Consider the following 53006-nt stretch of genomic DNA (forward strand, 5'->3'; position numbering starts at 1 on the left):
TGAAGTACACCTGGCTGCCCTTGAGTGCCTATCTCTCGTTTGAACGTCTACATGAAGAGGTACACCGCTTACTCGGTGGTTACGGAACTGATCACGCGATTAATTTTGAATAGGCACTTACCGGAAAAATCCCCTTAGCATAGGCGCCGGCCAAATGGTCTAAATCGGCGTCGCCATCTGAACCACCCGTGCCTAAATGGCCTTCAAGGGCGAAGTAGTCGTTAAATTGGGCGCCACCGCGTAGGCGTAAGCCAACGGCGTCACGGGAGGAACCTTGTTCTGGATCCAGATTCCAAAACATCGCATCACCACCAACATATCCTTGTGGGTAGGTGAAGGATTGCTGGGCTTGTGCAGAAGCTGCAAAGGCGCCTGCGCCAACCAGGAGTGCCGCCGATGTAAGTGATAATAGGGACATCTTCATAGGTTGTACCTCAGTTAAAAAACAGTGTTTCCTTACTCCGTTTGATTGTGGTTCATTACCCTGAAAAACGCAAACATTACCTTCCTTTGGATAAGCTAAGCACAATAATACCGCCCACTACTACCGCGCCACCCACTAGCTGGCCGGGGCTAAGCATTTGATCCAGCACAAAATAACCCAGTATCAAGGAAGCAACCGGCTCGATATTCATGACCGGTGCATTGCGGGCCATATCGAGTCGCGGCACAAAAATAAACAGCGTGGAAAACGCCGAACCATACAACAGCCCTAACAACGAAAGCCCCAGCCACCCGGCACTGTTATCCGGCAGGCTCATGCCCCCTGGTACGACACCGGCGATGCCGCCAATAATCATGACAATAAACACCGTTTGCATGGTCAGCAGGCTACGCAGCGTACTGCCTACACCGGCCAAGCGGTGTTCGGTCACCCATAGCGCGCAGGCAAATACAAAGGCGGCCATAAGACCAAAGCCAATGCCCGCGATCCATCCGGGGCCCATGCCATCAGCACTGGCGAGCCAGGAAGGAATATCCAGCACCACCAGCAAGCCAATTAAAATAGTGCCCATGATGAGGCAGCTACGCAGGGTTGGCCGCGGCCCGCCCAGTGCCCAGCTCAATAACGCCAGTTGAATGGGGAAGGTATTCACCAGCAGCAGTGCAATCACCACCGGTAGCCTTGCCACCGCTGAATAGAGGCTGACGCTTTGTACCGCAATCAGCAGCCCCACGGTCAGTTGCCATGGCCATGAGCCAGCGGGTAGCCATAGGCGCTTGCGTTGCACGATCACCAACGCCACTAAAATCAAGCAGGCAACGCCCGAACGGGTTAAAACGGCTAGTAGCAACCCCGTGCCATTATCAAATGCCAGCCGTGCGGAAACGTGGTTGGCGGCGAACATGGTGGCCACGGTCATCATCAATAGAATCGCCAGATGGCGCGGCAATAGTTTGGGCAGTGTGGGCGCTGACATAAGGACGTAATGGCTCGTTAAGGGAGAAGAGATCAAGGGGCAACCAGGGCCAGTGAAGCATACCTGGCGTTAAAAAGCAGGCTAACGAAAAGCGTACACTGCTTTCTGCATTGCAGCATTTTATACTAAAGTCTAAGGCATTTCTCCCCTTATCCTGTCTTAGCTGTACAAGGGCAACAAAACGCCCCGAGCAGATGGCCGCTCGGGGCGTTGTGGTAGTACGTCGGGCAACTCGTGCCGTTAGGTTACGCCAGCATGGGCACCATCGCTTCCAGTACCATGACTAAGCTCATCGCGGTGATAGTAAGAATAGAGACCCCAAACACCTTCTTGGCCCAGCGAACATCGTCCTCTAACCGATAGCCGCGCAGTGCCAAGTAGAGCCAGTAGCCACCCATGGTCAGCGCCACGCAGAGATACCCGGCTCCTGCTTGGCTGGCCAACCCCAGCGCCAGCGAGGCAGGAATAAACGCCACGATATAGCCCAGGATATGGTGCTTGGCCATTTTGACCCCGCGCACCACGGGCAGTACCGGTATCGATGCTCGTTGATAATCGGCGTAGCGGAAGATCGCGATGGCATAGGAGTGCGGCATCTGCCACAGGCAAAAGATCACCAGCAGCATAATGGCGCCACTGTCGAACTGCCCCGTCACGGCGCAGTATCCCACCACCGGCGGCATAGCACCCGAAAGGCTGCCGACCAAGGTGCCGTATTCGGAGCGGCGCTTCATATAAAGGCTATAAAGCCCCACATACACGCCCCAGCCAATCACCGCCAACGCCACGGTCAATCCGTTGGTTCCCAGCGCCAGGCACACCACCCCCGATACACCCAGCAGCGCCGAAACGCCCAATGCCTGGGTGATGGAGATGCTGCCCCTGACCAGCGGGCGATGGCGGGTACGCGCCATCAGTGCATCAATATCGCGGTCGATGACGTTGTTACACGCACAGCCGGACGCGATGATTAATGCAATGCCCACCATGACCGAGACAAAGCTGAGCCACTCGAACTGCCCCTGTGCGGCAAGAAAGTAGCCGCCCAGAGTGGCAATCAGGTTACCCCCGATAATGCCGGGTTTGGTCAGTTCGAGCAGATCCCGCCAACGGCTAGGTGCCGTGATCAGCCGATCATCATGTTGAGATGCAGATGCTGCATGATCCACAGCGAGCCTCCTACCACTAAGACGAGAATCGTCAGTGTGAAGACGAAGGACATTACGTTCCAGCCTTCGTCGGCTTTGGTATTCATATGCATGAACATGACCAATTGCACCAATATCTGCAATACCGCAGTCACGGCCACCACGATGACAGTCGTGAGAACACTAAGTGTGCCACTCATCACCACCCCAAAGGGGATAATGGTCAGTATCAGCGACAATACCAGTCCTGTCACATACGACTTTACGCTGCCATGGTTATTAGTGGGGCTAGTCGGAGAATGACTCATCTCACAGCACTCCCATCAGATAGACGAATGAGAAGACACAGATCCAGACGATATCAAGGAAGTGCCAGAACAGACTTAGGCACAGAATCCTCGGCCGGGTCATGTCGTTCAAGCCTTTGGTAGAGAGCTGGATCAGCATGACCAAAATCCAGATCAAACCAAAGGTAACGTGCAGGCCGTGGGTGCCCACCAGCGTAAAGAACGACGACAAAAAGGCGCTTTTGTCGGGGCCATAGCCTTCATGAATCAGGTGCTGGAATTCGTAAATCTCCATGCCCACGAACGCCGCGCCCAGCACGAACGTAATGGCCAGCCACGCTTTCACCTGACCCAGGCGTTCGGCATTCATCGCCAGCACGCCCATACCAAAGGTAAAACTACTGAACAACAGCAGGAACGTCTCGACCAGTACAAACGGTAGTTCAAAGATCTCAGCCGCTGTGGGCCCACCGGCCGTGCCTTTCATCAACACGGCGTAGGTGGCGAAGAGTGACCCGAAGATCACCAAATCGCTCATTAAGTAAACCCAAAAACCAAACAGCTTGGTTTCTGTTGCATCGTGATGCTCATGATGCACGACCGATCCTTCGTGATGTAACGTATCCGTTGCCATTACGCATTCACCTCCACGTAGCGTTGCTTACCTTCGCGTCCTTCCACTTCGGCAGACGGCTTGTAAGGGTCGGAGTTTTTAACGCGTTGCTGGTGCGCGCGCTCGATGCGCTCTACTTCTTCAGCGGAGACGTAGTAGTCGATATCGTCGTTAAACACCCGTGCCATAAAGCTGACAAAGACACCGATAGCGCCTACCCCGGCCAGCCACCAGATGTGCCATACCAAGGCAAAACCGATGATCAGCGCAAAAAAGCTGATGACAGGGCCAGCAACGGTGTTACGCGGCATATGAATATCGGTGTAAGGCGCTTCTTCCAGCTCTTCGTTACTGCGCTCTTTCTGCGACCAGAAGCTGTCGATGTCACCCACTTCCGGCAAGCGCGCGAAGTTGTAGAACGGCGCGGGTGAAGAAGTTGACCACTCCAAGGTACGGCCATCCCACGGGTCACCGGTCACATCAGCGTTCAGCTTGCGGTCGCGGATGCTCACCCAGAACTGAATCACGGTGCAGGCGATACCCATCATGATAATCACCGCGCCTACCCAGGCCAGAATCATCCACGGCTGCCATTCAGGGTTAGCGTAGGACTGCATGCGGCGCACGGCACCAAAGAAGGCCAGCACGTAAAGCGGCATAAAGGCGACATAGAAGCCAATGAACCAGCACCAGAACGAACGCTTGCCCCATTTTTCGCTCAACGTGAAGCCAAACGCTTTGGGGAACCAGAAGGTCAGGCCTGCCATCATGCCGAACACGACACCGCCGATAATGACGTTGTGGAAGTGAGCAATAACAAACAGGCTGTTATGCAGCACAAAGTTAGCGGCTGGCACGGCCAGCATCACACCGGTCATACCGCCCAGCGTAAAGGTGATAATAAAGCCTAGGGTCCAGAGTACCGGCGACGTCAGTTCCAAACTGCCGCGGAACATCGTGAACAGCCAGTTGAAGACTTTCACCCCAGTGGGGATGGCAATGATCATCGTCATAATGCCGAAGAAGGCATTAACGTTAGCGCCCGCCCCCATGGTGAAGAAGTGGTGCAGCCAGACGATAAACGACAGCAGCGTAATCGCAATCGTCGCCCATACCATGGTCATGTAACCAAACAACCGCTTACGGGCAAACGTCGAAATGACTTCCGAAAACACACCGAAGGCGGGCAGAATCAGGATATAAACTTCCGGATGGCCCCACGCCCAGATGAGGTTGACGTACATCATCATGTTGCCGCCAAAATCATTGGTGAAGAAGTGCATGCCTAAGTAGCGATCCAGCGTCAGCAGCGCAATGGTGGCGGTCAAAATAGGGAACGAGGCGATGATCAACACGTTGGCGCACAGCGATGTCCAGGTGAAGATCGGCATGCGGAACATGGTCATGCCTTTGGTGCGCATCTTCAGAATCGTCACGAAGAAGTTGATACCGGTGAGCGTCGTACCTATCCCGGATATTTGTAATGCCCATATCCAGTAATCGACCCCCACCCCGGGACTGAACTCGATCCCCGATAAGGGCGCGTAAGCTAGCCAGCCGGTTTTGGCGAACTCCCCCACCACCAGCGAGATATTGACCAAGATCGCGGCGACGGCAAACAGCCAGAAACTCAGGTTATTCAGGAAGGGAAAAGCGACGTCGCGGGCACCAATTTGCAGCGGCACCACCAGGTTCATCAAACCGATGACCATGGGCATAGCGACAAAGAAGATCATGATCACGCCGTGGGCGGTGAAGATCTGATCGTAGTGTTCGGGCGGTAAATAACCCGCGGCGCCCCCGGCGGCCATCGCCTGCTGGGTTCGCATCATAATCGCATCCGAGAAGCCACGCAGCAGCATGACCAGAGCGACGATGAAGTACATAATGCCGAGCTTTTTGTGGTCAACGGAGGTAAACCACTCGTTCCACAGCCAGCTCCATTTACGGTAATACGTTAACGCGCCTAACAGCGCGATCCCCCCAATGGCCATGAAGGCCGCGACGACCATAATGATCGGTTCGTGGTAGGGAATTGACTCTAAACTGAGTTTTCCAAACACGGCTTAACCCCCTGCTTCAACGCTAGTGGGATGGCTGCGCATGGCATGATCCTGACTAGCATGGTTGTTGGTGTCGTGGCCAGAATCGGCCGCTTGATGGGTGTTAGGTGCGTTATCGCCATCAGAAGAATCAGCATGGTCGCTGCTCAACTGATGATCGCCGCCCATCTCGTGTTCACCGCCGGTGTGAAAGCTTTTCAAAATGCTTTCGTATAGCGCTGGTGAAATAGCTGAGAAGTACTCCACCGGGTGCGATTCACTGGGTTCCGCCAGTGCTTCGTAGCCTTCTGGGTAGGTCAGCGTTTCAGAGGCACCGCGCACGGTTTCAACCCAGGCATCAAACTCAGCGGGGGTGGTCACCTTGGCTTCAAACGTCATGCCCGAGAAGCCCGCGCCGCTGTAATTGGTAGAGCGACCTGGATAGCTGCCCATTTCATCGGCAATCAGATGGACATCGTTATCCATCCCCGCCATGGCGTAGATTTGGCTGCCAAGATGGGGAATGAAGAAAGCATTCATTACCGAACCTGAGCTAACACGGAAGCGCACGGGGGTATCGACGGGAAAGGCCACTTCATTGACACTGGCCACACCCTGCTCGGGATAGATAAACAGCCATTTCCAATCCAGCGCGACGGCCTGAATTTCGATCGGCTCCACGTCGCTTTCCAACGGCTTGTGTGGATCCAGGCTATGCGATGTTTTCCAGGTCAATAGCGCAAGCACCGCGATAATCGCGCAGGGCACGATCCAAATCACCGCTTCAATCGCGTTGGAGTGCGCCCAATCGGGAAGGTACTTAGCCCCGCTATTACTACGCCGATAGCGCCAGCCAAACAGCAGCGTCATCGCAATAACAGGAATAACTACAATCAACATCAGGCCAAAAGAGGTCAGAATCAGCGTCCGCTGCTCTGCGCCAACCTGCCCTTTGGGGTCTAATAGCGCTGAACTACAGCCTGCTAGAAACAGGCACAGCGCAAGGAGCACTAACGTGCCTCGCCTGCGCCATAGTGAGCGTCGTTGCATGGTGTGATCTCGTCCAAGGTGTTAAAAGTTAGGGTTTAAAACACACTAGCCAGCCGCGCGGCTATAAAACATAGCAGGCTAACTACCACCCCATACTCTTCCCAAAACATGCTCGTAGGAGCATGCTCACAAGAACATGCGTAGTGCACTGAGCGTCACTGCTCCGGGAAGAATATGCGCCGCCAAGTGGAAATAGCGGCGGGTCTTTCTCGCCTAAGCTTTAAAAGCGACGGCAAGTAAGACGAAAGTATTTTCTATTGATCTAGATCATGAAAGAAGTGGCGCATTGCCGCACCCAAGCTATTGACGGGTATAGGCAAACGAAAAACCTCTACGCCACGGTTACCGCTGGCACATCGCGACCATGCCCCTCTAGCAGTTGCGGCGCACCTTCTTCGTCGGTAACCACCACATCAAAATCGTCTAGGGCTGCGAAATAAGCCGGTCGCACCACGCCAAACTTGCTGGCATCCACTACCAGCAAGCGCTGCATAGCGGTGGCAATGGCGGCTTGTTTAGGCGCGACTTCGTGAAAGTGGAAGCAGCTTACGCCGCGCTCCAAATCCACCCCCGCCGCGGAAATCAATGCTTTGTTGATACCCAATCGTTCAATGGCGGCGGCCATATTATCGCTGCCAAATGATTGTGAAGCGGCATAAAACAGCCCGCCCAATAACACTAGGCGCATATTAGGTAAGGCGGCAACGGCATTGGCGACGTTGAGTGCATAAGTCACCACCGTTAGTTCACGGAAATGACTTAACTGACTCAGCAACGGAATCAGCGTCGAGCCACAGTCAATAAACAGCGTATCGCCCTCTTCAATAAAGGCAAGTACTCGCTGGCAGAGGCGATACTTCGCCTGATAGTGGCTAGCCTGCTGCTCGGTTAAGTCATAAATCGGTGTGACACCGGGGTAATTCGCCATTACCAAGCGCCCGCCCAGCAGGGTCATTGCAGTAGGCTGGGTGGTGAGATCGCGCCGGATGGTCATCTCCGATACATCACAAAGCTCTGCGGCATCGCGCAGATGAAGAGTGCCGCCACTGGCTAGCGCTTCCTGAAGTTTGGCAAGGCGCTGAGCGCTGCGGCCATTCATGGTGGGCATCTCCTTATCAACCCCTCTTGTTGTGATTAGCGCAACATAAGCCTTCATGTTGTCTCTTGTTTCGTTTCTATGCTGAGCGAGCAGCGACGGAATTTCCACTGCGACAACGACCATTAACGCTATTCATGCTGCTTACGATAGTTATATGACATTTAAATAGCGTTGATGTGACAACACTTGCAAATCAACGTTAGAAAAATAACACTAAATGTTATAATTTTAACATTCACGCCAGCCCGCACGACTATAACCACGGATAGCCACACTCAAATGGCTCCGCGACAACCCCGTTGAGGCTTACATGACTGCTCGAAAACACACTCGCTCTTCATCGCTTGTCACCCTTAGTGCTGGCGCCTTACTGACAAGTACCGCCCTCGTCACTCCCGCATTGGCAGATGACGCTCAGCCCCACCCGCTTGACCGGCTGTGGTCGTTTGCCAATGTCTCGGTTAATTATCTGGATTGGTCGAACGGCACCGAAGCACGCACCGCCTCTAACGCGCCGAAAAGCGACTTTATGTTTCTCGAAATTGAAGGCGGCGCTGGCTTTAGCTGGGGCGAATTCTACGGTTTCTTTGATTTCGAGAACCCCACCAACGATCAATTCGATGAATCCAGTGGTGGCAAAGACAACTTCCGCACCGCGGGTAAAATAACCTCGCACATTTACCTAGGCGATAGCCCGCTGTCTATTTACGCTCACCTTTACGACTTCCGTGATTACGGCTTTGAAAGCCGCGAGCAGGATCAAATTTTGGGCCTGGGTTACCGCACTACTTTTGATAATGGTTTATGGTTCAAGCCATTCATTGGCGCCGCGCGGGTGCAAAGTAACAGCTACAGCGGCATGAACGGCTTTATGGCCGGCTGGGTCGCGGGTTATGATTTCGCTGCGCTCGACCAGAACTTCAGCGTGACTAACTGGCATGAGCAGACCTTTGGCCGCGATGACGAGTATCTGGATGAAAATTACGTGAACGGCACAGCAGGCAGTGTGGGCACCAACGGTGCACTGAGCCTGTGGTGGCATCCGAGCGACTTGATCACCACCGGTATTCAGTATCGCTACTCTGACAATAAGTTGGGCACGCCCAATAATTATCAGAATGCGATGATCTACTCCGTCAAGCTCAACTTACTATAATCGATTTAGGAGCCTCTGATTAACGTAATGAGCGCAGGCTAGACAAGGCAAAAATCAACGAAAAGGCGGAGTTTACTAGCAGTAAATGAGCACTTTGAGGCGATTTTTAACGCCGTATAGGCAAGCGTAATAGTTAATCAGAGGTTCCAGGACTCGAAGGATCCCCCTATGACACTCCTTATGAGCTTGGTGGGTATGGTCACCCTGGTGGCCATTGCCCTGATTTTCTCTTACGACCGTAAGTCTATTCGGCTACGCACTGTGCTGGGCGCCTTTGCGATTCAAGCGGGCATTGGTGCGTTTGTACTTTATGTGCCTTTCGGTCAGGCGGTGCTGCAAGCCATCTCTTCTGGCGTTAGCCAAATTTTGGTGTACGCCAACGATGGTATCGGCTTTCTGTTTGGTGGTTTAGCGGACGTAGAAAACGTCGGCTTTGTGTTTGCCATCAAGGTTCTGCCGGTCATTATCTTCTTCTCTTCTCTCATCGCCGTGCTGTACTACATCGGCATTATGCAGTGGGTAATCCGCATACTGGGTGGCGCTCTGCAAAAAGCCCTGGGCACTTCACGTACCGAATCGCTCTCCGCGACCGCGAATATCTTCGTTGGCCAAACTGAAGCACCGCTGGTGGTGCGTCCGTTTATCGCCCGCATGACGCCTTCGCAGCTGTTTGCCGTTATGTGTGGCGGCTTGGCGTCAGTGGCGGGCTCGGTGTTGGCGGGTTATGCAGCGCTGGGTATTCCCATGGAGTACCTGGTAGCGGCTTCCTTTATGGCGGCGCCGGGCGGGCTGTTGTTTGCCAAGCTGATCATGCCGGAAACTCAAGATGTGTCCGATAGCGACAGCGTTTCCAAGGTAGAAGAAGAGATTGAAGCCCAGGAAGATAAGCCCGCCAACGTGTTGGATGCGGCGGCCTCCGGCGCTACATCGGGTTTGATGCTGGCTGCCAATGTGGGCGCGATGCTGCTCGCGTTCATTGGTTTGATCGCGTTGATCAATGGCATTCTCGGCGGCGTTGGTGGCTGGGTGGGCTTTGAATCGCTGAGCCTGGAGCTAATCTTGGGCTGGCTGTTCGCCCCGCTGGCGTTCCTTTTAGGTGTACCCTGGGAAGAAGCTACCCTGGCCGGCTCGTTCATCGGTCAAAAACTGGTGGTCAACGAATTTGTCGCCTATATCAATCTAGCGCCCTACATTGATGGGGAACAGGTGGTGGCGGCGACGGGTCAGATGATGACACCGCACACCATGGCGATTCTCTCTTTCGCACTGTGTGGCTTTGCTAACCTCTCCTCCATTGCGATTTTGCTGGGTGGCCTGGGCAGCATTGCACCGACGCGCCGTAAAGAGATTGCTCGCTTTGGTGTTAAAGCCGTCTTGGCCGGTACACTATCCAACTTAATGTCGGCCTCTATTGCTGGCTTCTTCATCGCGCTGAGTGGCGCGTCTGCATAGCGCTTGCCACTGCTTGCATGATTAGCGCAATGACGGCTACTTAACGCATCGGGCGCTGCGGTTTTATCCGCAGTGCCCGTTTTTATCTTTTACTGATTTGTGAGAACTCCATGACTGCGACAGCCTCCCCCCATATTGTCCAAGCCGCCCGCCAAGCACTTACCCTCATGGATCTGACGAGCCTGAACGATAGCGACACTGACAGCACCATTGAAGCACTTTGTCAGCAAGTAAAAACGCCCTTTGGCACCCCTGCGGCAGTGTGTGTCTTTCCCCAGTTTATTGTCACGGCCCAGCGTGCATTGACCGCTCATACCCTTAACGACCAAGTGAAGATCGCCACGGTCACCAATTTCCCCGACGGCGGCGACGACATCATGGGTGCTGCCCGTGAAACGCGCGATGCCGTTGCCTCTGGTGCTCATGAAGTCGATGTCGTATTCCCCTACCGCACCCTGATGGCGGGCGATGAAGAGACTGGCCTTGAGCTCGTTGAGATGTGCAAAGCCGCCTGCGCCGGCCAAGCGCTGCTCAAAGTGATCATTGAGTCAGGCGAACTCAAAGACCCTGCGCTGATCAAACGCGCCAGCGAACTCGCCATTGAAGGCGGCGCGGATTTCATTAAAACGTCGACCGGTAAAGTGCCCGTCAACGCAACGCTGGAAGCCGCCGAGATCATGCTCAAAGCCATCAAGGCCAGTGGCAAAGACGTTGGCTTTAAAGCCGCCGGTGGCGTTAAAACCGCCGAAGACGCAGCGGAATACTTGGCCCTTGCTAACGAGATCATGGGCCCAGCCTGGGTGACGCCTGCACACTTCCGCTTTGGTGCATCCAGCCTGCTGGGCAATCTGCTTGATACGTTGACCGGCAGCACCAGCGCGGCACCCCAAGGCCAAGGAGGTTACTAATGTCTGCCAATGCAACCCAACACGCCTTGCTGCCCCAGGAGCTGATTCGCCTTAAGCGAGATAACCAGCCGCTGCCTGCGGAAGAGATCAAAGCGTTTGTACAGGGCATTGCCGATGATCGCATTAGCGACGCACAAATTGGCGCTTTCACCATGGCGGTGTTTCTTAACGGCATGAGCCGTGAAGAAGTCGTGGCGCTGACTACCGCCACCCGCGACTCCGGTCACGTGATGCAGTGGAGCGACCTAAACCTGCCCGGCCCGATCGTGGATAAGCACTCCACTGGCGGCGTGGGTGACTTGGTCTCGCTGGTACTCGGCCCTTGGGTCGCCGCCTGCGGTGCCTTTGTACCGATGATTTCCGGACGCGGCTTAGGTCACACCGGCGGCACCCTGGATAAACTCGAATCGATCCCCGGCTACGATCCCTATCCCGCCCCTGAGCGCTTCCGTGAAGTGGTGAAATCTACCGGCGTGGCCATTATCGGCCAGACCGGCGACCTTGCCCCCGCTGACAAGCGCATCTACGGCGTGCGTGACGTGACCGCCACCGTGGAATCGATTCCGCTGATTACCGCCTCTATTCTGGGTAAGAAACTGGCCTCAGGGCTGGATGCGCTGGTAATGGATGTAAAAGTTGGCAGCGGTGCCTTTATGCCCACGCCGGAAAAATCCCGCGAACTGGCAAAAAGTATCGCCAATGTGGCCACCCAAGCGGGCACGCCCACCACTGCCCTGCTTACCGATATGAGTCAACCGCTAGCGCCCTGCGCTGGTAACGCCGTTGAAATCGTCGAGACGCTGGCGCTACTGCGCGGCGAACGCCCCAACAGCCGTGTGATGCAAGTCACCCGCGAGCTGGCGGTGGAAATGCTGATGGCAGGCAAACTCGCAGGCTCCCGTGAAGACGCGCTGACGCAGCTTGAAAAAGCACTAACCTCCGGCGCCGCTGCTGAAGTGTTTGCCCGTATGGTGCGCGAACTGGGTGGCCCCAGCGACTTTATGGAGCGCTCAGAGCACTACCTGGCCAAGGCCGAGGTCATTAAACCCGTGTATGCCGAGCAATCAGGGATCGTACAACGCATCGATACCCGCGCCGTGGGCATGAGCGTGGTGGAGCTGGGCGGTGGTCGCCTGCGTAACGACGCCAGCGTCGATCACAGCGTTGGTTTCACCGATATCATCGAAATCGGCGAGAGCGTGGATAGTCAGCGCCCCATCGCCATGGTGCACGCCCGCAGTGACGCCGCCGCTGAGCGCGCCGCCCAGCAGCTACGCGCGGCGTTTACGATTGGCGAAGGTGCGGTCAGCGCCGATACGTTGCTACAAGACACTTTCCGTGGAGAAGCCTCATGAGCCGCGCGATTTTATTGGTACTCGATTCGTTTGGGATTGGCGCCGCCCCGGACGCCGCGACCTTCGGCGATGAAGGCTCCGACACCCTGGGCCATATCGCCGCCGCCTGCGCCCGTGGCGAAGCCGATAACGCCAACCGTTCAGGGCCACTCAAGCTGCCCAACATGGCCAAGCTGGGGCTATTTCACGCCCACCATGATGCCACAGGCAGCGTTGCCGAAGGCGTCACGCTGCCGGAAAGTCTGGAAGGCGCTTACGCCCACGCCAAAGAGATCTCCAGTGGCAAAGATACCCCCTCCGGCCATTGGGAAATCGCCGGTGTCCCGGTCCGCTTTGACTGGGGCTACTTCCTGGATAAAACTGACAGCTTTCCCCTTGAGCTGCTCGACGCTATCGTTCAGGAAGCCGACCTCACTGGGGTGATTGGCAACTGCCACGCCTCGGGTACCGAGATCATTGCCCGCCTGGGTGAAGAGCACATAGCCACCGGTAAGCCCATCGTTTATACCTCGGCGGATTCGGTATTTCAGATCGCCGCTCACGAAGAGCATTTCGGCCTGGAGCGGCTTTATAAGCTGTGCGAAACCGTCCGCGAGCTGCTGGAGCCATACAACATTGGCCGTGTCATTGCGCGCCCGTTTATCGGCGAAGACAGCAATACCTTCGCCCGCACCGGCAACCGTCGCGACTACAGCGTCGAGCCGCCCTCGCCCACCGTGCTGCAAAAGCTCGATGATGCCGGTGGCGAAGTGGTCTCGATTGGCAAAATTGCCGATATCTACGCCCACTGCGGCATTACCCACAAGGTAAAGGCCAGCGGTCACGACGCGCTGATGAACGCCACGCTCAACGAGATCAAGCGCACCAGCCAACGCGAAGAAGGCGAACGCGCCATGATCATGACCAACTTTGTCGATTTTGACTCGGTCTATGGCCACCGCCGGGACGTGCCGGGCTACGCCGCCGCGCTGGAAGATTTCGACGCCAAGCTACCCAAGCTGCTGGCGGCGCTAAGCGAAGACGATCTGCTGATTCTGACGGCTGATCACGGCTGCGACCCCAGCTGGCACGGCACCGAGCACACCCGCGAGTACATTCCTATTCTGGTACACGGCCCCGGTTTCACCCCCGGCCCGCTGGGCGAGCGCGGCACCTTTGCCGATATTGGCCAAACCCTGGCCGACTTTTTCCTGCTGCCGGCCATGGCCGATGGCAAAAGCTTTCTACCTGACGCGGCTTAAAGGCAAATAACCAACCTTTAGCACAAAATCGTGCAAGGTCTGAATCAGCCCGTAGCGGGGGTCTTTCGCCAGGGATGGCGAAAGTAGCGCCCAGGGAAGGGTTCACAGCGCCCCCGCGAAGGGTTGATTCAGACCGTTAAATTATATGGGAGCATGACATGGCTACACCGCATATTAATGCCGAGATGGGCGATTTCGCCGATACCGTGCTGATGCCCGGCGACCCGCTGCGCGCCAAATACATCGCCGATACCTACCTGGAGAACGTTCGCCAGGTCAACGACGTACGCAATATGTTTGGCTACACCGGCACCTACAAGGGCCGCGAGATTTCCGTCATGGGCCATGGTATGGGCATTCCGTCGGTCTCCATCTACGCCAAAGAGCTGATCACTGACTACGGCGTTAAATCGCTGATTCGCGTGGGCTCCTGCGGCGCGGTGCGCGACGATGTCAACGTTCGCGACGTGGTCATCGGCATGGGCGCCAGCACCGACTCCAAGGTTAATCGCATGCGCTTTAACGACCACGACTTCGCTGCGATTGCGGATTTTGAACTGACCCAGCACGCGGTCGCGGCCGCCAAGGCCAAGAACGTGCCGGTCAAAGTGGGCAACATTTTCTCAGCGGACCTGTTCTACAACCCGCAAACCGAAATGGCTGAAATGCTTAAGCGTTACGGCATTGTCGGCGTCGAGATGGAAGCCGCTGGCCTTTACGGCGTCGCCGCCGAGTTCGGCGCCCGCGCAATGACCATCTGCACCGTGTCGGATCACATCCTGAAAGGCGATTCGCTCTCCAGCGCCGATCGTCAAACCACCTTCGACGACATGATGCTGATTGCACTCGACACCGTGTTGCGCGACGACGCTGCCCGCGCCTAGAACGTTAAAGCGAGAACGTTGAAAAAAGCACGTTGAAGTGGCCAAAAGGAAAAATGATGGAACAGGAATCAGAAGAGCACGTATCAGAAGAGATCGTTCAAACGCTGTTGGGCGCGCGGGCTAACGCCTACGTGCCTTACTCAGCTCACCCGGTGGCGTCAGTCATGGTCACCCCTGATGGTCAGCAGTTTGCGGGCACTAATGTGGAAGTGGCGCACTACAAAGGCCTATGCGCCGAGGCCTCGGCCATTTCCGCCATGATCACTGCCGGGCAACGCCAGTTGGCGACGGTCTACGTGATGGGCCCAGGTGACCACCTCTGCACGCCCTGCGGCGACTGCCGTCAGCGTATCCGCGAATTCGCGACGCCAGAAACCCAAATCAAGGTACTTTCCGGCAGCGGTGAACTGATGAAAACCTACACCATGGAAACGCTGCTGCCCGACGCCTTTGGGCCCGAGCAGTTACCGCCGCGTTAAGCTAGCCCCTTCAGCAATCAAAACCAGCCCCACGCGGGCTGGTTTTGTGCTTTTATTGCTCGTACTCTTAGCAGCCACTGTATATTTTTGATGAAGTGTGCCGATGAGCGCACCGCCCTTATTTGGAGAACGCCATGGCTGGTTTACTTCCTAACGTCGACCCCGACGGCTTGCTGGAATACTCAGTGGTCTACACCGACCGCTCGCTGAACCATATGTCGCAGCAATTTCAAGGTGTGATGCGCGATATATCGGCCACGCTGAAAGAGGTCTACAACGCTCACTCGGCCGTCATCGTTCCCGGCAGCGGAACCTTTGGTATGGAAGCGGTGGCGCGTCAGTTTGCCGTTGATCAGAAAACCCTGGTGATCCGTAACGGCTGGTTCAGCTACCGTTGGACACAGATTATCGAGATGGGCCGTTTAACCGATCAGCACGTGGTGCTTAAGGCTCGGCGACTCAATGCCGATGACCCACGCTCACCTTTTCAGCCGGTGCCCATCGATGAAGCCGTCGCGCAGATTCGTCGCGAAAAACCAGCGGTGGTCTTCGCCCCACAGGTAGAAACCTCGGCAGGACTGTTGCTTCCGGACGCGTATATTCAAGCACTCGCCGAGGCGACCCACGAGGTAGGCGGCCTGTTCGTGTTAGACGCCATTGCCGCTGGCACGCTATGGGTGGATATGCAGGCATTAGGCATTGATGTGGTGGTAAGTGCGCCGCAAAAAGGCTGGAGCGGTTCGCCCTGCTGCGCCATGGTGATGCTCTCCGAGCGGGCTACGCAGCGCTTGAGCGAGACCCAGAGCAACAGCTTTGCCTGCGACCTGGGCAAGTGGCACAGCATCATGCAAGCCTATGAAAACGGCGGGCATGCTTATCATGCCACTATGCCCACGGACGCCTTGCGACAGCTGCGCGATATCATGCAGGAAACCCGCGCCTACGGCTTTGCCAAGGTAAAAGAGGAGCAGCAAGCCATTGGCCGTGAAGTCCGTGCCATGCTCAAGCGCCACGGTTTTGTCAGCGTGGCTGCGGAAGGCTTTGAGGCGCCGGGTGTGGTGGTCTGCTACAGCGAGGATAGCGGCTTGGTAGGCAAACTTGCCCAGGCGGGCGTGCAGGTAGCAGGCGGCGTACCATTGATGTGCGATGAAGGTGATAACTTCCAAACTTTCCGCATTGGCCTGTTTGGTCTAGATAAGTTGCACCACACAGAGCGCAGCGTGGATAGCCTGGAAAAGGCAATCAAGGCAGTCATATAAGCTGAAAAATGCCCGCTATAAAATAGCGGGCACTGATGCAGGCTAGAAACGAATTAGGTAACGCTTAAATATATCCCACGCCGCGCGGCATCATCCCTAGATGGTTTTCGACGCGAGTTACCCCAGCCACATTTTCTGCTGCGACCGTTACCGCCTGCTTCTGCTCAAGCGATTCGACCAGCCCCCAGATTTCCACCACGCCACCATCCACAATCACGCTAATGCTTCCGGTTTGCACGCCGGTGTTGTGTTCCACCTCATCCAGTATGGCCTCGCGGATGTGTCGATCGTCCGAAGGTGACTGGGTCGGCGCTACCGCCGCATTGGCAATACCTTGCAGCAGATTGGCGCGGCTGACGATCCCCACCAACTTACCTTCACGCACGACGGGTACACGTTTGATGTGGTGCTTTTCCAGCATTCGCGCAATGGTATGCAGTGGCGTGTTCTCTTCCACGGTCAGTGGGTCTGGCGTCATCACTTCGTGGGCTTTACGACCATGCATTTTGACATAGTCGCCAGCATCCTTGCCGCCCGTAAATAGCGATAACCACCATGAGTGACCGTGGTCACTGTCATCTTTTACCCGGCGCATCAAATCGCCTTCGCTGACAATACCGATCACCCGGTGATCGCCATCGACGACAGGAACGGCGCTGATACGATGCTTAAGCAGCAATTGCGCGATGTCACGCACTTCCGTATCGGGTCCCACACTCACCACTTTGGGTGTCATGATATCAATAGCTTGCATGGCGCTTCTCCTTGCGTTCAATCTTTAAAGACTGAGCCGCAGCTGCAGGTCACCCTGCCTTCTCTTTGAGCCTAGTTCGCTCCTGGAAATTTGCCTATGCTGGCTGGCTATCTAAAAGAACGCATTGAGACTAATTTGATCTAGCGCAGCTTTATGCTTGCTTGCCTGTTGGTGTGTTCGCCTCTGTGGCGCTACTCTCTTCCACTTTCTCCACATCAACAATGCCTGAGCGACTTACCACGACTTTCCAGCGGGCAAGGTAGGGCGTATCTTCACTGCCCGTTTCACGAATCACCAGATTAAACAGGTGGCGGCGTTCGACGCTTTCACGCACTGCCTGGCCATCTTTAAGCCGATAGATGTGGTGCTTCCCTTTACTCATTAGCCGCGTGAGCATGGAAATATCCAAATTCAGTGTTTCGCGCGTATGCTCGTAGCCGCTTAAAAAGCGCGTGGGTGACATACGTGAACTTGAGCGGTAGTGCAGCACTACCTCTTCCCGCTGGGCCACCTTGCGACGGCGCAATTGTTGGATGTCATCACTCAGCGAAGCGAAGCGCTTGTAGTCAAACCACTCCAGCTGGCGACCCACCACGGCATTTCGCGTGGGGTCTAGATACTGGCGGCGCCACTTAGGGCGGCCTTTGCGCAGCAAGCGCCAAAGGGTATTGCGCAAATCATCCTTAAAAACTTCACGCATGGCGTAGAGCAGCGCCATGGCTAACACGAATAGCGCAGAAAGATCCCCTAACGCGCTACGTAACTGCAGCACACCTAACGTCACAAACCCCATTACCACCGCCGTGGCCAGGGCTTTGACCGCTTTCTGCTCGCCGCCGCCAAGCTCCAATGCCTCTTGTTTCAGCGTAATCGGATGTTCAATCAAACGCCGCAGTAAGCGCATTTTGTTCGACATGCGCGTCGGGTCCGCCATTACTCGTTCGGCGTTGTATTGCTGTTCGCGGCGATGTTCGCCCTCCCGGTGGCACACGCTGATAAAGCGTCGACGAATCTCAGTAAACTCACCACCACGGGGCATATGCGCCACTAACGCCAGTAGCTGCTGTTCGGTAAACCAGGAGAGGTAATTATCAATATTGGCGAAGTATTTTTTGAAGCTTTCGTCATCCGGCTGATTGCGCCGCAGGCGCTTGAGGATTCCGTCACTCAAGTCAATCATTTCATGCAGTTGGTCACGTAAGGCAACCGCACTTTCTTGCTCCTCGCTGGTCTCTTCCCGCTGTTGCTGGCGGGTATGACGTAACTTTTTGGCGCTTACTAACATCGCTTGCGTGGTGCGCTCCATCGCTTCCACGTATTGGTAGGCGTAGAGGCTCAAACTCAGCCGGTACGAGTCACTCCCCAGGCGATTACGACTGGCCAACCGGCTGTGTACCAGCGGCAGCAGGTATTCGTCACTGTAGTAAGTGCGCGATACATGAATGGCGGCATGATAAAAAGCCTCCTCTGAGATAAGCTGAGTACTTAACCCCAGCTCGCCAGGCACAAAAAGATAGACGTCGAGGTTATGCGACGTCTCTTCCTTGAGCCGACGAGTAAGACGCAGCTGAAAGCTGTTTTTACGCTCAACGTTGATCAACCCACCAATCTCCTACTCCTTTGCCTAACGTGATGATATACCATGGCTAAAATAATCATGGCGCTGCACAAGATCACTGCCGCCTCTTCATCTGTGGAGCTAGGAAATGTCCATTGCCCGTTTTTCACCCTTTGAGCTGCTGTTATTAAAGAGCCGCAGCCAAGTGGATACGGCAACCCTGCTGTTGTTGGCTTGGGTGCTGGTGCACCGCCAACACGTTTCTGAAGGCCAGCGCCGTCGTCGCCTGGCCCAGGTAACCGCACAGTTTCGCCACGGGCATGAGCTGGGCCCGGTCATGAGTATTGCGCATAGCCAAGACTTGCAAGCGATCCAGTTAGCCGCCGAGGTTGTGCGCAAAGAGTGCGGTAAAGAGCGCAGCCTAAGCGTTATTCACCAAGCGATTACGGTTGCCACCGATGATGGCGAGCTGTCGCTTGCCAACCACTATATTTTACGCTTTTTTGCGGACTTACTAAGCGTTGCCCCCACCACCTTAAACACCCTATTTAAGGAACTGACGGGCACACCGCTGGCCAGCCCTGAAGACCCTAGTCGTGATACTTATTGGCAAACCCACGATCCAGATTACCATGCCCGCAAAGCACGCGATGCCGCAGCGGCCGAGCAGCAGCAACAACAGGCCAATGCACGAGCAGAACAGCAGCAGAGAGAGAAAGAACAACGCCATCATCAGAAGCAGCAAAAACAGCAAGAAAAGCAACAAGAGAAGCAGCGGCGCCAAGAGGAAGCCCGCCAGGCGCGGGAACAAGCACAGCAGCGCCAGCAGGAACAGGAGCGCCAACGCCAGCGCGAGCAAGCCGAGCGGGAGCAGCAACGCTCACGACAGCAAGACTCGCAACAGCAACGCAGTTCTTACCAGGAGGAGCGACGCAATAACCACTCACGCCAGCAGCGCGCTTCACCACCGCCTCCCGATCGCACCACACGGGCGCTTTCCATTCTGGGACTTAACCCCGGCGCTACCCGCATAGAGGTTCGGCACGCTTATCGGCGTATGGCACAATTACACCACCCAGACCGCTACTATTCAGAAAGCGAACAACAGGTAGCATTGGCCTCGGCACGCTTTCAACGTATCAAAAACGCCTATGATTATTTGATGCAAACTTACTGAGACCATGCAACGCCAGCCTAAGAGAAACCATAGCCACCTATGCGCGATTTGTACCAGCGCCTCGCGATCCCCCCCGAGGCTAATGAGCAAGCGATCCAACACGCTGTGACGAGTTGCCAGCATAGCGCGCTACGCCAAGATGCCGAGGCGGTATTTAGCGTTGCTGAGCGCCGCGAAGCCTACGATACGCTGCACGACACTGTAAGCGATATTGGCAAGTTACGCGCACGCCTGGGACTCAGCCACGGCGCCCACTGGCAAGGCGATGTAGCTAATGACTTTTCGCTGCCTCCCGATCATGCGATCTCGCGTCACGACGAACTGGTTGACCGCGTTAGCCACGCGGTCTCTTTGTATAACCGTTGGCGCCGCTTACGCGGGCCGTGGTTACTCATCGCCGTGTTCGCCGCCGGTGCTGGCATAGGTGCCGGCCTGGGGCTTGCCTTGTGCTGGGGGCTTTTGCCGGTGTGAGGCGGCGCGATTAGGCGTCTCATCGTGCTTGCGCGCCTGCTCATCGCGCCGTATTTCTGCCTTGGTCGGGCGGGGTGCCGGCTTCGGTGGTGCGGGTTTCTTATGATCGTCTGTGTCTGTTTCGCTTTCTTGCTCAGTATCTGACTCACCCTGGTCACTTTCTGGTGCTTCATTGTCCAGCGAAAACGACGTGCCCGCGGTCGCCTCCATGCGGTCTTCTGAGCGCGATTCCATACTGATGCTGAGACGCGGCACGCCCAGGTCGATCTCTTGAGCTTCCATGCGCTGTTTGAGCAGCAGATTAAAGGCCCGCGAAACATCCCACTGCATTTCTGGCGCGGTGCGAAAACGCATACGCAGGATCGGGCAGCCATCTTCAAACCCCTGAACCCCCTGCATTTCCAGCGGTGACCAGATGTAGTGACGCATCATCGGGTCGCGGCGCAGCTCCTGAGCGGTTTCCTGCATCAGCGTAATGGCATCGTCGATTTTCATATCAAACGGAATACGAATTCGCATCAGCGCAATGCCGAACTGCCGAGACATATTATGAATCGACTCAATGCGGCTAAAGGTGATGATATGCACGATCCCGTCCAAGTCACGAAGGCGAACCGTGCGCAGCGTCAGCCCCTCGACCGTGCCCATGTGGTTATTGATCTGCACAAAGTCATCTACCGCCAGGGAATCTTCGATCAAAATAAAGATGCCGGTGATTAGATCCTGCACTAATGTTTGGGCACCAAAACCAATCGCCAGACCAATCACACCAGCACCGGCTAACAGCGGTGTCACGTTGACACCCAGGTTCGCCAACCCGGCGATGACGGCAATAATCAAGATAGTCACGAAGATGACGTTGCGAATCATCGGCGTGATGGTTTGCGCCCGGGCCTGATTGACCCGCCGTCCGCGTGAGCGCGCCGACGAGGTAAGCGCCCGCTGAATGGCGGTGTCGGCAAAAATCCACACCAGCCACGCCAACAGCACCGTGGCGCCAAGACTGACCAGCGCTTGCCCAATGCGGGCGCTAGCGACTGCTTGCTGGCCCAAGCCAAAGAATGAACTGCCCCACACTTGCATTGAGAGTTCAGCAAACACCATCCATGCAAAGATATGGGCGAGAACAAAGCCGAAACGCTCTAAGCGTTTGCGGTATTGGCTCTGACGATGACGGTGACGGCGCTTGCCCATCCGCTCCGCTTGGCGGCGCAGCAGCCCGGTCACTACCAGCGTAAGCACCAGCAGGCTGGCAGAGATAATTGAGCGCGCCAGCGCAGTGCCGACATCGCCAACGGTAATAAAAATCGCCAGCAGCGAACCACTCACCAGGAGTAGCGCGGGAATGTGCCATAGCCCGCCCAGCGAGCGGATCATCTCAACCGCAGTGCTGGCGTCACGGCGTTGTTTGAACGGTCGGTTGCAAATCAAATGACGCACTGGGCGTTTGAATTTAAGAATAAACCGCGCTGAAAGCAGCGCCGCCAGCATATTGGAAAGCACCGAGACCAGGCTCGATAGTTCGCTGCCCAACAGTTCGACCAAGCGGGTGGAATTAGCCGCATCGCCAAGCGCAATCAACGCACCAATCACAAACATACCGCGCAGGGCATGCTGCTGAAGCAGTTGAACCGCCGTAAACCGATGGCCGCGGCTAAAGAAGGCGATGACCGTTTCAAACACCACCGACAGCGCCCGCCCGCATAGGCAGATATAGGCCACCACGAGCACCAGCGTCCGCCCAGGACTATCAGGTAATACTTGGCCAATCCCGAGCGTAATCGCAAACGCCAACGCCCAGGGCAGCATACGGCGCAAGAAGTGCACCGCCATTAGCCAGGCTTTGGGGTCCCGCGGCAGATCCAGTGGCCACTCTCGGCGGGTAGCGACCATGCGCCCAAAAGCAATCATTACCACCAGCAGCCCGATCCAAACCAGAGCCAGGACAGCTCCTTCAGCAACCGCACGAATGGCTTCGCCTTGGTCGGCACCATCGTTCAGGGCGCGTAAATCGTCCGCCCCCTGAACCAGCTGACGTGCCCACTGGTCAACCGGCGAGTCGCCTGCCTGCGCCTGGTCGCCAAGGTCGCTTAGCGTATCGGCCAGGGCCCCCAGCAGCCCTTGGCGCACCACGCCCTCATCATCGGTGGCAGCATCTGCGGTTACCTGCAGCTCGCGCAGCGACGTGAGCAGCTCAGTGCGCTGCTCCTCGTTTTCAAGCATGGTGATGACGTCAGTTAACGAGGCCTGGAACTCTTCGCCACTGACCTCAACTTCCTGCTCCTCAGAGCCACCGCCCAAACCGGGTATTGACACCACTTGCGCCTGGGCCTGCGTGATTGCCATGCTCGTCAGTAGTAGGCTTGCCAATACAAACAAGACAACGCCTATTACCGCGCTAATTAACCAGTGCTGTCGCACGCCTTACTCCTGAATATTAATCTGAATGGCGTCCTGCTTACCGTTTTACCGCCGCTTTAGTTTATAGCCCTTAGGAATGCACTCAGCCTCAACGCGTGACTATGATAGGCTGGATGCTTAAACGTTCACCTCAAGGATGCCGAGATGACGCTACAAGCTCCACCTAACCGCTTAAACAGTCATGGGAATATCCGGCAGGTTGGCGTCGAAATTGAATTTGCTGGCCTGCCACCCCGAGACACGGCGATGATCGTACGTGAACTGTTTGGCGGGGAGCTTAACGTGGTAAGCCCTCATCGGCTACTAGTAGAGGATACCCGCTGGGGCGAATTTGGCATTGAACTCGACACTCAGTACGCTCACCCTGACAAAGCCCTACTGGAAGACCCTCACGCTCAAGACAGCGAGTGGGCGCGCCACCAGCACCAACGACGAATCCAGTTCCATCAAAAAACCCGCGAACTGATTGGTGATATGGTCACTGGCCTAGTGCCTACCGAAATTGTTTGCCCACCGGTACCCTGGAATGAACTTGAAGATTTAGACGCACTGTTTGAAGCACTACGAGAGCATGGCGCCAAGGGCACCGATGCTAGCTTGATGTATGGGTTCGGGTTGCATCTAAACCCTGAAGTAGAGCGCTTTGATGCCGACTATTTGCTTGCCATGCTGCGCGCGTATTTATTACTTGCCGGATGGCTGCGCGATGAAATTAAAGTCGATATTACCCGTGAGGTGCTGCCTCATGCCAACCCCTTTCACAAAGCATACGCGCTAAAGGTCCTGGATAGCCGCTACTCACCTGATCTGGATACCTTGATTGACGACTACCTGCATCATAATCCAACGCGCAACCGTGAGCTGGATATGTTGCCGCTATTTGCTTATCTGCGCCCTGACCATGGCCATGAGTTGCTGCATGCTCAGCTCACGAAACCACGCCCCACTTTTCACTACCGCTTACCCAACGCCCAACTTTCCCAACCGGGTTGGGGCTCGGCAATGGAGTGGAACCGCTGGGTGGAAGTTGAGAAACTTGCCGCTAACTCGGAGGCGCTGCTCGCTCGCTGCGCTGAGTATATTACCGAACATAACCGACCGATGCTGACCCGCGTAAAAGAGAAACTGGGCCGCTGGCTGCGTCGTGAGCACTAATTTTTTAATGTTTCATTTTCAGCTTCACATTTTTCAACTTTATTTCTTGCCACAGTGAGTAACCACCTGCATGTCTCGGCCGCTTATCGGAATTACCACCTCTGACCGCAAAAGCCACTTAGCATGGTGGTTTGATTGGTTCGCCGTCTGGCGCCATGGCGGCAAACCGCTGCGGTTATCGCCTTCACGCCCCCAGCCTGACCATTTAGATGGATTAATCATTGGTGGCGGGGATGATATTCAGGCCCACCTTTACGGTGGCGAAGTGCAGCTGGATGTACGCCTTGACCCGGCACGGGATGAATTGGAGCTTGCGCTGCTTGAACGGTTTATTCCGCTGCATACGCCCGTGCTGGGCATTTGCCGGGGGGCGCAATTAATCAACGTCCACCTCGGTGGTACCTTAGACCCGGATATTTACACCACGCATGAAGGGCTAAAACGACGCCGTACGGTACTGCCGCGCAAAACCGTCGATATTGTCGGCGCGAGTAAGCTACACCGATTGCTCGGCGTGACGTGGTGCCGGGTTAACAGCCTGCATCACCAAGCTGTTTATGGCGCAGGCAAAGGGATAGAGATTGTCGCCCGCGACCGGGACGGCTTGGTACAGGGCATCGAGTCACGTGAGCATGAGTTTTTGATTGGCGTGCAGTGGCACCCTGAATGGCTAATTTTCAACCGCCCCCAGCAGCGCTTGATTCGCGCGCTGGTGACGGCTTCACGACGTCATGCTAGAAAACGCCTGCTGTCAGCTCAAGACGGCTAACGCTGCGTCGTAATCTGGTTCGTTTTTCAGCTCGCTTACCAACTCACTGTGTAGCACGCGATTATCGGCATCCAGCACTACTACCGCACGAGCACACAGCCCCTCCATCGAGTTATTACACAACGCGACGCCCCAGTCTTCACGAAACTCTGGGTGGCGGAACGTAGACAGCGTTTCAACGTTATCCAGCCCTTCTGCACCGCAGAAGCGCTTGGCAGCGAAGGGTAAATCAGCCGAAACTACCAATACCACGGTGTCAGCAAGGTTTGAGGCCAGTTCGTTAAAGCGACGCGTCGACATCGCGCAGGTAGGCGTATCCACACTGGGAATAATATTAAGCACCTTACGCTTGCCCGCATAGGTCGCAAGCGTAACGTCTTGCAGCTCAGTGTTGGTCAGCGTCATTTTAGGTGCTGCCTGATCTTTAGCAGGCAGTGTGCCAGCCACATCCAGCGGCTCGCCCGCACGGGTAATTTGTTGCATTATCGTTTCCTTATGTCGTTAATAACGAATGAATTCTTACCATCCAAGAGGCCATGGTAGGCTATCATCATGCCTTTGTGCTCTTCCTGAAAGACCTTTGTTTAACATTTGCGTTTCATCGTACCGAGGGAGTGATATGGCCTGTGTATTAATCGTTAAAACCGGCGATGCTTATCCAGAAGTCGTCGACCAGCACGGCGACTTTGAAACGCTATTTGAAAAGCAGCTTAGTACTGCCCTACCTGCGCATTTAGAGGTACAGGTGTGGGACGCGCGACGCAACCCTACTCCACCCGCTCTAGACACCTTGGCAGGCATACTGATCACTGGCTCGCATAGCATGGTTAGCGATGCAGAGCCCTGGAGCGAAGCACTTAAACCATGGCTGCAAGACGCGTTGGCAAACGATACGCCCATGCTGGGCGTTTGCTATGGCCATCAACTCATGGCCGCCGCTTTTGGCGGTGTCAGCGATTACCACCCAGCGGGCCGCGAGTCGGGCACTCATACAGTGCGGCTGACGCTGGCCGGCCAACAAGACCCACTATTTAGCCAATTACCGGAAAGTTTTGCGGCGCACCTTTCCCATGCGCAGTCGGTCATGCAGGCGCCCCACGGCTGCACCGTGCTGGCCCACAACAGCCACGACGCCCATCAAGCACTGCGCTATGGCCCGCGCCAATGGAGCGTACAGTTCCACCCCGAATTCAACGTACCTGTCATGCGCGCCTATATAGAGCGCCAACGCGCTGCGTTACGCGACCAGGGTAAGAACCCTGCAAGCCTGTCAGCGGAGGTGACTGATGCATCAGACGCAGCCAGTCTGCTCACGCGCTTCCTCGCGTTTGTATAGCCCCGACTAACGCTGATCTCGCCGCGACGCTAATCGATCGGCAAGCCGTGTAGGTTCAGGCAGTTTGGTACGCCCTAAACAGCGCATCACCCAATTAAGCGACGTTTCCAGGGTGATGCGATGCCCTGGTGACACATACACCGGCTTTACCTTGGCACGAGAGCGCAGCACGGCCCCAATAGTTTCTTGCCCCGCGTAAAGCGGCACCCAGTCGCCGCGCTGCTCGCCCACTTCAGCGTGTTTGCCATATAGGCGTGATTTGGCAATCCCAATAGTGGGCAAATCAAGCCACAGCCCTAAATGCGCCGCCACACCTAAGCGCCGTGGGTGGGCAATTCCCTGCCCGTCGACCATGACCAGTTCAGGTGACACGCTGAGCTTTTCAAACGCCCCCAGCGCCGCTGGAATTTCACGAAACGAGAGCAGGCCAGGAATATACGGCATGCGGGTGGGCTCACGATGAACCATTTGTTCCACCACGTTTAAGCTGGGTGCGGTAGCAGGGTCCCACTCCAGCAACACTACGGCTGCCCGGGTTGTTTCGCCGCCATCTTCAAAACCGATATCCACTCCCGCAATATGCTTCACAGGGGCCAAGCGGTCGGATAATTCCAACCCCTTCGCCAACTGTGTCTGTAATGCCCTCGCTTCCCTAGGTGCTAAATTCCATTCGTGTAGCGGTGCGGACATGTCATCCTCCCTGACAATAATCAATCCAATGAATGAAGAGTAAGGTAGCAAAAAAACGCCCCCGCACCAGTAAAGGAGCGAGGGCGTTTGAGATTTTCTCAGTTGCCGCTTGGCGGCAGCTGATTAATCCTTACGGCGAAGACTTAGGCGCGTTCGCGACGACGAACCGGCGCATCGCCTTCGTCACGACGGCGGCGCGGAGCGCGCTCAGCCGGGGCGCTGTCTTCGCTGATTTCCAACGGACGACCGGCCACACGGGCACGTGCCATCTTGGTCAGAATCGTCGAGGGCAAGCCGCTCGGCAGTTCGACGACAGAGAACGCGTTGCGGATATCGATACGACCGATACGCGCGCCTTCAATGCCGCCTTCGTTGGCAAGAGCACCGACTAACTGACCCGGCTTCACGCCATCTTTATGACCTACGGAGACGCGGTAGCGCGTCATACCTTCGGTCGGGCCGCTAGTGCGTTCACGACGGGCACCCGGCTTACCAGCAGGAGCGCCATCACGCGAGGGCTTCTCTTTACGTGGTGCCTGTAGGCGACCAATCGGCGGCTCATCAGCACGCGCCATCGCGGCAAACGCACACGTTAGCTCGATCGGGTCGTGGCCTTCTTCGATCAGACGCTCAATCAGAGCACGCTGCTCTTCGGCGCCTTTCGTCAAGGAGGCAATCACGCGCTCATGGAAGACTTCATCGCGATGAGCGCGAATAGCGGCTTCGTCAGGCAGCGGCATTTCGGTCATTTTCTGGCCGGTTGCCTGCTCCATCCAGCCTACTTTGCGGCCTTCACGGAAACCAGCAAAGGTAATCGCAATACCGCTACGACCCGCACGGCCCGTACGACCAATACGGTGCGTGTAGGCTTCTGCATCTTGCGGCAGATCGTAGTTAATAACGTGCGTAATACGCGACACGTCAAGACCACGGGCGGCTACGTCGGTGGCAATAAGTACATCGACTTTGCCACGCTTCAAGCGCGTAATAGTACGCTCACGTAGGCTCTGGTCCAGATCACCGGACAGGCCAGCGGCGTTAACGCCACGGGCAGTCAACTGCTCAACTAGCGTGGTACAAGCGGCACGGGTACGCACAAAGACGATAGCGCCATCGACCGGTTCGACTTCGAGAATACGCGACAGAGCTTCAAGCTTAGCGCCACCGTCAACGCGTACAATGCGCTGTTCGATGTTTTCGCCAGTCGTGGTTCCCGACTCAATCGCTACTTTCACAGGGTTAACCAAATAACGGTTAACAATGCGCTCGATTTCAGTCGGCAGTGTTGCCGAGAAGAACACACGCTGAGCATCTTTCGGGGTATCGGCAACCACGCGTTTTACGTCGTCGATAAAGCCCATGCGCAGCATTTCATCAGCTTCGTCCAGCACTAAAGCGGACAGGCCATCTAGCTTCAGGCTACCGCGGTCCAGGTGGTCGATAATACGGCCGGGGGTACCCACAACCACTTGTGCGCCACGCTTAAGGGCGCCTAGCTGTTCACGGTATTCTTGACCGCCACAAAGGGTCGCTACTTCGAGACCTTTGAGGTTTTGGCCATACTTACTAAACGAGGCAGCTACTTGCTGAGCTAGTTCGCGAGTCGGTGCCATTACTAGCACTTGCGGTTCGCGGCGAGTCAGCTCTAAACGTGACAGTAACGGTAATGCAAACGCTGCAGTTTTGCCGGTGCCGGTTTGTGCTTGGCCCAGCATATCGCGGCCTTCAAGCAGCGCAGGGATGGTTTGCGCTTGAATCGGCGAAGGAGTTACGTAGCCCTGAGATTCAACAGCAGACAGAACGGCAGGCAAAAGAGCAAGATCGCCGAAGCTCGGCGAAGCGACAGAAGTCGAGGTCATTAATCACACCTTGGTAGGCCGGTAAGTACCGGCAAAAAACATCATAAGCGTCCCTGACTCTGTTATCGCAAAAACGCCAATCAAATGGTCGTTATCGAAAACAGGCACCGCCGTAGCGGTCATAGCCATCAATGGAGTCGGAGACGCCGGTCGCACCTAGCATCCGGTTGGCAAACACCGCATTCGCGGGCCAGCCGTTGTGGCGACCTTCTGCGCCGATTTCACCCGTGTGGTGAAATACTGGAGGCGCGCCATCTACACAGCAATGAACATCTAGCAATTGGCAAGATGTTCCCGCAAGCGATACTGCTAATAACTATTAATGAAGACTCATCAATAACTATGCAAGTAAACGCTCACCGTCGTGATGGAGGGGTCAGCACATGCGAGGAGCGCGCATCCTAACATCGCATTTTGCTTCTGACCAGCACTTTTAACTTACACCACACTGAATCAGGGACTTGCGCTCATACAAATATGGTCTAACCTAGAAAGGACCTAATCAAGTTCACTACTCTCAAGGAGCGATGCAATGAACTGGGATCAGATTGAAGGCAAATGGACAGAAATGAAAGGCAAGGCTCGGTCTAGCTGGGGTGAGTTTACCGATGATGAACTGGATCAGATCGGCGGTAAGAAAGATCAGCTAGTTGGCAAGCTTCAGCAAAAATATGGCCTTGAGCGTGAAGAAGCAGAGCGTCAGGCAGACGACTGGGCTGATAAGCAGTAAACCTGTATTTACAGTACCTATATTTCTATATTTACAGAAAAGTTTTCAGTAAACATTTTTATTGATCATTTATCGTAGCCACATGGAGAGATGCTATGCGTAAGACAATCCTCACAACAGCGATTGGCACGGCCCTACTAGGAAGTTTTGCTATGAGTGCTCACGCGCAAAATGAGCCTCAAGGCATGTATTCTGCCGATGACATTCTCGATGCAGAAGTCTATTTCGCCGGCGGTTCCGGTGAGGAAATCGGTGACGTTGACGACATCTTGTTCGATGAAGAGATGCGCATCAGTGCCATTGTTATCGAAAGTGGTTCCGTACTTGGACTAGGCGGTCGTGAAATCGTGGTAGATACCGATTACTTCACGCTGGAAACCGATACAGAAGAAGACGGTGATACCGAGCATCGCATCATGGTCGAAGCTAGCCAGGAAGAAGTCGAAGCCTTCCCCGCATATGATAACGATTGGTGGGAGCAGACTAAAGCCAACGCCCGTGATGCTTGGCAGACAACCCAAGAAGGTGCTGAAAGCGCTTGGCAGCGCACGCGAGAAGCAGTAGATGCTGACGAATAATGGCTAAACGCTATCGTTAGATTGACTGAATAGCGAAGTTTAAAGGGCCGCCTAATTAGGCGGCCCTTTTTGATGCGAATTGTTTGTGGTGGACTATTTACGTCGTACGCCCTGCCCCGGCAAACGCTCCCGGTCATGAGCACGCTCAAAATCAAGCAGCGGGCCCGCTGGCACAATCCGCGTCGGGTTAATCGTGTCGTGGCTATAATAGTAGTGGCGTTTGATGTGATCCATATTGACGGTCTCCGCCACACCAGGCCACTGATAGATCTCTCTCACGTAATTGGAAAGATTGGGATAGTCTTCAATACGCTTAAAATTGCATTTGAAATGGCCGTAATAAACCGCATCGAAACGTACCAACGTGGTAAACAGACGAATATCGGCTTCGGTCAACCATTCACCTGCCAAGTATCGCTGCTCTGCTAAACGCGCCTCCATACGTTCCAAAGCGTCAAAAAGCGCTTTCACGTGTTTTTCGTATACCGCCTGCTCGGTAGCAAAGCCCGATTTATAAACCCCATTATTAATGTGGTCATAAACATCAGCGTTAACGTCATCGATCACGCTGCGTAGGTCTTCCGGGTAAAAATCCAAGTCGTTGCCGGTCAGTTCATCAAACGCACCATTAAACATACGCAGCAGATCGGCAGACTCATTATTCACAATGGCACTGCGCTGCTTGTCCCATAGCACGGGCACCGTGACGCGGCCGGTATAGTGCGGATCGGTTTTGGTGTAAAGCTGATGATGGAAGTCCACATCGTTAATCGGGTCACCACTAGCGCCTTCATCCTGGCGGTAGGTCCAGCCTTGGTCGAGCATTAGTGGGCTGACATGGGAGGTGCCTATCAGCGGCTCTAGCCCTTTCAGTTTGCGCATGATCAGTGTTCGATGCGCCCAAGGGCACGCAAGCGATACATATAAATGGTAGCGATCTTTTTCTGCAGGATAGCGGTCGCCATCTGTTTCGGGCTCGGCGCCCACCCAGTCGCGTAGTTGAGCGGATTCACGCACAAACTCGCCACCGTGTTTTTTGGTGTCATACCACTGGTCTTGCCATTTACCATTAACGAGCAGTCCCATTGGGCGTCTCCTGAAAAGTCATTCGGGTGCTTGGCTTAATGCCTTACGCTGTTTTCAGCATACCCCCGCCTCAAGGATGCTCAAGCGGATGTTTTACGCCTTTTCGTTCGAGTGAATCGAATCATGCTGGGCACACTCGCTAATTACTGCCTGTTTTAATGCTACGGCCATCGCATGAGCCGCAGGCCCTGCCCGGTCTCGGTCGCGGAAAATCAACTGAATCGGCACTTCACGAATACCGCCGGCAGGTAACGGCAATACCTTTAATTGGCCGTTTTTTAACTCCTCACCAATACGTGTTTCTGGCATCCAAGCAAATCCCAATCCACGCCGCAGCATATCGAGCGATGTATTGAGATGAGTAACGGTCCAACGCTGCTCCGCTTTCAACCAGCCCGCGTTGGTTGATTGACGCAGCGCTGAGTCGCGCACGACCAACTGGCGATGTTGAGCAAGGTCTCGCAGATCCAGCGAGCGGCCTAACTGATGCAGAGCGTGTTGAGGATGCGCAACGGCCACAAAGCGAACCGTTACCAGCGGCTCGCCCAAAAAACCTTGCGCCTCAATGCCGGAGACCACCAAGTCTGCGCGGCCATCGTAGAGCATTTCAATGCCCCCATTGAGCACACTTTCGTGCAACTGAACACGCACCTGAGGATACGTTTCAGAAAAGCGCTCGAGCGCCTTGGCTTGAGCACCCGTTGGAAATACCTGATCAATGGCCACCACGATTTCTGCTTCTAAGCCGGCGGCTAACCTGGTAGCCACATCTTCAAGCGAGGCTGCGCTTTCGATTAACTGGCGCGCACGACGAAGCAATAGCTCACCCGCTTCAGTTAAGCGTACCTGGCGGCCAATGGGCTCCAGCACCTGAACCCCTAGCTGCTCTTCTAACTTATGCACGGCATGGTTGAGCGTAGAAGGGCTTTTATGTACGGCTTCTGCCGCTCGCGCGAAGCCACCATGGTCAACCACGGCAGCCAACATTTGCCATTGTGAAAGTGTTACCCGGGACATTTCGATTTCCTCAACGCAATACAGCGAAACGATGCGCTTATTATTCGAAAAAAACATGACTAGAATGCCAGGAAACAGTCATCAGTGCCGCCTATGTGTATAAAAAGCTTGTTACTCCTCTTAAGTTATAGGTATTGAGAAGCTTGAACACTCGGATGCTATATAAATTTTAGACATTTGCTATATTTATGCTTTAGATAAATCAGTTTTCGTCTATGATTGATACAGAGTATGTAGTTAGCCTGCTTTTTCAGTTACATTTGTTAGCAAACGGTGTTTATAAATAGTAATCTTTGCCTATTGTTGCCATAATTCTTTTTAATTAAATTTTATGTATAGACATACAGTCTATTCACCCTTGCCCTCATGGGGTATGGTTCCTGGGTTTATGCGCTTAACTGTTGCTTTTAATCACGAACTCGGCGGTCCATTTACCCATGTTGCGAATCCTTTATTCGCTGCCCCGCACGCACAAATTATTACTGTTACCTGTGGCCACTATGGTCACTGTGCTGGGCACACAGAAGTTACTGACGACATACCAAGATCTAAATCAATCACACACACCGCTTGAAAGCGTGCTGGTTCCGCTTCCTAGCGATTCTGCTCCGGGGGTTCCTTCCCTGCGTCAAGAACGCACGCCGGTAGCAGAAGCGATCGATCGCGCTTCACGCGCCCTCGACGCCACCCGCGAAAATATTCCGCTCAGCGAATTAACCGCCACCGAGATCGTTGATCTCGATATGAACGTTATCTCCAGTGCACAAGCAGACATGGCCGGGCAAGCCGCCTTGGGCGACGAAGTAACGGTACTTAATGCCGCAGCCCTGGATGCACCAGCCCTTGATATCGCAACGCTAAGTAGCGCGGGGCTGGATGACGGCGCATTGCATATGGCGATTGTGCTGGGCACCCTCTCCAGCGGCATGCTGGATGTGGATGACACCTCTTCGGTTGAAATTGCGGATGCCACCTCTTACGAGGATTATGGCATTGAGCTGTTTGACGACATCTCGTTCTTGGAATTAGAGCTCGCCGCAGAAGAGCCGTTTGTTCCTGAGTGGGAAACGCATATTGTTGAATCTGGCGAAACATTCGCTTTGCTGGCACAAAATGAATTAGGCCTTGGGTACAGCGAAGTGCTTGCCCTGCTTGAGGATCTGCCCGATCAACGCATGCTAACCAACTGGCGCGCCGGACACAGCTTTGATTACCAGCTAGATGAGGATGGGCGTTTACTTTCCTTACGCATGATGAAAAATACCCGTGACGGTATTTTATTGGAGCGTGATGCAGACCAGTTCGCCATCACCACTATTGAGCGGCAAGGTGAGCCTGTCCAACGCCTTTATGCCGGTAGTGTCAGCGGTAGTTTCGCGCGCTCGGCCCAGGCAACTGGCTTAAACAGTGGCGCGGTGACAGAACTGACGAAGCTACTTGAGAAGAAGCTCGATTTTCGGCGTGATAGCCGCCGTGGCGACCGCTTCCAGGTGCTGGTTGAATCAGACATGATCGACGGTGAAACGCTTGATTCGCGGGTACTGGCGGTTCAATACAATGGCGAGCGCATGGACCTTACCGTTGTACGTAACGCCACCGACGATAACTTCTATACGCCTGAGGGCAGCAGCCTAGACCCTGCGTTTGCACGTCATCCCTTTGAAGGCAGCTACCGCTTAAGCTCGAACTACAATCCACAGCGTAAGCACCCGGTAACAGGCCGTATTAGCCCGCATAATGGTACAGACTTCGCTATGCCAATTGGCACGCCTGTAACAGCTCCTGCCAATGGCGTCGTTGAGCGCGTGAGCAACCACCATGCGGCAGGACGCTATATCGTCGTTCGTCATGACAACGGTTATCGTACCCGCTACCTGCACCTTTCCCGCCCACTGGTTAGCCAAGGTGAACGTGTAACCATGGGCGAGCGTATAGCGCTATCAGGCAACACTGGCCGCAGCACTGGCCCTCATCTGCATTATGAAGTCATCGTCAACAACTCGCCGGTCAATGCGATGACAGTCGCCCTGCCCGAAAATACCAGTTTAAGCGGCGATACGCTGATTGCGTTCCAGAGCCAAGCAGCACCAATACTGGCAACCTTAGAAAGCGGTGAGACAGGTCCGGTTAGCGTAGCTACCTTTCAGCAGGAAAGTGACGACTAGCCTCCATATTCACTGATGCTTAATTGAGAAATGCTTTAACGCAAAACACCGCTTCAGCGGTGTTTTGCGTTGTGTCACTAGCATTGAAACACTTAAACAGGACGCAGCACTTAAACAGGACGCTGCAGCGCTGCTAGTAGTGTTGCATCACGACGATAGATATCGGGCCTAAACTCCACTTCCCCTTGTGCATTTGGCCAGGCGGTCAAATAGTGCAGGGCAATCGGGATGCGTTGAGTCAGGTTCACATTGCGATCACTCCCACCACTTAACAGGGTACTAAATTGGTAACGGCTGCCGGTATCTTGAAGCAGCATCTGCGCCAGTTCAGCCACACCCTCTACCCGCACACAGCCTGAGCTGAGTGCGCGCTGGTTACGCTGAAATAGCCCGCGTGCGGGGGTGTCGTGCAAATAGATCATGTCATTATTAGGGAACCGTACCACGACACGACCAAGCGGGTTACCCGAGCCTGCCACTTGGCGCAACATCACGCCGCTAGGGCGCTGCCAATCAATCTCTTCTGCCACCAGCGGCTCGCCGGAAGGACTAATCACCCGAATATTTTGACGCGCCAAGTAATCGATATCCGCGCGCACGCGAGGCAGTACATCCTCACGCATAATCGTCGGCGGGATGGTCCAGGATGGATTAATCGTTAAGTGGCTGATAGTGGAATGGATGATCGGCGTTTCACGACGCGGCGAGCCGACGACCACTCGCGCATCCCAGTGCTGGCCGTTAGGACGCACATAGTGCATTCGGTAACCGGCAATATCGACCCACACTCGTGGCTCGGCAGACTGCATAGGGCGAATCCACCGCGCGCGTTCTAAATTGACCCGCAGTTGGTCGATTCGCGCTGACACCGGCGTATTTAACGCAAGCCGGGTCTGTTCACCCACCACACCATCTTCCTGTAGTAAATGGCGGCGCTGAAAACGCTTCACAGCGGATTCAAGTGGCGCATCAAACACGCGCTGATTAGACGCTGCTTGCACATCAATTAGCGGATAAGCGCTGCTGTCAGCCACCATCAAGTCCGTTTCACCCCAGAGTGCCAAACGCTGGCGCAGCACAATAACATCGTCGGCTTCATCCCCCGGCCGAAGAGACTCCTCCCTGGAGGCTAGGTAGGGCGCGCTACCCAGGTTTGCCAACTGGTAATGCTGCTTTAAGGCGTCACGCAATTGCTGATATTCACCTGAGGAAGGCCTAGCCAACTCGGTGGCATTATCCAGCGCACGATCTTCAACGGCATGTACAACACGTAGCAGCGAGTAGTCGCTTTCTGGTCGCGGCGCGTCCCACTGTGGCTCTACGTCTCGTGGATTCACCTTGCCGCGCTCTAAATGATCCAGTGCCAGCAACAGCGAGCGAGTGGCTTTGATATCGAACGAGGCCTGTGCGGCATCATCACCCGACTGACTACGCTGAAACTCACCAAGCAACGTATCAGCGTGATAATCGGCCGGCACCAAGCCATCGTTTTCCAAGCTGTTTAGCGCCTCGACCAGTGACTCAACCGCATCCGCTGCCTGCCACGCGGGCTGACCATCACTGAGTTGGTAAAACTCAGTAATCGGAAGTTGTTGCGCGTCTGCCGAGCTTAATTGTTGAGCTATCGCCTGCTGCAATGGATCTGAGGCTGAATCCGCATACACAGGGCTGATGCCTAAAGGGCCGTAGGTAAGCGTTAGACACAGAGCGCTCCCTATCGCCCATCGTCTTAGTGGCTGTCTCTCGTTCATCACCCTCTCCTTGCGTTACTATAGTCTTCCACATCGCCGACCCCGTTTTTTATATTAGTCGGCTAATTTTCATAATGACTGATATTGCTGGTAGGATCGACTTTTATGGCTCTTCGTTTAAATGTTGCCACGTTATTATTTTCTCTACCTTTTATACTATTTACATTACCGCTACACGCCGCCAGTTTCTTTGCCCAGGTTGAATCTACACCGCCACGCGGCGTACTGCCTTTACATCACCAGTTATTGCAGCTCGCCCCCCAGGCAACGCCCGCAGCACTGCGTTTAGCCGCTCAGGCACTCAATTGTGCCGACCCCACTGCCGAGCGCCTTGCAGTCATTGACTACTCACTGCCGTCTACCGAACCACGCCTATGGGTATTTGATTTACGTCAGCATGAACTGCTCTTTGAGGAGCTGGTTTCTCATGGCCAAGGGTCTGGCGATGCCCAGGCCAAGACATTTTCCAACACGCCTGATAGCCACCAATCCAGCATTGGCCTATTTCGCACCATGAATAGCTATTACGGCCGCAACGGCTATTCGCTGCGTCTGGAAGGCCTTGAACCTAACGTCAACGACCTAGCATTCGAGCGCGCCATTGTGATCCACGGTGCTGACTATGTGAGCGATGCGTTCATTACCCAAACGGGGAGATTAGGACGCAGTCATGGTTGCCCCGCAGTACGTGAAGACGTTACTTACCCACTGATTGATAGCCTTAAAGAAGACCAATATGTGTTTGCTTATTATCCTGACGCCGAGTGGCTTGCCACCTCAGCGTTTCTAGGCTGCACAGCCGCCGCCGCTCAACTTGCCCGCCGCTGATGCTATCCAAATGCTTAGCTATTCTGACATTGAGCTATTCCGACGTTGAGCTATTCTATCTTTTAGCTATTCTGGCTTTTAGCTACCCCGTCTTTTAACTATCTAACCTCTTCGCTCTTCAGACTCTTAATAAAGAGGGCGTTAATAATCTCATTCTCGCAGACCATTGGCAGCTGAATTTCATCATTGAAAGCAGCTAAACCAAGCGTACAGGGGAACCCTCTGCAATAATTTGTGACAAATTAACACAAAACATTGCTATCTGCCGTAGGTGTCTCTGCCATGTTCACCTTTATGCATCCTTTTCAAAAAATTCGCCGCCTGGAACAGGAGGTCGCTGACTTACGCACTCAGCTCGACGCCGCTACCCCCTCGCCCAGCAGCCGACTGCTAAGCCTAATGAAACCGTCGCAATCCATCGGCATGCTGCAAGCGAGAGGGGCGGATATGCTGGCCTCGCTCAATAACGGCCTTCAAGAGTATGCCGACCAGCTTGCCGGGGAACGCGCCACCCTAACGGAGACGTTTAACCTGATTGCTGCTGCCGAGCATGCCATCGACACCCTTGATCAGCGTTGTCACGATCCTGAATATACCGAAGCGCTCCCCGCCTCGCCGTTAGTATTAGCTAAGACCCTACACGCTCTGAGCCAACTGCAAGTAGCGTTTGCTCGCAATGCGGGTCACGCGCAAGCATTAGCGGTTAGCACAGCACTCGAAACGGCCCATCGCCAAGGCCTGGGGAGTGCTGATTCCGCTACCCAGCAGTTACCAGGAATAGCCGCCATTGCAGATGATGTTCACCGCTTAGCGCTTAATATGCAGCAGCTAAGCCATCAGCTCAGCCTGCTAATGGAGCAAGTCAATAGCCAAGTAAGAACGCACTCGCAAGCAGTGGTGAAAAAACGCCAAGCCGACGAAGACATTGCCCAAAAAGCACAGACAGCTAAGCACGCATTGCATCGGTTAACGGATCAAACTCAGCATATGCACAAGGTGATACATCACAGTGCTACCGCTGCGTTTCTACATTCCGCCAAGCTTGACCATGCGGTATGGAAATATCGCCTCTATAAGCAGTTATTATCTGCCAACACCGACACACCACTAGAAGATCATCATCAATGCCGCTTAGGGCGCTGGCACCAACAAGGTGAGGGCTACCAACGCTATGCCCGCACGGAGGCTTATCGAGCATTAACAGCGCCGCACAGACGCATGCATGAAAGCGGTGCTGAAGCGCTTAAATTTGCCCGCTTAGGCGACCGTAATGGTCAATTAGCTGCTTTAGGCGTCATGGAAGAAGCCAGCCAGCAGCTAGCCCTACAGCTGGACAATCTCATGGAACACGCCATATTTGAGGCGCCCTACTCAACCAGTCATCACTCACCGTTAGCAGGTTCGCCTTAACGCACAGACGATGACTTCACAGATGCTAAAAAAGCATCGGCTGCTACGGATGAGCAGCCGATATTGGCATTGTTTCTGTTTTAGATTGCTCTTGGCTTAGAAGGCCTCCCACTCAGTTGGGTGACGCTGATCGCTATTTCGCGGCGCGGGCCTCAATCGTGACTGAGCGGCTGGCAGCGCTGATGCAGTTGCTTCCATATCCCCCAGCACAAACGACTCAAGCAAGCGTGAAAGATGCTCTGCCCCTGCTCGCAGCCGCTGGGCTGAGGTGGCACTCTCTTGCACCATGGAGGAATTCTGCTGGGTCATGGAATCCATCTCGGCCACCGCCGTATTCACTTCACTGATACCCGCACTTTGCTCCCGCGCGCCCGCGCTAATTTCAGCAATCACATCGGTCACCCGGGTAATGCTATCGACAATCTCCTGCATGGTGGTACCCGCTTCGCGCACCAAGGCGGTGCCACCTTGGGTACGCTCCATTGAGCTGTCGATCAACTGGCGTATCTCTCCGGCGGCATCACTGGAACGGCTGGCAAGCTTGCGCACTTCTTCAGCGACCACGGCAAAGCCGCGCCCATGCTCACCAGCACGCGCCGCCTCAACAGAGGCATTGAGCGCCAGGATGTTGGTTTGAAACGCAATAGCATCTATTAGGGTAATAATGTCGCCAATTTGCGTGGCTGACTGATTGATTTCACCCATCGTATGTTCAACACGCTGCATAACGGAGTTACCTTTACGGGCAACATCCACAGCCCCTTGAGACAGCTGCGATGCCTGATCAGCGGCTTCGGTGGTGTGATGCACGGTCGACGTGATTTCTTCCATGGAGGAAGACGTTTGCTGTAGGTTAGCCGCCGACTGTTCTGTGCGCGTGGCTAACTCGTTGGTGCCTTGATCGATATTCTGCGACGCAAGCAACACACTCTGGGTCGTGCGATGCACATCTTGAAGGGTGATCTGCATCCGCTCGACAAAGGCGTTAAATTGCTGGGCCAAATCGCCAATTTCGTCATTGCGCTCCACCCGGAGGCGCTGGGTTAAATCCGCCTCGCCCGTGGCAACGTCATGCATCGCAGCGGCAGCACGCTTCACCGGGCTCAGCGCCCGCTTGACCAGCCAAGTTGCCAGCACCCCCACACCTAGCAATAGCACCAGCGCTACAACGCCCTTGGCGATCAAGTCATGACGAAACTCCTGCCACGCCAACGCCTCCACCTGCGCCAACCCCACATCAATATCACTTAGGTAGATCCCGGTGCCGATCATCCAATCCCATTCAGGGATAGCAATCGCCATGGAGTGCTTTGGCTCGATGTCACCGGTGGCGGGATTAATCCACTGATAGTCGTAAAAGCTTGTATTCCCCGAGCGGGCACGTTCAATTAGGTCTTCCACAAAGGCGTTGCCTTCACTATCGACCAGCCCCACCATATTGGTACCCACCCGCTCTGGCGCAGCGGCCATCGCTCGCGCCGTGCCGTCAAAATCAAAGGCGAAAACATAGTTGGCATTGCCGTAGCGAAAATTCTGCAGTATCTCTTGCGCCTGCTCTTGTGCCTCTGACTGGCTAAGCTCAGCATGGTCAACGAGGTGTGAGACCGCATTACGGGCGGACTCAACTAAGTAGCGCACCGTCGTTTCACGCTCACTGACCAACACATCACGCTGCTTATCGAGCGTTTCTTGCATACTCGTTATTGAGCTGCGCACTTCCAACGCGGACAGCACTAAGGCCAAAATCAGCATGGGAAGTAACACTAAAGCGACCATTTTCGCCTGCAGACTCATGCTAAAGCGTGCTTTATTTTTTTGCGCCATGCTCGAGAATCCCCTTGTAATGTTTTTTATAATTCATATGTTTATAGAAATAGTTTACGTTAACGTAACTGTTGTTTATTAATCTTATCGCATGCAGTCGACCACACTCTATCGTTTAGGCCAATCATAATTTGGTATTACCTTTTGTATTCCCCGTTAAATAGCCTTGTATATTCTTTAACTGCCTATGCCATGCTGGTCTTACTGCAACCACACATCACACCAGTCGCAATGGGAAAAAGCATATGGCACAGGTCAAAAAGCTAGACCTCGCATTACAAGGTGGTGGCGCTCACGGCGCGTATACCTGGGGCGTGATTGATCGCCTATTAGCGGATGAACGCATTGAAATTGAAGGGATCAGCGGCACTAGCGCCGGGGCCATGAACGGTGTCGTCATGGCCGATGCATTAACACGCGGTGATAAAGAGACGGCTCGCCAGGCACTGTGCGACTTTTGGAAAGCCGTCAGTCGAGCGGGTATGACAAGCCCAATCCGTCGTACGCCCCTGGATATATTGACCGGCAATTGGAGCCTGGATAACTCACCCGGCTTTATTGCTATGGATCTACTAAGCCGCGTGGCCTCGCCCTATCAGCTCAATCCGCTCAACATTAACCCGTTACGCGATATCGTGGCTGAGCATATTGATTTTGAACGGGTTCGAAAATGCGAACAGCTAAAGCTGTTTGTGGCGGCTACCAACGTGCGCACAGGAAAGCAGCGCGTGTTTCGCCGAGAAGAGATGAGTGTGGACGCCGTGATGGCCTCCGCCTGCTTGCCGTTTATCTTCCAAGCCGTAGAAATTGACGGCGAAGCGTATTGGGATGGCGGCTATATGGGCAATCCGGCACTGTTCCCACTCATGGAAGAGTGCAGCGCACGGGATATTCTGCTGATTCAAATCAACCCCATTAGCCGCAATGATGTACCCACCTCTGCGTCAGCTATTATGAACCGTCTCAACGAGATCACGTTTAATTCAGCACTGATTAAAGAAATTCGCATGATCGCGCTGCTTAAACATGCGCTTGATGAGCAGGGAATTGAAAATTGCTACCAGCAGGCGCTTTTTCATCGTATCAGCGGTGAGCTGGCGCTTGAAGGACTCTCTGTGTCGAGTAAATCCAATTCCGAGTGGCCTTTTCTCTGCCACCTTTTTGAACAGGGCCAGGACGCCGCCGAACGCTGGCTAGGTGAACATTTCGATGCCATTGGCGAATACTCCACGCTCGATGTAGATGCTGTCTATTTACATGAATAACGGCCAACATGAATAACGGGCTAAGCGAAGAGCGCCGATATTTACCCGCTCGACCGAGGCCCTTTTAAGCACCAAGATGCCGCAAAAAAAGAACTGCATGCCCACTCATGCAGCATATTCACTTTACTCATGTGCTAACAAAACAACAAAAACAAATTAAGATTATGATTTTTAACAACAAATATTCAACTGGCAAACTACCTGCATATTTTCAGTAGTGGTGGTAGGCGTGGACCAGGCCCAACTGGGTACGAGTGCGTCGAGCCTGACCTTCAATGGAGAAGGCATGTTCTCGTCAATTGCTGACGCAAAGCGCTAATTTTCGCGTTTAGCGTAGTGATCAACTCGTTTTATGCCCCGTGAGGCCATCCCATGGACATACGCAACAAAGCCAACCGTATTCGGCTGCTTAATTTTTCGACCCCTCAAATGCGCGCTTTCCACTTTTCATGGTTTGCGTTTCATATCTGCTTCTTCGGCTGGTTTGGCATCGCCCCTCTTATGGCGATTGTTCGTGAAGACCTTTCACTGACCCAAACACAAATCGGCAATACTATTATTGCGTCGGTGGCGATCACCGTCATTGTGCGCCTAGCCATTGGCGTACTGTGTGACCGTATTGGGCCGCGTAAAACCTATACCGGGTTACTGATGTTAGGTGCTATTCCGGTGATGGGTATTGGCTTAGCCGATAGTTTTGAAACCTTTCTATTAGCGCGCTTAGCCATTGGGGCCATTGGCGCCTCCTTCGTTATTACCCAATACCACACCTCAATGATGTTCGCCCCCAATGTGGTTGGCACCGCCAACGCTACCAGCGCGGGCTGGGGTAATTTAGGCGGCGGTACCACACAAATTCTGATGCCGCTGATCTTCTCAGGCATGCTGATGCTGGGCGTCAACGAAGCCTTTGGCTGGCGCTTAGCGATGATGGTACCCGGCGTTGTGATGTTCTTTACCGGGATCGGTTATTGGTTCTTTACTCAAGATGCACCCAACGGGAATTTCAGTGACCTGCGCGCAACTGGCGAGCTGCCTGAGGCGACCGGTGAAAACGGCGCAAAACATAGCTTTCTAGCTGCCGCCAAAGATATTCGTGTATGGGCGTTGTTTGTTGTGTACGGCCTGTGCTTTGGCGTAGAGCTTACGATTAATAATATTGCCGCTATCTACTTTTTTGATAAATTTGACCTCACTTTAGCCACGGCGGGCCTGATCGCTGGCTTATTCGGCCTGATGAATATTTTTGCCCGTACTCTGGGCGGTGTCTTTTCTGATTTATTCGCCAAGCAAGGCGGCCTAAAGGGGCGTGTACGCTGGCTGTTCATTGCCTTGATTTGCGAAGGGATTGCGCTGGTAGCGTTCTCGCAAATGCATGTACTCAGCCTAGCGATTGGTATCATGCTGGTGTTTAGCCTGTTTGTGCAGATGGCCGAAGGCGCCACTTATGGGGTTGTCCCGTTCATCAATAAAAAGGCCCTGGGGGCTGTAGCGGGCATAGTCGGTGCTGGCGGCAACGTGGGCGCGGTCGGCGCTGCCTTCCTGTTCCGCAGCGAAAGCCTGAGCTATCAGCAAGGCCTGTTCTACCTAGGAATAACAGTGCTGGCACTGGCATCCTGTGTTTTGCTGGTACGCTTTAGCGACGCCACCGAAGCTGAAGAGGCCAAAGCTTACCGCGATGCAGTTGGTGACGACGTTGGAGCAGGCGCTCTCTCGCTACGTTAAGCGCTTTCCAATACACTCAAGTACGCTCCCATACGCCCTTATCCAGTTAGGTAGCGATATGGGAGTGTTTACATTTAGGCGGCGAGCCGTTAAGGAAAATTCTATGTCTTCAGCGCAGCAACTGCTCTTAACCGCCATTCGTTGCGATATCGACAACCTTACTCACCTTGCCACCACCGCCGATATTGTCGGTGACATTAGCCGCTTTATTCATATGCTCCAACGTGAACGAGGAGCGTCAACGATCTATCTAGCCTCTCAAGGCCAGCGTTTCAAAACCCGCCGCGATACTTACCGCCAACACAGCCAGCAGGCGGAAACCTTAATGCGCCAGCGGCTGGAAGCGCTCAGCCAAGAGGCTCGCCCCCAGGCAGCCGCTCGCTTACTACGCCGGATTGCCGCCGTTTGGTATGCCCTTGATGAGCTTGATGAACTCCGTCTGGCTATCGACACCTTTGCCATCTCGCCTGATGCAGCCACTCAGGCCTTTAATCAACTGACCAGTGGGCTGCTAGCGATTGTATTTGAAGCCGCTGACTCCTCTATCGACCCTGATATCACTCGCCATCTGGTTGCCATTTTTCACTTAATGCAGGGCAAAGAATTAGCTGGCCAAGAGCGAGCCTGTGGCGCATTCGGCTTTACCCATGGCCACTTCGATGAAGCGCACCGCGCTTTATTGAATCAGCTAGTGACTGACCAGCAGCGCTGCTTTGACACATTTGTAGAGTTTGCTACGCCTGAGGCGCAGCAGTCATGGCAAAAAGAGCTTTCGCCTCGCACCCTGGCCGGTATTTACCATTTACGCGACATCGCCTGCCAGCGTCATTCGGCATCACAAACACCACCCAAAGACACATCTGATTCACTGGGTGAAACCTGGTACGAACTAACTACGCTACGTATCGACTCGATGAAAACAGTTGAGGATGCATTGATCACTCAGCTGAGTGTGTTTTGTCACCGCAAAATCGCTCAGGCCGAAGACGGATTGGAAAAAGCCAAAGCAGGGCCCTGTCGTCCTACGCCTGCCCCCTGCGCACACTTACTAACGCTGGCGGGTGCGCAACCATTAGGTGACCTGACAGCCAACGCGCTAACCTCACCGCTAGGGCGCTCGCTGATTGAACTCACCCAGGCACAGGCCAGCCGCTTACAAGGGCTTAGCGATGAGCTTGAAAACACCCGTAAAGCGCTGCGTGAACGCAAACTGATTGAACGTGCGAAGGGGCTCATCATGGCTCATCAAGAGATGAGCGAAGAAGAGGCCTACCGGTTTCTGCGTAAAACCTCTATGGATCAAAGCAAAAGCATGGCGGATATGGCCCAAGCTATTCTGGATCTCTCTGCAATGCTAAAACGCAAAGAAGATGGGCACGCCCGCTAACGTAAGTAGTAGAGCCGTACCGCAATGGTTAGGTAGGTATGTTTGCAGGATGCCACTCCCTTAGCCATGCTAAAGTCTTACTTAGTTAAACGAGCAAGGAGTGCAACCCATGCATAAAGGCGTGTTATTGATTACCGGCGCATCCAGCGGTATTGGCGCGGCTACCGCCCGAGCAGCCTCTCGCGAAGGCTACAAACTGGTGTTGGCCGCCCGTTCTAGCGAAAAACTCACCGCTCTGGCTCAAGAACTGGGGCCAGAAAACGTACTGACCTGTGAGTTGGACGTGACTAATTTTGAGCAGCAACAGGCGATGGTTGAGCATGCACTGGAAACCTTTGGCCGCTTGGACGCGATCTTTGCCAACGCCGGTCGCGGCGGCTCACCAGGCGGGTTTAGCGGTGCGGATCACGACGCATGGCGTGAGATGATTCTTACCAATATTTATGGCGTTGGGCTCACCATTCAAGCTTGCTTACCCGCCTTAAAGCGTAGCAAAGGCCATGTGTTATTAACCGGTTCAGCGGCAGGCCGCACGACCATCCCAGGCTCGATGTATAGCGCTACGAAATGGGCGGTCACGGGGATTGGCTATAACCTGCGTGAAGAGCTACGTGGCACCGGTATGCGCGTGACGTTGATTGAGCCAGGCATGGTCGATACGCCATTCTTTAATGAACCACCAGAGTATGCATTAGAAGATCGTGATATCGCCAATGCCGTGGTTTATGCGCTTGCGCAGCCTGCCCATGTGGACGTTAATGAAATTCTTATTCGCCCCACCCCGCCGCTTGAGTAAGCGTGATCGTACCGGCACTCCGCTCTCATCCAGTCCATTCCGGCACACGTCACATCTACATGGCTCAGACCTTGCAATTTATGTTCACTGACCGCATAACGTGTAATTACCAAGCGCGCTAAGTAATTTTCACTCAATGCGCCCACGAATTAACTTGCAGGTGACCCATGAGCCAACTCGCTTCCACGGCGCTTTCCGTTCTTGATCTGGCCCCTATCCGCCAGGGCGGCAGCGCCGCTGAGACCTTCCAAGACAGCGTCTCGCTGGCACAGTTAACCGAGCGGCTAGGCTACACCCGTTACTGGCTAGCAGAGCACCACAATATTGCTGGCATCGCCAGCGCTGCCACCGCGGTGCTGATCGGTCATATTGCTGGGCAAACTTCCACCATCCGCGTGGGTAGCGGCGGCATTATGCTACCGAACCACCCGCCGCTGGTGATTGCCGAGCAGTTCGGTACGCTGGAAACGCTCTATCCTGATCGTATAGATTTGGGGCTAGGCCGCGCACCCGGCTCAGACGGTGCGACGATGCAAGCCATGCGGCGCAACGCTCATGCCGGCGTCGACGACTTCCCGCAATTGCTGAACGAATTGCGCAGTTATCTAGGCGATGCAGAGCCCCAGCAACGGGTGAAAGCCGTCCCTGGTCAAGGCACTCATGTGCCTATCTGGCTACTGGGTTCTAGCGGCTACAGCGCACAATTGGCAGCCAAGCTGGGCTTGCCTTTTGCGTTTGCTGCTCAGTTTGCGCCAGGCTATTTATTTGAGGCACTGCGCTTATATCGCGACAATTTCCGCCCTTCCGAACACTTGGATAAGCCCCATGCGATGGTCGGCCTGCCCGTGATGGCAGCGGAAAGCGATGCGATGGCCCACTACTTGGCCACCACCGCGCAGCAGAAATTTCTTAACCTTATTCGTGGCAAGCCAACCCAGTCGCAGCCGCCCGTGGAGCAACTAGACTGGTCACCGGTTGAGCAAGCCCAAGTCAGCCAGTTTTTAGGGGCGGCGATTATTGGCGGCCCAGAGACGGTCAAAGCCGAACTTGAAGAGTTCCAAGCACGTACCGGTGCTGATGAATTAATGATTAACAGCGATTTTTATAACCATGCCGACCGGCTGCGCAGCTACGAGATTGTGGCTGAGGTCGCCCATTGAACGGCAGCACTACTATGTCTACATTTATGTCTACATTGCATTTCGCCCCCATGTCGGACGAAGACTTCACCAGTTTTTGGCCTACTTTCAAGGCGATTGTCGAGGCGCAAGAGACCTACGCCATTGACCCCGACATCAGCTTTGAAGCTGCCCGAGAGCTATGGTGCAGCACGCCTAAAACCAGCGTGGTCGTTAAAGATGAACACGATCATATACTGGGTGCTTACTACCTAAAAGCCAACGCGGCAGGCCCCGGCGACCACATCTGTAACTGTGGTTATATGGTGACACTCGCCGCACGCGGAAAAGGGGTAGCACGCGCCATGTGTGAGCATTCACAGGCGCAGGCCAAGGAGCTAGGGTTTCAGGCCATGCAATACAACGCCGTGGTCGCAACGAATGAGGTTGCCGTCACGTTATGGCAAAAACTGGGATTTCAGATTGTAGGCACCGTTCCTAATGCCTACCGACACGCACGCCTTGGTTTTGTCGAAACCCATGTGATGTATAAAGCGCTATAGCGATTTTGTCAGGCTGCCCTCAGTCAGTTTAGACATTGACTCTTTTTGCGACGTTTTGCTGCACATGACACTTTTTCTGACCGTTTCATTGCTGCAAACGTCGCGCATATTGAAAGCTTTTCCGGTAAAGTCATTCTCATAACATAAATTAAAACGTTTGGTTGATAAGCATCTATTGATCGCCCTAACCATCCGAGCATGACTCAAACCACGGTAAAGCCTTTTGTAATGTTTTATAGCTCCTCTTTTTTCTCACACTTTTCGCTGCGCTCGCGTTTTATCATCCTAATTGTCGCCTTGGTATTTGCCACGACGCTACTTCTTGGCTGGGTGGCTTCTCGTGAATCGGCTGAGCAAATGGAAGCCAATATTGGCAATGCGGCCTCTGAAGCGGCTTACCAAATGGTTGATAAGCTGGATCGCAGCATGGATGCACGTATTAAAGAAGTGAAGCTGCTACTGGGTATCCAAGCGCTCACTAACGGCACGGATACTAGCCTGCTACGTGAGCAGCTAGAGCGTTTGCAAGATAATCATAACGTTGTGTCGTGGATCGGCTTCACCGACCCTGATGGTGTTGTTCAAGCCGCTACCGAGGGGATTTTAGAAGGCGTTTCAGTTGCTCAACGCCCGTCTTTATTGAAGGGCGCAAGGCGCTCTGGGTTGGCGACGTGCATGAAGCTGTCATGTTGGCTCAATTGCTGACCAACCCCAGCGGTGAAGAGCTTCAGTTTGTCGATATCGCGACCCCGGTGTTTGACCGCAACGACGAGTTGCAGGGTGTTCTGGCTGTTCATTTAAGCTGGCAATGGGCTGAGTACATCCAACAATCCATGCTTACGCCTTCTGGATATCTGAAAGACACTGAGACACTGCTGCTCTCCGCTAACGGCACAGTGCTATTAGGCCCAGAGACGCTGATTGACCAATCGTTAGACAGCCTGAAACATATACCTAGTTCCACCACGACATCACCACAATGGGCGATTGAAACATGGCCCAACGGCGAACGCTTTGTGACGGGCTATGCACGCAGCAGCGGCTTTGAAGATTTTCCTGGTTTAGGTTGGATAGCGGTTAGCCGTCAACCCGTGGCTACCGCCTTTACACCTGTTGAAAAGCTGCAAGAGGCCATTATGGGAACAGGCCTATTACTTGCATTACTGTTTGCTATAGTTGGCTGGATAATCGCGTCAAGACTAGCGGCTCCCCTCACCCGCTTAGCCAATGCTGCCGACAGAATGCAAGATGGCGAACACGCCGATAGCATTCCGCTTGAAGGTGGCTCTCCAGAGCTTAAGCACCTATCGACCTCAATGCGCAACATGGTCACCCGCTTATTAGATCAGCACCGTACGATCAATCGCCTGGAAGATTTAGCCAACACCGACCCGTTAACGGGCCTGCCGAATCGCGCTTTTTTGAATCAGTACCTGCAGATTGCGATACCGGAAGCGGAGAGAAACCAACAAAGCATGGCGGTCATTTTTATCGACCTGGATGGCTTTAAACAGGTCAACGATGAGCTAGGCCACCATGCGGGCGATTTACTGCTGATAGAGATCACCCAACGATTGAAGAATGCGTTACGTAGCGGCGATGTGGTGGCCAGAATGGGTGGTGATGAGTTCGTCATGGTGCTTAAAACCAAGGAAGAGCATCTGGAAATGCTCACCCAAGAGATCGGTAGACGATTACTGAGTTCGATCAATCAACCCGTTTTACTACCTGATAATGAGCGGGCACGCGTTGGGAGCAGTTTAGGCGCCGCCTGGTGGCCCCACCACGGGCTTCATATCAATACCGTACTGCAACTTGCGGATGACGCTCTGTATGCGGCTAAAGCGAAAGGCAAGCATCAGCTTGTTATTCACTCCACCTGATTAACAGATTCAAAACAGCGTTGCAGCTGCTGCTCTGCAGTGTCGCTGCCCATCGCCGTTAACTTGGCAATATTGCGTTCGGGAATAGCGTCGGTGTCGCCATAAAACTCGATCGCCTTTTCAACGCTCTCTTCGCGTAGCAGATGCACCATGGCGTAGGGAGAGCGGTTGGTATAATTAGAGGCATCATCGGGTTCGGCACCGTCAAAGCAATAATCTGGATGAAAAGTGGCTAACTGATAAACACCTTCATAGCCCTGGTCGACCAGGATACTTTCTGCAAGCTCCACAAAATCCAAGTAGTGATCAAAGCTTTTAAACAGCGTCGGGAACACCAGCAGCGTGGTTTCTGTTTCGGGGTGCTCATCCAACCACTGCACTTCCACCATCAATTCCTCAAGCGCCACTTCAATTTTTTTAGAGCGCACCACTTCCACACGAATCGTTTCACGCTCCAACTCCCGCTGCGCAAACGGGCAAATGTCATGCGCCACAATAAAGGTGCGCACCCAGTTCAGCGTTTGCGCGACTACTTGGTTGTCTGTGTGCATAGCACTCTCTTTACTCATCTGGACGACGACGGAGGACATTATATGGACAGCAGTTTACACACTGCAGACACGCGGTGTCGTCGCTACCGGGGCAGTTTCTCCTGCTAGGCGTGCTCTTGATAACGCTTTAGGGCAACTTCGTAAGATTTATGAATATGGTCATCCATTAATTCACGCGCTGCTTTAGCATCACGTTGTAATGCTAGCTCCACGAGTTGATGATGCTGCTCGTCCAGCTCTTGACGAATCGTCGGCATTTTCGGCCCCAGGCGGCGGTAGCGGTCAAACTGGTCATGCAACTGCTCAATAAAACGCAATAACCAAACAGAGCCACAGGGGGCGACTAACGTACGATGAAATTGAGTATGCAGACGCTCCCACTCCTCGCCTTTATCCAGGGTGATGTCGGCCCGCTTCAGGCGGTGCGCCGCGGCTAATAAGTCAGCCTCCCAGAGCGAATCACCGTTAGCAATCGCCCGCTCTAACGCCATTCCTTCCATCTCTAGGCGCATGTGGGCAATATCATCGAGCTCTTCCCGGGAAAGCTTCGGCACACGAAAACCACGTTGATTTTCCTGAACTAATAAACCATAAGCCGCTAATTTATTGAGCGCTTCCCGCAGCGGGCTCAAGCCAACTTGGTAATGCTCTTTGAGCGCATTGATGGCGAGTTTTTCTCCCGCTACAAAGCGTCCACCGACAAGATCCTTACGTAAATTATCAAATACGCGACTTGATGCAGTACCTGCTGGACCTACTGGCGTTGCTACCTTGGGTAAAGAATTATTCATGACGATATCCTTTATTCATCTCAGTTCCCGCTGTCCATTCAATTTTTCACGGTTGACGTCGGGTCGGGCACTACCTATATTCTATTTTAGACAAGATAATCGATTTTTTAACCTACAAACGATAAATAAGGTTTGGGTATGCTTCTGATCTCCCCATTAGCTTTGCGGGATACGCGTCCATGAAATCACGTGGCGCCTGCTGGCAACTGTTCTGGGCTTTTTTCCGCGTCGGCATTTTTGGTTTCGGTGGCGGTCCCGCTATGATTCCCTTGGTGCGTGCCGAAGTTGTCACCCGTCATCACTGGCTCACCGATGAAGAGTTCGCCGACGTACTGGCGATCGGTAATACCTTACCCGGCCCCATAGCCACCAAAATGCCAGGTTATATTGGCTACCGTGTAGGCGGTGTGATCGGCTGTATCGCCGCCGTTATTGCCATTATCTTGCCCATGATTGTGGCAATGATCATCATGTTAGGCATTTTTAGCCGATACCGCGATGTCGCGTGGATTCGCGGCATGGGGCAGGCGGTAGTGCCTGTCGTGATGGTGATGATGGCACAACTCACCTGGGACTTTTTTGATAAATCAAAAGCGGCCCTTGGCTGGCTGGTCAGTATCGCCATGGCCATTGTTGCCGCTGGCTTGATCTATTGGCTTGGCATTCACCCCGGCTGGGTGATTGGCGCTATTCTCGCTGCCGCCCTACTGCGCCCTGCCGGTAAGAAAAAAGCGGAGGGGCCAGCATGATCTATTGGGAGCTCTTTTTAGCTTTTTTTATCCCGAACATTATTGGCTACGGCGGCGGCCCGGCGATTATCCCTCTGATCGAGGCTGAGGTGGTTGGCCGTTATGACTGGATGACCGCACAAACGTTTGCTGAAACATTAGCTCTAGGCAACGCCCTGCCCAGCCCTATCGCCACCAAAATGGCTGGCTACGTGGGTTATGAAGTCGCCGGTATTGGCGGGGCCTTCATCGCGGTGGCCGCCACGGTCATCCCGACGTTGCTCTTGATGCTCGGCGCACTGGGGCTGCTGTACCGTCATCGCGATTCACCACGGGTTAAGCGCATGAGCCAGTGGGTTCGCCCGGTTATTGCCATGATGATGGCCTGGCTCACCTTGGGGTTTCTACTTGAGAGTCTTAACACCAGCGGAGCGATTCATACGCTGATTATCGGTGCAGTGGCGGCTATCGCACTGATTCGCTTCCACACACATCCTGCGTTTGTGGTCATAGCCGCCTTGATTTATGGAGGGCTCTTTCTCGGCTAACACTCATTAACACACGATCTCTTACAAAGACGATTGTGTGGTGACAACAAGAACCCGATAACGGGACCACGCGCTCACCACGCCGCTGCAGTTGGGGCGGCATCCCACAACACCAAACTCAATCTATAAAGGTGTATAAGAATGACGCGTTCAACATTTACTCTAAGCACGACTCTAAGTACTACCCTCGCCGCCATCGGACTTGCGTCTAGCATGGCAATCGCCTCCACCGCCCAGGCTGATTATCCGGAGCAGGATATCCGCTTGATCATCCCTTACGGCCCGGGCGGAGCAACCGATATTCTTTTCCGGCTCATCTCCCAAGAGGCTGAAAAGACGTTGGGTGAATCCATCGTTCCCGTCAATATGGCGGGCGCAGGGGCGACCCTGGGTTCTCGCAATGTGAAAGATGCCGACCCCGATGGCTACACGCTCCTTGGCAGCCACGACACCATTGCGCTTTCTAAGTTAGCAGGCACCGTCGATTACTCGTTTGATGCCTTCGAGCCCGTTGCACTACTCACCCAAACCATCAATATTCCCACCGCACATGCCAATCACCCTGTGCAGAGCGCCGATGAAATTGCTGACTATGTGAGTGAAAACCCAGGCCAAGTGCGCTTCAGTATGATTCCTAGCTCTACTGACCACTTTTTCTGGGCACAGTTTTTTCAGGAAACGGGCATCGATATGGCCGATGTGCGCTTAGTTGGCTACCCCGATACGGGCGAACAGGTATCGGCGCTGATGGCGGAAGAAGTCGACTTCGCGATGTTTAATTTGCCATCAGGCGGTGCATTTTTTCAAGACGGCACCTTCCGCGCCCTTGGCATCGCTCATCCAGAACGTCTTGAAAGCATGCCGGATGTCGCCACCCTGCGCGAGCAAGGCATTGAGATGGACCACTCCACCAGTCGCGGCATTTTCGCTCCCAAAGGCACACCTCAAGAAGTCCTCGACACCATCGCTAACGCTTATGGACAAGCCCTGGAAAACGAAGAAGTACAGAGCCGTATCGAAAATGAGTTTGGCTCGGTAGTGAGATTTCTAGCAGGCGATGATTATCAAGCGTTCTTGGATGAGAACGAAGCGGCGCTAAGTGCGGCTGCCGAAAACATCGATTTCCAGAACTAAGAACGACTAAGAATGCATTCCCTAGCCCTCGTTTGTACGTGGGCTAGGGTTGCTGGAGGCATCGCTAATGCTAACGCTAACGAAAGACCGCGCCTTGGCGCTGGCGCTGCTCTTGATTGTGGCCGTCATGTGGATGGAATCAGGCAGCATTGCCCCGCCCACCAGCTGGCAGCCGTATGGGTCAGCGCTGTTTCCACGCATTTTATTGGTAGTGATCGGCATTTTTTCACTGCTAATTCTGGTGCGCTCCTTATTGGTAAAAGTACCTGAACGGGCTGGCGCAAAGCAGCTCATTAATGAGTGGTTTCAAAGCCGGCGCACCATACTCGCTCTGTTTCTACTGTTTGGGCTTTATGCCGCGCTCCTTCCAGTGGTGGGTTATATCGCAGCCACCATAGGCTTCTTGGTCGCTTCCCTTGCGCTACTAGGGCCTGTTGACGTTTTGAGGGATAGCATTGGCAGGATAGGGGCAAACTCACAGAATACAGGTTCCGACACCAACAAACTGCGAGCTTGCCATGCCCCGACTGATGCTCACAGATGA

Annotated in this window: 51 protein-coding genes and 1 pseudogene; 31 read left to right on the forward strand and 21 right to left on the reverse strand. The window is 54.2% G+C overall.

The annotated features are described in order from the left end of the window. Positions 1-113 (forward strand): annotated as a pseudogene (locus HUO07_RS18250) (IS630-like element ISHsp2 family transposase); the annotation flags it as partial. Here HUO07_RS18250 and HUO07_RS18255 read toward each other — a convergent pair. The 8 genes from HUO07_RS18255 to HUO07_RS18290 all read right to left on the reverse strand — a co-directional run bounded on the left by HUO07_RS18255 (position 92) and on the right by HUO07_RS18290 (position 7660). Beyond that, entirely contained in the window at positions 92-424 is a 333-nt protein-coding gene (locus HUO07_RS18255; protein WP_246286792.1) for an outer membrane beta-barrel protein, read from the reverse strand. The pseudogene HUO07_RS18250 and the gene HUO07_RS18255 sit on opposite strands and share 22 nt — an antisense overlap. A gap of 76 nt (positions 425-500) precedes the next feature. Continuing rightward, positions 501-1421, reverse strand: coding sequence for an EamA family transporter (locus tag HUO07_RS18260; protein WP_008957671.1), 921 nt, complete (start codon positions 1419-1421; stop codon positions 501-503). A 245-nt stretch (positions 1422-1666) separates the two neighbouring features. Continuing rightward, positions 1667-2590 (reverse strand): heme o synthase, encoded by a 924-nt coding sequence (cyoE, locus tag HUO07_RS18265; RefSeq protein WP_176304700.1) that lies wholly within the window; start codon positions 2588-2590, stop codon positions 1667-1669. Then, positions 2548-2877 (reverse strand): cytochrome o ubiquinol oxidase subunit IV, encoded by a 330-nt coding sequence (cyoD, locus tag HUO07_RS18270; protein WP_035559337.1) that lies wholly within the window; start codon positions 2875-2877, stop codon positions 2548-2550. The genes cyoE and cyoD overlap by 43 nt, the downstream gene beginning before the upstream one ends. Position 2878: 1 nt before the next feature. Continuing rightward, complete coding sequence (gene cyoC / locus HUO07_RS18275) at positions 2879-3490, reverse strand: cytochrome o ubiquinol oxidase subunit III (protein WP_176304701.1); 612 nt, start codon at positions 3488-3490, stop codon at positions 2879-2881. Beyond that, complete coding sequence (cyoB, locus tag HUO07_RS18280; RefSeq protein ID WP_176304702.1) at positions 3490-5532, reverse strand: cytochrome o ubiquinol oxidase subunit I; 2043 nt, start codon at positions 5530-5532, stop codon at positions 3490-3492. The genes cyoC and cyoB overlap by 1 nt, the downstream gene beginning before the upstream one ends. Before the next feature lie 3 nt (positions 5533-5535). After that, on the reverse strand, positions 5536-6561 hold the full coding sequence (cyoA, locus tag HUO07_RS18285; RefSeq protein WP_176304703.1) for a ubiquinol oxidase subunit II: 1026 nt from the start codon (positions 6559-6561) through the stop codon (positions 5536-5538). Positions 6562-6892: 331 nt separating this feature from the next. After that, the gene (locus tag HUO07_RS18290; RefSeq protein ID WP_176304724.1) at positions 6893-7660 is read right to left on the reverse strand and encodes a DeoR/GlpR family DNA-binding transcription regulator; all 768 of its coding nucleotides are present in this window, start codon (positions 7658-7660) and stop codon (positions 6893-6895) included. Positions 7661-7970: 310 nt separating this feature from the next. Here HUO07_RS18290 and HUO07_RS18295 point away from each other — a divergent pair, with 310 nt between their 5' ends. The 8 genes from HUO07_RS18295 (at position 7971) to HUO07_RS18330 (ending at position 16394) form a co-directional block, all read left to right on the forward strand. Next, positions 7971-8816 carry an outer membrane protein OmpK gene (locus HUO07_RS18295; protein ID WP_176304704.1) on the forward strand — a complete coding sequence of 282 codons (846 nt, stop codon included), beginning with the start codon at positions 7971-7973 and terminating at the stop codon, positions 8814-8816. A 168-nt stretch (positions 8817-8984) separates the two neighbouring features. Beyond that, positions 8985-10268, forward strand: coding sequence for a NupC/NupG family nucleoside CNT transporter (locus HUO07_RS18300; protein WP_176304705.1), 1284 nt, complete (start codon positions 8985-8987; stop codon positions 10266-10268). A gap of 110 nt (positions 10269-10378) precedes the next feature. Beyond that, on the forward strand, positions 10379-11176 hold the full coding sequence (gene deoC / locus HUO07_RS18305) for a deoxyribose-phosphate aldolase (RefSeq protein WP_176304706.1): 798 nt from the start codon (positions 10379-10381) through the stop codon (positions 11174-11176). Further along, positions 11176-12531, forward strand: a complete 1356-nt coding sequence (gene deoA, locus HUO07_RS18310) for a thymidine phosphorylase (protein ID WP_176304707.1) — start codon at positions 11176-11178, stop codon at positions 12529-12531. The genes deoC and deoA overlap by 1 nt, the downstream gene beginning before the upstream one ends. Then, entirely contained in the window at positions 12528-13772 is a 1245-nt protein-coding gene (locus tag HUO07_RS18315; RefSeq protein WP_176304708.1) for a phosphopentomutase, read from the forward strand. The genes deoA and HUO07_RS18315 overlap by 4 nt, the downstream gene beginning before the upstream one ends. 158 nt (positions 13773-13930) lie before the next feature. Beyond that, positions 13931-14656 (forward strand): purine-nucleoside phosphorylase, encoded by a 726-nt coding sequence (gene deoD, locus HUO07_RS18320; RefSeq protein WP_113268854.1) that lies wholly within the window; start codon positions 13931-13933, stop codon positions 14654-14656. A gap of 56 nt (positions 14657-14712) precedes the next feature. Continuing rightward, entirely contained in the window at positions 14713-15135 is a 423-nt protein-coding gene (gene cdd / locus HUO07_RS18325) for a cytidine deaminase (protein WP_422822706.1), read from the forward strand. Positions 15136-15269: 134 nt separating this feature from the next. Then, on the forward strand, positions 15270-16394 hold the full coding sequence (locus HUO07_RS18330; protein WP_176304710.1) for an aminotransferase class V-fold PLP-dependent enzyme: 1125 nt from the start codon (positions 15270-15272) through the stop codon (positions 16392-16394). A gap of 64 nt (positions 16395-16458) precedes the next feature. Here HUO07_RS18330 and HUO07_RS18335 read toward each other — a convergent pair whose 3' ends face one another. Continuing rightward, the gene (locus HUO07_RS18335; protein WP_176304711.1) at positions 16459-17148 is read right to left on the reverse strand and encodes a CBS domain-containing protein; all 690 of its coding nucleotides are present in this window, start codon (positions 17146-17148) and stop codon (positions 16459-16461) included. Positions 17149-17299: 151 nt separating this feature from the next. Continuing rightward, positions 17300-18748, reverse strand: a complete 1449-nt coding sequence (locus tag HUO07_RS18340; protein ID WP_101145891.1) for a hypothetical protein — start codon at positions 18746-18748, stop codon at positions 17300-17302. Positions 18749-18854: 106 nt separating this feature from the next. Here HUO07_RS18340 and HUO07_RS18345 point away from each other — a divergent pair, with 106 nt between their 5' ends. Then, the gene (locus tag HUO07_RS18345) at positions 18855-19883 is read left to right on the forward strand and encodes a J domain-containing protein (RefSeq protein WP_101145890.1); all 1029 of its coding nucleotides are present in this window, start codon (positions 18855-18857) and stop codon (positions 19881-19883) included. A 39-nt stretch (positions 19884-19922) separates the two neighbouring features. Beyond that, a complete protein-coding gene (locus HUO07_RS18350; RefSeq protein WP_101145889.1) occupies positions 19923-20354 on the forward strand; it encodes a hypothetical protein in 432 nt (143 codons plus the stop codon). Here the strand turns inward: HUO07_RS18350 and HUO07_RS18355 are convergent. Continuing rightward, positions 20271-22775, reverse strand: coding sequence for a mechanosensitive ion channel family protein (locus tag HUO07_RS18355; protein ID WP_101145888.1), 2505 nt, complete (start codon positions 22773-22775; stop codon positions 20271-20273). The two genes, HUO07_RS18350 and HUO07_RS18355, sit on opposite strands and share 84 nt — an antisense overlap. Positions 22776-22919: 144 nt before the next feature. On the opposite strand from HUO07_RS18355, the gene HUO07_RS18360 reads away from it, so the two are divergent. Beyond that, on the forward strand, positions 22920-23930 hold the full coding sequence (locus HUO07_RS18360) for an amidoligase family protein (RefSeq protein ID WP_176304712.1): 1011 nt from the start codon (positions 22920-22922) through the stop codon (positions 23928-23930). A gap of 70 nt (positions 23931-24000) precedes the next feature. Then, positions 24001-24699 (forward strand): gamma-glutamyl-gamma-aminobutyrate hydrolase family protein, encoded by a 699-nt coding sequence (locus tag HUO07_RS18365; protein WP_008957692.1) that lies wholly within the window; start codon positions 24001-24003, stop codon positions 24697-24699. On the opposite strand, the gene tpx is transcribed toward HUO07_RS18365, so the two are convergent. Beyond that, positions 24682-25182 carry a thiol peroxidase gene (tpx, locus tag HUO07_RS18370; protein ID WP_101145886.1) on the reverse strand — a complete coding sequence of 167 codons (501 nt, stop codon included), beginning with the start codon at positions 25180-25182 and terminating at the stop codon, positions 24682-24684. The two genes, HUO07_RS18365 and tpx, sit on opposite strands and share 18 nt — an antisense overlap. Positions 25183-25318: 136 nt before the next feature. On the opposite strand from tpx, the gene HUO07_RS18375 reads away from it, so the two are divergent. Continuing rightward, on the forward strand, positions 25319-26035 hold the full coding sequence (locus HUO07_RS18375) for a glutamine amidotransferase (protein ID WP_101145885.1): 717 nt from the start codon (positions 25319-25321) through the stop codon (positions 26033-26035). Between the two features lie 6 nt (positions 26036-26041). Here the strand turns inward: HUO07_RS18375 and nfi are convergent, their stop codons facing one another. The 3 genes from nfi to HUO07_RS18390 all read right to left on the reverse strand — a co-directional run bounded on the left by nfi (position 26042) and on the right by HUO07_RS18390 (position 28864). Continuing rightward, entirely contained in the window at positions 26042-26725 is a 684-nt protein-coding gene (gene nfi, locus HUO07_RS18380) for a deoxyribonuclease V (RefSeq protein ID WP_101145884.1), read from the reverse strand. A gap of 143 nt (positions 26726-26868) precedes the next feature. Then, a complete protein-coding gene (locus HUO07_RS18385; protein WP_101145883.1) occupies positions 26869-28584 on the reverse strand; it encodes a DEAD/DEAH box helicase in 1716 nt (571 codons plus the stop codon). Between the two features lie 91 nt (positions 28585-28675). Further along, positions 28676-28864, reverse strand: coding sequence for a hypothetical protein (locus HUO07_RS18390; protein WP_035559269.1), 189 nt, complete (start codon positions 28862-28864; stop codon positions 28676-28678). A gap of 252 nt (positions 28865-29116) precedes the next feature. Between HUO07_RS18390 and HUO07_RS18395 the strand changes: the two genes are divergently transcribed. Beyond that, positions 29117-29314, forward strand: a complete 198-nt coding sequence (locus HUO07_RS18395; RefSeq protein ID WP_008957698.1) for a CsbD family protein — start codon at positions 29117-29119, stop codon at positions 29312-29314. A gap of 95 nt (positions 29315-29409) precedes the next feature. Beyond that, positions 29410-29892, forward strand: coding sequence for a PRC-barrel domain-containing protein (locus HUO07_RS18400; protein WP_035586732.1), 483 nt, complete (start codon positions 29410-29412; stop codon positions 29890-29892). Positions 29893-29985: 93 nt separating this feature from the next. Here HUO07_RS18400 and HUO07_RS18405 read toward each other — a convergent pair whose 3' ends face one another. Continuing rightward, positions 29986-30978 carry a glutathione S-transferase family protein gene (locus HUO07_RS18405; RefSeq protein ID WP_176304713.1) on the reverse strand — a complete coding sequence of 331 codons (993 nt, stop codon included), beginning with the start codon at positions 30976-30978 and terminating at the stop codon, positions 29986-29988. Between the two features lie 93 nt (positions 30979-31071). Further along, complete coding sequence (locus HUO07_RS18410) at positions 31072-31995, reverse strand: LysR family transcriptional regulator (RefSeq protein ID WP_176304714.1); 924 nt, start codon at positions 31993-31995, stop codon at positions 31072-31074. A 437-nt stretch (positions 31996-32432) separates the two neighbouring features. Between HUO07_RS18410 and HUO07_RS18415 the strand changes: the two genes are divergently transcribed. Further along, on the forward strand, positions 32433-34160 hold the full coding sequence (locus tag HUO07_RS18415) for a peptidoglycan DD-metalloendopeptidase family protein (protein ID WP_176304715.1): 1728 nt from the start codon (positions 32433-32435) through the stop codon (positions 34158-34160). 110 nt (positions 34161-34270) lie between these two features. On the opposite strand, the gene HUO07_RS18420 is transcribed toward HUO07_RS18415, so the two are convergent. Beyond that, a complete protein-coding gene (locus tag HUO07_RS18420; RefSeq protein ID WP_176304716.1) occupies positions 34271-35911 on the reverse strand; it encodes a L,D-transpeptidase family protein in 1641 nt (546 codons plus the stop codon). Between the two features lie 105 nt (positions 35912-36016). On the opposite strand from HUO07_RS18420, the gene HUO07_RS18425 reads away from it, so the two are divergent. Continuing rightward, a complete protein-coding gene (locus tag HUO07_RS18425; protein ID WP_101145878.1) occupies positions 36017-36739 on the forward strand; it encodes a murein L,D-transpeptidase catalytic domain family protein in 723 nt (240 codons plus the stop codon). 282 nt (positions 36740-37021) lie between these two features. Then, the gene (locus HUO07_RS18430) at positions 37022-38149 is read left to right on the forward strand and encodes a CZB domain-containing protein (RefSeq protein ID WP_176304717.1); all 1128 of its coding nucleotides are present in this window, start codon (positions 37022-37024) and stop codon (positions 38147-38149) included. Positions 38150-38245: 96 nt separating this feature from the next. On the opposite strand, the gene HUO07_RS18435 is transcribed toward HUO07_RS18430, so the two are convergent. Next, complete coding sequence (locus HUO07_RS18435) at positions 38246-39973, reverse strand: methyl-accepting chemotaxis protein (RefSeq protein WP_101145876.1); 1728 nt, start codon at positions 39971-39973, stop codon at positions 38246-38248. A gap of 245 nt (positions 39974-40218) precedes the next feature. Between HUO07_RS18435 and HUO07_RS18440 the strand changes: the two genes are divergently transcribed. From HUO07_RS18440 to HUO07_RS18470, 8 genes are all read left to right on the forward strand, one after another. After that, positions 40219-41238 (forward strand): patatin-like phospholipase family protein, encoded by a 1020-nt coding sequence (locus HUO07_RS18440; RefSeq protein ID WP_101145875.1) that lies wholly within the window; start codon positions 40219-40221, stop codon positions 41236-41238. Between the two features lie 372 nt (positions 41239-41610). After that, positions 41611-42963 carry an MFS transporter gene (locus HUO07_RS18445; RefSeq protein WP_035559246.1) on the forward strand — a complete coding sequence of 451 codons (1353 nt, stop codon included), beginning with the start codon at positions 41611-41613 and terminating at the stop codon, positions 42961-42963. A gap of 103 nt (positions 42964-43066) precedes the next feature. Beyond that, positions 43067-44350: a nitrate regulatory protein gene (locus tag HUO07_RS18450; protein ID WP_176304718.1), complete on the forward strand. Its 1284-nt coding sequence runs from the start codon at positions 43067-43069 to the stop codon at positions 44348-44350. A 109-nt stretch (positions 44351-44459) separates the two neighbouring features. Next, positions 44460-45146, forward strand: coding sequence for an SDR family oxidoreductase (locus HUO07_RS18455; RefSeq protein WP_176304719.1), 687 nt, complete (start codon positions 44460-44462; stop codon positions 45144-45146). Positions 45147-45313: 167 nt separating this feature from the next. Then, positions 45314-46306: an LLM class flavin-dependent oxidoreductase gene (locus HUO07_RS18460; protein WP_176304720.1), complete on the forward strand. Its 993-nt coding sequence runs from the start codon at positions 45314-45316 to the stop codon at positions 46304-46306. Positions 46307-46332: 26 nt separating this feature from the next. After that, the gene (locus HUO07_RS18465; RefSeq protein ID WP_176304725.1) at positions 46333-46827 is read left to right on the forward strand and encodes a GNAT family N-acetyltransferase; all 495 of its coding nucleotides are present in this window, start codon (positions 46333-46335) and stop codon (positions 46825-46827) included. A 198-nt stretch (positions 46828-47025) separates the two neighbouring features. Beyond that, positions 47026-47532: a PDC sensor domain-containing protein gene (locus HUO07_RS21845; protein ID WP_246286794.1), complete on the forward strand. Its 507-nt coding sequence runs from the start codon at positions 47026-47028 to the stop codon at positions 47530-47532. Then, positions 47514-48710, forward strand: a complete 1197-nt coding sequence (locus HUO07_RS18470) for a sensor domain-containing diguanylate cyclase (RefSeq protein ID WP_246286800.1) — start codon at positions 47514-47516, stop codon at positions 48708-48710. Before HUO07_RS21845 ends, HUO07_RS18470 begins: the two co-directional genes overlap by 19 nt. On the opposite strand, the gene HUO07_RS18475 is transcribed toward HUO07_RS18470, so the two are convergent. Both HUO07_RS18475 and HUO07_RS18480 read right to left on the reverse strand, forming a co-directional pair. Next, positions 48698-49261, reverse strand: a complete 564-nt coding sequence (locus HUO07_RS18475; protein WP_176304721.1) for a DUF1415 domain-containing protein — start codon at positions 49259-49261, stop codon at positions 48698-48700. The genes HUO07_RS18470 and HUO07_RS18475 overlap by 13 nt on opposite strands. A 104-nt stretch (positions 49262-49365) precedes the next feature. Next, positions 49366-50052, reverse strand: coding sequence for a GntR family transcriptional regulator (locus tag HUO07_RS18480; RefSeq protein WP_035559238.1), 687 nt, complete (start codon positions 50050-50052; stop codon positions 49366-49368). A gap of 179 nt (positions 50053-50231) precedes the next feature. On the opposite strand from HUO07_RS18480, the gene HUO07_RS18485 reads away from it, so the two are divergent. The 4 genes from HUO07_RS18485 to HUO07_RS18500 all read left to right on the forward strand — a co-directional run bounded on the left by HUO07_RS18485 (position 50232) and on the right by HUO07_RS18500 (position 53006). Continuing rightward, entirely contained in the window at positions 50232-50801 is a 570-nt protein-coding gene (locus HUO07_RS18485) for a chromate transporter (RefSeq protein WP_176304722.1), read from the forward strand. Next, positions 50798-51328: a chromate transporter gene (locus tag HUO07_RS18490; RefSeq protein WP_176304723.1), complete on the forward strand. Its 531-nt coding sequence runs from the start codon at positions 50798-50800 to the stop codon at positions 51326-51328. The genes HUO07_RS18485 and HUO07_RS18490 overlap by 4 nt, the downstream gene beginning before the upstream one ends. 141 nt (positions 51329-51469) lie before the next feature. Beyond that, positions 51470-52462: a Bug family tripartite tricarboxylate transporter substrate binding protein gene (locus HUO07_RS18495; RefSeq protein WP_246286802.1), complete on the forward strand. Its 993-nt coding sequence runs from the start codon at positions 51470-51472 to the stop codon at positions 52460-52462. A gap of 67 nt (positions 52463-52529) precedes the next feature. Continuing rightward, positions 52530-53006 carry a tripartite tricarboxylate transporter TctB family protein gene (locus HUO07_RS18500; RefSeq protein ID WP_246286804.1) on the forward strand — a complete coding sequence of 159 codons (477 nt, stop codon included), beginning with the start codon at positions 52530-52532 and terminating at the stop codon, positions 53004-53006.

Source organism: Vreelandella maris (assembly GCF_013371085.1).
GTDB classification, from domain to species: Bacteria; Pseudomonadota; Gammaproteobacteria; order Pseudomonadales; family Halomonadaceae; genus Vreelandella; species Vreelandella maris.

Excerpts from the sequence above, each read along its gene's own strand:
- tpx (WP_101145886.1), bottom strand. The coding sequence starts at position 25,182 with ATGCAACAAATTACCCGTGCGGGCGAGCCGCTGGATGTGGCTGGCACA.
- HUO07_RS18425 (WP_101145878.1), top strand. The coding sequence starts at position 36,017 with ATGGCTCTTCGTTTAAATGTTGCCACGTTATTATTTTCTCTACCTTTT.
- deoC (WP_176304706.1), top strand. The coding sequence starts at position 10,379 with ATGACTGCGACAGCCTCCCCCCATATTGTCCAAGCCGCCCGCCAAGCA.
- HUO07_RS18410 (WP_176304714.1), bottom strand. The coding sequence starts at position 31,995 with ATGTCCCGGGTAACACTTTCACAATGGCAAATGTTGGCTGCCGTGGTT.
- HUO07_RS18460 (WP_176304720.1), top strand. The coding sequence starts at position 45,314 with ATGAGCCAACTCGCTTCCACGGCGCTTTCCGTTCTTGATCTGGCCCCT.
- HUO07_RS18465 (WP_176304725.1), top strand. The coding sequence starts at position 46,333 with ATGTCTACATTGCATTTCGCCCCCATGTCGGACGAAGACTTCACCAGT.
- HUO07_RS18405 (WP_176304713.1), bottom strand. The coding sequence starts at position 30,978 with ATGGGACTGCTCGTTAATGGTAAATGGCAAGACCAGTGGTATGACACC.
- HUO07_RS18440 (WP_101145875.1), top strand. The coding sequence starts at position 40,219 with ATGGCACAGGTCAAAAAGCTAGACCTCGCATTACAAGGTGGTGGCGCT.
- cyoC (WP_176304701.1), bottom strand. The coding sequence starts at position 3,490 with ATGGCAACGGATACGTTACATCACGAAGGATCGGTCGTGCATCATGAG.
- HUO07_RS18255 (WP_246286792.1), bottom strand. The coding sequence starts at position 424 with ATGAAGATGTCCCTATTATCACTTACATCGGCGGCACTCCTGGTTGGC.
- nfi (WP_101145884.1), bottom strand. The coding sequence starts at position 26,725 with ATGTCCGCACCGCTACACGAATGGAATTTAGCACCTAGGGAAGCGAGG.
- HUO07_RS18455 (WP_176304719.1), top strand. The coding sequence starts at position 44,460 with ATGCATAAAGGCGTGTTATTGATTACCGGCGCATCCAGCGGTATTGGC.
- HUO07_RS18365 (WP_008957692.1), top strand. The coding sequence starts at position 24,001 with ATGTCTCGGCCGCTTATCGGAATTACCACCTCTGACCGCAAAAGCCAC.
- HUO07_RS21845 (WP_246286794.1), top strand. The coding sequence starts at position 47,026 with ATGACTCAAACCACGGTAAAGCCTTTTGTAATGTTTTATAGCTCCTCT.
- HUO07_RS18330 (WP_176304710.1), top strand. The coding sequence starts at position 15,270 with ATGGCTGGTTTACTTCCTAACGTCGACCCCGACGGCTTGCTGGAATAC.
- HUO07_RS18430 (WP_176304717.1), top strand. The coding sequence starts at position 37,022 with ATGTTCACCTTTATGCATCCTTTTCAAAAAATTCGCCGCCTGGAACAG.
- HUO07_RS18290 (WP_176304724.1), bottom strand. The coding sequence starts at position 7,660 with ATGAATGGCCGCAGCGCTCAGCGCCTTGCCAAACTTCAGGAAGCGCTA.
- HUO07_RS18485 (WP_176304722.1), top strand. The coding sequence starts at position 50,232 with ATGAAATCACGTGGCGCCTGCTGGCAACTGTTCTGGGCTTTTTTCCGC.
- HUO07_RS18295 (WP_176304704.1), top strand. The coding sequence starts at position 7,971 with ATGACTGCTCGAAAACACACTCGCTCTTCATCGCTTGTCACCCTTAGT.
- HUO07_RS18495 (WP_246286802.1), top strand. The coding sequence starts at position 51,470 with ATGACGCGTTCAACATTTACTCTAAGCACGACTCTAAGTACTACCCTC.
- deoD (WP_113268854.1), top strand. The coding sequence starts at position 13,931 with ATGGCTACACCGCATATTAATGCCGAGATGGGCGATTTCGCCGATACC.
- HUO07_RS18445 (WP_035559246.1), top strand. The coding sequence starts at position 41,611 with ATGGACATACGCAACAAAGCCAACCGTATTCGGCTGCTTAATTTTTCG.
- HUO07_RS18400 (WP_035586732.1), top strand. The coding sequence starts at position 29,410 with ATGCGTAAGACAATCCTCACAACAGCGATTGGCACGGCCCTACTAGGA.
- cdd (WP_422822706.1), top strand. The coding sequence starts at position 14,713 with ATGGAACAGGAATCAGAAGAGCACGTATCAGAAGAGATCGTTCAAACG.
- HUO07_RS18385 (WP_101145883.1), bottom strand. The coding sequence starts at position 28,584 with ATGACCTCGACTTCTGTCGCTTCGCCGAGCTTCGGCGATCTTGCTCTT.
- HUO07_RS18360 (WP_176304712.1), top strand. The coding sequence starts at position 22,920 with ATGACGCTACAAGCTCCACCTAACCGCTTAAACAGTCATGGGAATATC.
- HUO07_RS18450 (WP_176304718.1), top strand. The coding sequence starts at position 43,067 with ATGTCTTCAGCGCAGCAACTGCTCTTAACCGCCATTCGTTGCGATATC.
- HUO07_RS18490 (WP_176304723.1), top strand. The coding sequence starts at position 50,798 with ATGATCTATTGGGAGCTCTTTTTAGCTTTTTTTATCCCGAACATTATT.
- HUO07_RS18260 (WP_008957671.1), bottom strand. The coding sequence starts at position 1,421 with ATGTCAGCGCCCACACTGCCCAAACTATTGCCGCGCCATCTGGCGATT.
- HUO07_RS18470 (WP_246286800.1), top strand. The coding sequence starts at position 47,514 with ATGTTGGCTCAATTGCTGACCAACCCCAGCGGTGAAGAGCTTCAGTTT.
- HUO07_RS18415 (WP_176304715.1), top strand. The coding sequence starts at position 32,433 with ATGTTGCGAATCCTTTATTCGCTGCCCCGCACGCACAAATTATTACTG.
- cyoD (WP_035559337.1), bottom strand. The coding sequence starts at position 2,877 with ATGAGTCATTCTCCGACTAGCCCCACTAATAACCATGGCAGCGTAAAG.
- deoA (WP_176304707.1), top strand. The coding sequence starts at position 11,176 with ATGTCTGCCAATGCAACCCAACACGCCTTGCTGCCCCAGGAGCTGATT.
- HUO07_RS18475 (WP_176304721.1), bottom strand. The coding sequence starts at position 49,261 with ATGCACACAGACAACCAAGTAGTCGCGCAAACGCTGAACTGGGTGCGC.
- HUO07_RS18420 (WP_176304716.1), bottom strand. The coding sequence starts at position 35,911 with ATGAACGAGAGACAGCCACTAAGACGATGGGCGATAGGGAGCGCTCTG.
- HUO07_RS18315 (WP_176304708.1), top strand. The coding sequence starts at position 12,528 with ATGAGCCGCGCGATTTTATTGGTACTCGATTCGTTTGGGATTGGCGCC.
- HUO07_RS18395 (WP_008957698.1), top strand. The coding sequence starts at position 29,117 with ATGAACTGGGATCAGATTGAAGGCAAATGGACAGAAATGAAAGGCAAG.
- cyoA (WP_176304703.1), bottom strand. The coding sequence starts at position 6,561 with ATGCAACGACGCTCACTATGGCGCAGGCGAGGCACGTTAGTGCTCCTT.
- HUO07_RS18375 (WP_101145885.1), top strand. The coding sequence starts at position 25,319 with ATGGCCTGTGTATTAATCGTTAAAACCGGCGATGCTTATCCAGAAGTC.
- HUO07_RS18500 (WP_246286804.1), top strand. The coding sequence starts at position 52,530 with ATGCTAACGCTAACGAAAGACCGCGCCTTGGCGCTGGCGCTGCTCTTG.
- HUO07_RS18335 (WP_176304711.1), bottom strand. The coding sequence starts at position 17,148 with ATGCAAGCTATTGATATCATGACACCCAAAGTGGTGAGTGTGGGACCC.
- HUO07_RS18300 (WP_176304705.1), top strand. The coding sequence starts at position 8,985 with ATGACACTCCTTATGAGCTTGGTGGGTATGGTCACCCTGGTGGCCATT.
- HUO07_RS18345 (WP_101145890.1), top strand. The coding sequence starts at position 18,855 with ATGTCCATTGCCCGTTTTTCACCCTTTGAGCTGCTGTTATTAAAGAGC.
- HUO07_RS18350 (WP_101145889.1), top strand. The coding sequence starts at position 19,923 with ATGCGCGATTTGTACCAGCGCCTCGCGATCCCCCCCGAGGCTAATGAG.
- HUO07_RS18435 (WP_101145876.1), bottom strand. The coding sequence starts at position 39,973 with ATGGCGCAAAAAAATAAAGCACGCTTTAGCATGAGTCTGCAGGCGAAA.
- HUO07_RS18480 (WP_035559238.1), bottom strand. The coding sequence starts at position 50,052 with ATGAATAATTCTTTACCCAAGGTAGCAACGCCAGTAGGTCCAGCAGGT.